Genomic DNA, 55,206 nt, shown 5'->3' on the forward strand with positions numbered 1-55,206 from the left:
GATCCTCGACTCCCTCGCACGCTTCTGCCGACGGATCTCCGGCGCAGGACACTAGGCCGAGTTCGTCCGTTCACCGGCGCAGCGGGGACGCGGGGACGCGGCCGGAACCCGTAACAGGGCGCCAAGAAGACGGCCGAGACGCGTCGGGAGCACCAACACTTTACCTACGCCTGATGGCATGCTCCGGTCACATCTGCCAAGATTCCCGCAGTTGTCGTCCTGACCCCAGAGGTGACAGCCGCAATCCCATCTCAGCGATGGTGCAAGCTCTGCGCACAGCCCGCGGCTTCCCTCCGGCGCACCCAAGCCGGCCGGGCGGCCACCGAGCAGGCCGGAATCCCGGCCGCCTCAAAGGAGTTTCGTGTGAGACCCTCCCCCCGCAAGGCCCTCACCGCGACCGCATTCGCCGTCGCCGCGTTGGCCGCCGCTTCGTTCCCCGCCACGCCGGCAGCCGCCGCGCCGCCCACGGCTCAGCCGGCCGCCGCCTGCACTCCGGCCCAGGTGGTCACCAACGGCGGCTTCGAAAGCGGTACTTCGCCCTGGACCCAGTCGCAGACCAGCGTGATCACCAACCGCGCCGGCGAGACCGCCCACGGCGGCACCCACTTCGCCTGGCTGAACGGTGTCGGCAGTACACACACCGACACCCTCTCCCAGAGCGTCACGATCCCTGCCGGATGCAGCACCGCCACCCTCACCTTCTGGCTGCACATCGACACCGCCGAGACGACCTCGTCCACCAAGTACGACAAGCTGACGGCGAAGATCGGCACCACGACGCTGGCGACGTACTCGAACCTCGACAAGAACACCGGCTACGCGCAGAAGTCCTTCGACGTGTCGGCGTTCGCGGGCCAGACCGTGAGCGTCGCCTTCACCGGCACGGAGGACTCCAGCCTCCAGACGAGCTTCGTCGTCGACGACGTCGCCCTCGACACCTCCGGCGGCACCACCCCGCCCGCGGACTCCACCCGCACCCCGGCCTCGCCCTCGTACACCGTCAGCCTGAGCAGCAACACGAGCGGCACCGTCTGGACCGGTCACGAGAGCGCGACCTTCACCAACGCCTCCTCCACTGCGTTGAGCGAGGTGTACCTGAGGCTGTGGGACAACTACCACGGCACCTGCTCCGCCATGCCGATCACGGTCAGCAACGTCACCGGTGGCACCGCCGGCGCGCTCTCGGTGGCCTGCACGGCCCTCAAGATCGACCTGCCGGCGCCCCTGACCCAGGGTCAGACCGCCACGATCGGCTTCGACCTGGGCATCACCGTGCCCAGCGGCGCCGACCGTTTCGGGCACGACGGTGCCTTCAACATGATCGGCAACGCCCTGCCCGTACTCGCGGTCAAGGACGGAGCCGGCTGGCACCTGGACCCGTACACCAACAACGGGGAGTCGTTCTACTCGCTGGCCGCGGACTTCAAGGTGACCCTGGACCACCCGAGCACCCTGCTGGCACCGGCCACCGGCGCCTCGGTCGACACCCCCGGTTCGAGCGGGCGCACTATCACCACGGCGACCGCGTCCAAGGTCCGTGACTTCGCCTGGGCGGCGGGCCCGTTCAGCAAGATCTCCGGCACCTCCGCCGCCGGCACCCCGATCAACATCTACTCCGTCTCCGGCATCAGCTCGGCCAACTCGCAGTCGATGCTCACCACCGCGAAGAACGCCGTGGACGCCCACGCGGGCCGGTTCGGCGCCTACCCGTACGGCGAGCTGGACGCGGTGATCGACAACAACTTCTGGTTCGGCGGCATGGAGTACCCCGGGTTCGTCCTCGACCTGGTCAGCACCACCGCGCTCACCCACGAGATCGGCCACCAGTGGTTCTACGGCATCGTCGGCGACGACGAGTACAACAGCCCCTGGCTGGATGAGGCGTTCACCGACTACGCCACCGACCTGGCACAGAACCTGACCGGCACGAACTGCTGGAACAGCGTCTCCTGGGCCTCGACGGCGGAGAAGATCACCAACTCGATGGCCTACTGGGACGCCCATTCGTCCCGGTACTCCACCGTCGTCTACGGCTACGGCAAGTGCGCCCTGCACGACCTGCGGCGCACCCTCGGCGACAGCGTCATGAGCAAGCTCCTCAAGGACTACGCCACGTCGCACTGGTACGGCGTCTCGACCACGGCCGAGTTCAAGGCGGCCGCCCAGGCGGCCACCGCCACGGACCTGACCTCGTTCTGGACCCAGCACCGCATCGACGGCTGACCTGACATCGGTTCGCCGCGGCGGGCGCCACCCAGGCGTCCCCGCGGCGACCCGGCCACCTCGACACCCACCTCACCGCACCGTGACAGCGGGATCACCGCCGTCCCGGGGCCGCTCCGGCCGCCTCGACGATCACCTCGGCGATACGCGCGGGCTGTTCCACCAGCGCCATGTGCCCCGCGTCCGGCACCGTGACCATCGTGATCCGGGGGCAGGCTCGCAGCCCCCGGAGCTCCTCGTCCGTGAGCCCGATGTCGTCGCGGTCACCTCGCACGACCCACGCCGACGCCCCTGAGTCGCACAGACGGGCCACCAGGGACCCGTGCCGGTCCAGGTACGCGAAATAGCTCCGCACGATCCGACGGCAGAATCCCGGATCGTTCCTGCCCATGGCGGCCGCCAATGCCTCCGCACGGTCCGGCGCGAACTCGCCTTTCATCGCCCTCGGCAGCAGCTTCACCATCGCGGCCCACAGCAGCGTCCGCACTCCCGGCACCCGGCCCAGCCGATCCATCATCCGGATGAACGTCGCCTCGTCGCCGCTGGAGAACGTCGGTGACAGCAGCACCACCGGCCCGGCGAACACCCCGGCCGCCACCATCTCGATGGCCACGTTCGCCCCCAGGCTGTGTCCGACCAGCACATCACAGCCGGCCTCGGCGGCGAACTCCCCCATCAGCCGCGCGTAGTTCTCCATCGTGAGGTCCTTCGGCGGCGGGGTGCGCCCGAACCCCGGCAGCGTCACCGCGACCATGCCGAGGCCGGCCTCCGCCATCCCGGGGTCCGCCATCACATCCGCGTAGAACTCCGTGGTGCACAACCCACCTGGGAGCAGGAGCAGCCGGTGCTCGGCCTCATCCGGGCCGGCCCTCCTGATGTCCCAACCCGCGTGCCCACTCTGCGTGCTCATGTGGCACAGCCTGAGGCCCCCGCCAGGGCCGGGCCATCATCTGCCCCGGACACGGCGTGTCGCCGGGACTCCGTTGAGGTCATCAGTTCGCGAGGCGAGGAACTGATCAACTGACCAGCGGCTGACGCGCCCGGAGGCACACACCCGAACGTCGATTTGCCGAAGTGGCAACAACCCTCGCTTCGGCCGCGCCGTTCTCGGCATGCTGGTGACGCAATCTTCGCGCAGATGGGTGGGAGCGAGGAGTTCTACGTCTCCTACTTCCAGCAGGCCGGGCGCGCCGAAGCCGAGATCGAGCCCGACGTGCGCGGCTGGCTCACCGGCTTCTACGCCGCCATGTCCGCCGACACCATGCCCGCGCCCGACGCGCCGGACCCGCACTTCGTCCACCCCGGTGGGACGCTCCGAGACCGGTTTCCGGCCGGATCGCGGCCCGGCTGGCTCAGCGAGCGGGACCTCGACGTGTACGCGGGGGAATTCGAGCGGACCGGCATGACGGGAGCGCTCAACCGCTACCGGAACATGGACCGGGACTGGAAGGACCTCGCCTCCTTCGACGGCGCGCCCATCACCCAGCCGTCGCTGTTCGCCGGAGGCGGCCTGGACGCCTCCACCACCTGGATGAGCGAGGCGATCAAGGCGTATCCCACCACGCTGCCCGGCCTGCTCTCCTCGCACATCCTCGACGACTGCGGCCACTGGATCCAGCAGGAGCGCCCCGCCGAGATCAACCGGCTCCTGACCGACTGGCTCGCCGCCCTCCCCGTCTGAAGCCCCCGGGGCGTGACGAAACAGGCTGACCGGACCGATCAGGAATCGAGAAGCGCCGGTCAACGAGGCCACCTAGTGTGACGGTCAAGGGCGATGCCGGGGCTTCCCGTCCGTCCCCCTTGCCCGGCACATCCCGGGTCACTGTGACCCACGGCTTCAGGAGCGACGATGACCGACTCTTCCACTCAGGGAATCAAGACCGTGCTGCACCCCGTGTCCGACCTGGCGAAGGCCAAGGCGGTCTACGCCGCGCTGCTCGGTGTGGAGCCGACCTCCGACGCGCCCTACTACGTCGGCTTCGAGGCGGCGGGCCAGCACATCGGTCTCGTGCCGGGCGGCGGGCCGCAGGCCGCGACCGCACCGGTGTCCTACTGGCACGTGCAGGACATCGAGGCGAAGCTGGCCGAGGTGACCGCCGCGGGTGCCACCGTGAAGGAGGCCGCGCACGACGTCGGTGGCGGCCGCCTCGTGGCCACCTTCACCGACCCCGACGGCAACGTCCTCGGGCTGCTCCAGGACAGCTGAGTTCCGGCTCCACGAGCCACGGGGGCGTGGATACTTGGGTACTTGCGCCCCCGGCCGGGCTGGTCGGATCGAGCCAGGCGACGCCGACGGAGACCGCGAGAGCGGCCCGCCTCACAGATGGAGACACGAACAGCATGGCCAAGAGGACGGACAAGCAGTCGCCTGCGCCGCACGTCGCCGACAGCCACGACCTGATCCGCGTGCACGGTGCGCGCGTGAACAACCTCAAGGACGTCAGCATCGAGATCCCGAAGCGCCGGCTGACGGTGTTCACCGGTGTCTCCGGCTCGGGCAAGAGCTCGCTGGTGTTCAACACGATCGCCGCGGAGTCGCAGCGGCTGATCAACGAGACCTACAGCGCCTTCGTGCAGGGCTTCATGCCGACGCTGGCACGGCCGGAGGTCGACGTCCTCGACGGGCTGACCACAGCGATCATCGTCGACCAGCAGCGGATGGGGGCCGACCCCCGTTCCACGGTCGGCACCGCCACCGACGCCAACGCGATGCTGCGCATCCTCTTCAGCCGGCTCGGGAAGCCGCACATCGGCCCGCCCAGCGCGTACGCCTTCAACGTCCCCTCGGTCCGGGCCAGCGGTGCCATCACCGTCGAGCGCGGTGCCAAGAAGGCCGTGAAGGCAACCTTCAACCGCACCGGCGGCATGTGTACCCGCTGCGAGGGCCGGGGCAGCGTCTCCGACATCGACCTGACCCAGCTCTACGACGACTCCAAGTCGATCGCCGAGGGCGCGTTCACCATCCCCGGCTGGAAGTCCGACAGCTTCTGGACCGTGCGGGTCTATGCCGAGTCGGGCCTCCTCGACCCGAACAAGCCGATCCGCAAGTTCACCAAGAAGGAGATGCAGGACTTCCTCTACCGGGAGCCGACCAAGGTGAAGGTCGAGGGCGTCAACCTCACCTACGAGGGGCTGATCCCCAAGATCCAGAAGTCGTTCCTGTCCAAGGACAAGGAAGCGCTGCAACCGCACATCCGGGCGTTCGTGGACCGGGCGGTCACGTTCACCGTCTGCCCCGAGTGCGACGGCACCCGGCTGAGCGAAGGGGCCCGGTCGTCGAAGATCAAGCGGATCAGCATCGCCGACGCCTGCGCGATGCAGATCAGCGACCTGGCCGAATGGGTCCGCGGCCTCAAGGAGCCGTCGGTGGCGCCGCTGCTCACCGCGCTGGGGCAGACCCTCGACTCGTTCGTGGAGATCGGCCTCGGCTATCTCGCGCTCGACCGGCCGGCGGGCACCCTGTCGGGCGGCGAGGCGCAGCGCGTCAAGATGATCCGCCACCTCGGCTCCTCGCTCACCGACACCACGTACGTCTTCGACGAGCCCACCGCGGGCCTGCACCCCCATGACATCCAGCGGATGAACGACCTGCTGCTGCGGCTGCGGGACAAGGGCAACACGGTGCTCGTCGTGGAGCACAAGCCGGAGACGATCGTGGTCGCCGACCACGTCGTCGACCTCGGCCCCGGCGCCGGTACGGCGGGCGGCACCGTCTGCTTCGAGGGCACCGTCGAGGGGCTGCGCACCAGCGGCACCATCACCGGCCGGCATTTCGACGACCGGTCCGCCCTCCGGGAGTCGGTGCGGAAGCCCACCGGCACGCTGGAGATCCGCGGCGCGACGGCGAACAACCTGCGGAAGGTCGACGTCGACATCCCGCTCGGGGTGCTGGTCGTCGTCACCGGCGTCGCCGGCTCCGGCAAGAGCTCGCTCGTGCACGGGTCGATCCCGGCCGGTGAGGGTGTGGTGGCGATCGGCCAGGGCGCGATCCGCGGCTCACGACGCAGCAATCCGGCGACGTACACCGGGCTGCTCGACCCGATCCGCTCGGCGTTCGCCAAGGCCAACGGCGTGAAGCCGGCCCTGTTCAGCGCCAACTCCGAGGGCGCCTGCCCCGGCTGCAACGGTGCCGGTGTCATCTACACCGACCTGGCGATGATGGCCGGTGTCGCCACCACCTGTGAGGAGTGCGAGGGCAAGCGGTACCAGGCGTCGGTGCTCGATTACCACCTCGGCGGCCGCGACATCAGCGAGGTGCTGGCGATGCCGGTGACCGAGGCCGAGGAGTTCTTCGGCTCCGGCGAGGCGCACACCCCCGCCGCGCACCGGATCCTCGGCCGGCTCTCCGACGTCGGGCTGGGCTATCTCAGCCTGGGGCAGCCGCTCACCACGCTGTCCGGCGGCGAGCGGCAGCGGCTCAAGCTGGCCACCCACATGGCGGAGAAGGGTGGTGTCTACGTCCTCGACGAGCCGACCACCGGCCTGCACCTCGCCGACGTGGAGCAGCTGCTCGGCCTGCTCGACCGTCTCGTCGACTCCGGTAAGTCGGTCATCGTCGTCGAGCACCACCAGGCGGTCATGGCGCACGCCGACTGGATCGTCGACCTCGGCCCCGGCGCCGGGCACGACGGCGGCCGGATCGTCTTCGAGGGCACACCGGCCGACCTCGTGGCCGCCCGCTCCACCCTCACCGGCGAGCACCTCGCGGCGTACATCGGGGCCTGACCGGGGCCCTCGCGGACACGTGGTCTGTGGCACGATCGTTCATGTGACCAGCAGACCCACCGCGGCGCAGCGGCTGCGCGACCTCGCGCTGCTGCGCCGCGTCCGTGACCGGATCGACCGCGAGTACGCGCAGCCGCTGGACGTCCTGGCGCTCGCCCGCGGCGTGAACCTGTCGGCCGGGCACCTCAGCCGCGAGTTCCGGCTCGCCTACGGCGAGTCTCCCTACTCCTATCTGATGACGCGGCGTATCGAGCGGGCGATGGCGCTGCTGCGGCGGGGCGACCTCAGTGTCACCGAGGTCTGTTTCGCGGTCGGCTGCTCGTCGCTGGGCACCTTCAGCACGCGGTTCACCGAGTTGGTCGGTGTGCCGCCCAGCACCTACCGGCGCGATGCGGCGCGCGCGACGGCGGGGATGCCGTCGTGCGTGGTGAAGCAGGTGACCCGGCCCATCCGGAATCGGGAAGCGGGCTCCGCGGACCGCAGCTAGCGTGACTGCCATGGACATCACGATTCACTCGAGCTTCCTCCCGCACGACGACCCGGACGCGTCCCTGGCGTTCTATCGCGACCTCCTCGGCTTCGAGGTCCGCAACGATGTCGGATACTCCGGGATGCGCTGGATCACGGTCGGCCCGGTCGGCCAGCCCGGTACGTCCATCGTGCTGCACCCACCGGCCGCCGACCCGGGCATCACCGACGACGAGCGCCGCACCATCACCGAGATGATGGCCAAGGGCACCTACGCCATCATCACGCTGGCCACCCCCGACCTCGACGCCACCTTCGAGCGGCTGCAGGCCGGCGCCGAGATCATCCAGGAGCCCACCGAGCAGCCGTACGGCGTGCGCGACTGCGCGATCCGCGATCCTGCGGGCAACCTGATCCGCATCAACGAGATCCGCTGAGCCGTCCGGCCATCTCCGCCATGACACGGGCCGCAGAGGAAGCGGACAGGTCCTAGTCGAGCCGGGAGACCTGGTAGTGGCTGATGAGCCAGCCCTCCTCCGAGCGCTTCACCAGGACACCGAGGTTGACGCTGATGGTGGCCCGGTCGGTGAACGCGAAGTCGACACTCAGGTAACCGAGGACGAGGTCGTCGGCGGGGTGTCTGCTCTCAAGAATCCGGTAGGCGGCCGTCATCCCGATGGGCTGGGACTCGTAGTAGTCGGCGATGCCCGGCCTTCCGACGCTGTAGGGGTGCAGCCCCTGGAAGATCGCGTCGTCGGTGAACTGGGCGGCGACCTGCTGCGGTTCGTGCCGGTCGACGGCGTCCTTCCACCGGTCGAGGACGCCGCGCAGGATCGCTTCACTCTCTGTCGTGCTGTTCATCAGGGCTCTCCTGTCGAGGGAGGCGAGTCAGTGGCCGGCGCTGACGCCGCCGTCGACGTGGAGGATCTCGCCGGTGACGAACGGGGCGTTCTCCAAGTAGATCACCGCGTCGACGATGTCGCCCGGCTCGCCCAGCCGGCCGACCGGCTGCAGCGCGGCGAGGCCCGCATAGGACTCCTCCGGGTGCATGGAGGTCCTGATGGTGCCCGGTGAGACGGCGTTGGCACGGATGTTGCGCGTCGCGTACTCGATGGCGAGGGACTTGGTGGCGGACTGCAGGCCGCCCTTGGTCAGCGAGGCGAGCACGGAAGGCACGTTGGCGTCGGCGTTGTCGACCAGGCTGGTGGTGATGTTGACGATGTGGCCGCTTCCCTGGACGAGCATGTGCTCGACGGCCAGCTGGGTGATGCGGAAGAAGCCGACGAGGTTCACACCGGTCACGGCGGCGTAGTCCTCCTGGGTGTATTCGGTGAAGGGCTTGGCCGTGAACAGCCCGGCGTTGTTGACGAGGGTGTCGATGCGGCCGAACCGCTCGACACCGGCGGCGATGACGCGTTCTGCGGTGGCGGTGTCGGCGATGTCGCCCTGGACGCTCAAAATGCCAGCGTCGGTGGAGGGAGCGATCGTGCGCGAGGTGGCGACGACGGCGTAGCCGAGCTTGCGGTAGGCGTCGACGAGTCCGGCACCGATGCCCTGCGAGGCGCCGGTGATGACTGCGACCTTCTGGTCGTGCGTGCTCATGATGACCTTCTCCGCGATGAGGTGGGATTCCTCGACCCGATCGTACTAGCCGACCGGTCGACTATTTGGAGCGTAGGTGGGTCGGCGAGAAGGAGTCAAAGGTCCACGCGGCCCAGGCCAGGACCGGTTTTCTCCCTCCTGATAGGCGCAGCCTTCCAGCGCATGTCAGGAGGGACAGCTCCCGCGAAGCCGAGGCGCTCAGAGGCGCGACTAGGGCGTGTTGCGAAAGTCCCGCCTGGCCCACGGGGCGAACGGCGCTACTTTCGAAACACGCCCTGGTGCCGGTGCGGGTCTCCCTCGGGCAGCCAGGCGTCCTCGGTGCGGATGCCGAGGTCGCCCACGCCGTCGCAGAGGGCGTCGATGAGGGCGAGAACCGCGGGGCGGTCCTCGCGCTCGCGCCGGACCAGGGACCATGTCCAGTAGATCTCCGGGGTGACGACCGGGCGTTGGACCAGGTCGGGCGGCAGCGCGGTGGTCTGGCCCTTGGGACAGTTGATGACCGGACGGCCGCTGCGGCGGACGTGGTCGAAGAACGCGGGCCCGGTGATGCCGCCGTCGGAGATGCGCACCGCACGGGCCCCGGTGTCCCGGGCCAGTAGCTCGGCATAGATGTTCCAGGACCACCAGGCGGTCATGTCGTCGTCGAGGAGGACGACGGTGTCACGGGCGTCCACGGTGCTCGTGTCGTCACCGGTTGCGACGGCGTAGAGCCGGTCGGCGCCGATGAGCCGGGCGCTCAGGCCACGTTGTTCGAGGTCATCGGTTCGCACCCAGCACACCGCGAGATCCAGACTGCCGTCGGCGACCCGGGCGGCCTGGGTGTGCGACGGCGCGATCCACGCGTCGATGTGGAGCTGGGCCACCGCGGCGGCACGGCCGGTCAGATCGGGCGGGAGCCAGTTGACGTAGCCGAGCCGTACCGGTTCGGAGCCGGACAGCTGACCTGCGCGCCGCTGGAGGTCCGTGGCGCGCGTTCCAGCAGGGCGCGGGTGTGCGGGAGCAGGGCCGAACCGGCCGGGGTGAGGGACACCGAGCGGCGGTCGCGGTCGAACAGCCGCACCCCCAGGTCCCGTTCGAGGGTCTTGATCTGCTGCGACAGGGAGGGGCCGGCGATCAGCAGACGCTCGGCGGCCCGGCCGAAGTTCAGCTCCTCGGCGACCGCTAGGAAGTACCGCAATTGGCGCAGCTCCATGCCCGTCATGCTACGCCGGTGGGAGTCCAGGCCTCCCAGCAGGGAGGCCGCCGGTTATGGCGGTGCCCTGGTGGCTGACGGAGGACATGGACATGGACATGCGAAAGTTCCTCGTCGAGATCACCACCACCATCCCCGAGGGCACCGGTCAGGACGAGGTCGACCGGCGGCGCGCCGCCGAGGCCGTTCGCGCCCGGGAACTGGCCGCCACCGGCAACCTGGCGCGGCTGTGGCGCCCGGTCGGCGAGCTGCGCAGCGTCGGGATCTGGCGGGCCGCCGACGAGGACGAGCTCCACGAGAAGGTGCTCGGCACTCTGCCCCTGCGCCCGTGGATGACTCTCACCGTCACCGCGCTCGAGCCTCACCCCAACGACCCGGGCCGGACAGACGCCACACGGTGACGGGCCTGGCTCGGGCGCCGCCGCATTGCGCAGCGGTTTCCCCGCACGACCCGGTGCTGGTACGACATGCCGCCCCCGTAAGACTTTCGCAACGGTGAAACCGGCGCGGACCCGGGCAGACTCGGTGGGTGAGGGAGCGCAGCAGCGGCCGGCGGGCCGTTCTCGCCCCTGATGCCAGGCCGGCCCTCCGGCGACGTACCGCCAGCGAAGCCACCGATGCTTCTGATGTGGAGCCCGTCATGACCACTCCGCGGGACCTGTTGATCATCACCATGGACGTCACGTCCAGCCGTCCCGTCGAGCAGGGCGAACTTTCGCTGGCGCTCGCGGGAGCCGAGCTGATCGACCTTGTCGACGCCGAGGTCATCGCCTTGGACGGGGAGCGCATCCTGCCCGGCCCGCAGCGGACCTTGGACGATCGCCTGTTGGACGATGCGGCCTCGTCGCTCACCCTTCAGGAGCCGTACGAGACCGTCGAGGACTGGCTGTGGCGCCGGGGCCGTGGCCTCGCCACGACCTACCGCGCTGTCCTGGAGGCCGAAGGCGATGTCGCCCGGCCGCGCCACCACTGGATTCCCCTCAGAACCGGCCCGGCGGCACTGACCGACTCACCCGCCCGTCGCCACGCGGCCGAGCGCTGGACGTCGGGCGAGCCCGTCCTCGCCGGCCTCGCGGCGGCCGTGGGCATCCAGGACAAGCCGACCGAGGAGATCGCCGACCTCACCGACGACGCGGTCGTGACGGTGCTGGCCGCCGTCCACGGCGCGGCGACGGAGCTGGAAGGCGTACGGCAACGGCGCCGCGTCGAAGAGGCGGCCTTCGACAACATCTGGCGCGGCCAGTGACGGCGTCACGGGCGGACAGCGAGCCACGCCCCGACCCCCGCCCCGGCACCTCCGGCCGCGGGCATCAGATGCCGGCCATGGACTCCTGCGGCGCACGGGCGCAGAGCAGGGCCAGGCAGTTCGCCCACAGGGGGCCGAGCCGGTGGGTGTTGTTGTAGAGCTTGGCGAACAGCACCTGCCCCTCGAGCTGGGCGACCACCGACCGTGCGGCTTCCCGGGTGTCGATCACGGTGACCTCCTTGCGCTCGAGAGCTTCGGCGATGACCGAGGCGACCATCCCGACCTGAGCGTCGAAGATCTCCTGCAGTCGCGCGCGGATGGCCTCGGTCTGGTTGCTCATCTCCAGCGTGAGATTGCCGAACAGGCAGCCTGAGACGGTGCCGCAGCTCTGCTGCCCGGCGAGCTGGCCGGCCTCCGTCTCCTCGAAGAGCCGGCGCAGCCGTTGCAGTGGTTCTGCGGCGCTGTTCAGGATGCGCGTCCAGGTCGCCTGCTGGCCGGCCCAGTGCTCGTCGAGCACGGCCAGGGCGAGCGCTTCCTTGGATTCGAAGAAGTAGTAGAAACTGCCCTTGGGCACGCCGGCCGTCTTGCAGATCTCGGCCACGCCCAAGGCCGAGTAGCCGCGCAGCTCGATGAGCGATTGCGCGGCACCGAGGATCTTCTCCCTGGCGTCGCTGGTCCGTCCCATACAGCGAGTGTACGACCGGTCGACTATCTCTTACTAGACCGGTCGGCTATGCCGGGCTCGTCCGCGCGCAGCGCTCTGACAGCCGCCTCCACCTGCCGCAACGGCTCGGGGCCGACCGCCTGCAGCACCACCGTGTCGGCTCCCGCCGCCCACGCACCCGGGCGGCGGCCCCGGCGGCAGGGCCGGTCGCGGCGAACACCTGCTCGACCGGACGGCCCAGCCACTCGGCGTGACCCGCCAGTGCCGGGCCGACCGTGGCCTGAAGCAGTGCCGGATCGCCCTCGACGCGGAGGAACGCGAACACGGTCAGACTCTGCTGGGCATCGGTCTGCCTCCCTTTCTCCATGTGCCCGAGTGCGGCCACCAGGTCGGCGGGACCATGCCCTTCCGCGATGATCGCGCCGTCCGCGACCCGCCCCGCGAGCTCCAGCGAACGTGGCCGGACCACCCCTGCCACCACCGGCGGCACCGCCGCGGGCGGATGCACCAGCCGCGCCGCGTCCAGCCGGACCTCCCGGCCGTCGACGCTCACCTCCTCGCCGCGCAGCAGTCCGCGCACGGCCGTCGCCGTCTCCTCCAGCAGCGCCAGCGGGCTGCGCGGTGCGACCCCGACCTTGACCATCCACTCGCGCACCCCATGGCCGACCCCGCCGTGAAATGATCGGATGGAGCTAGTCTCCGATGAACCACAGATAGCTGCCCGGCGTTGCCGCACACACCGCGAGCAGCTCCGCGAGGTCCTGCAGGGCAGCCCTCTGAGGCCCGTCTGCGCACTCCTGCAACAGGACGGCGACTTCCCGGAGCGCGACCTCCGCCTCCTGCTCGTTGAACAGCGTGTCGCCGTAGGGGTCCACCCAGGCCAGCTTGCCCGGACCAGTCGGGTCGTACGGGCCCAGCGCCCGCGCCAACGCTTCGCCGTGCTCGTGGGACCGTCGAAGAACAGTGGTCCTGGACGACTTGCCCCCCGGAGGCCGCCCGGAGTGCAGTTGCAACTCGATCCCCATGATCGCCCCCTGAAGGTCGTACAACGGCGCCTGTCGAGCAACCTCTGGTCCACCGCCGGAGTCCGGACGACGGCCAGGGTACCGCTGACCCCGTCGCCAACTGCCCGTTGTCACGCTGGTGACGACAGGCGGTTCCGGCGAATCCCAGCTCCATCAGCTCTCCGCGAGCAGGATCACCCAGTCGTCCGGCGTGAAGCGCACGCGTTGTCGCTTGTCGGGGTTGATCCGGACCCCGTACGTCGGACCCGTCGCGGCCTGCGCGCGCAACCGGTCGTGGACCGCGGCGACCACGATGGCGTCGCCGGTTCCGGGTGTGAGCGCGTTGAGGGCGAGAAGGGTGGGTGCTGCGGGACACGAGGTTGTCGAACCGGTACTGCAGGCGCCGCCACGGCGACGCTGTGTACTGCACCACGCACCCCCTGCAGGAGACAGCGCCACTGTCCGCCGACGACCCGCCGTCGTGCAGGTCACGTTGGAGAAGTCCGGCCGTTGGACTGCCCGAAGGCCGTCCCCCTCACCCGGAGGTATGAACCGGGTGCCCAAGGGGTGTGAACGGGCATCCGAGTACCGCCGGCCGGCTCGTCGACCAGTGTCTCCGGATCCGCCGGGAACGACAGCCCAACGTTTAAGCGGGGAAAGCGGGGTATCCGGTCAACAGGGGCAACGCGGCGGCCGGCAAGGGCGGCTGCGGCCCATCGTTCGTCACAGGGAAGAGGAATCTCGCATGTACATAGGTCTCGGTACCGTCGTGCTTATCGTGATCGTCGTCGCTGTCGTGATGTTCCTGCGGCGCGGCTGATCCCACCACACCGGGCGTGTACGTGCGCGCCCGCGGAGTACGCTCCGCGGGCCGTCCGGCCGTCCGACTCACCCCGGATCCGGCAGGCCGGCCGGTGCCGGCTGCTAGAATGACCGTGTTGGCCTTCGGCGGCGCCCAGTGCGCGCGCCCGGAGGCTTTTTTCATGCCTTCTGACACCTCCGCGCCCACGGCGCCTGCCACCACCAGCTATCTCGCACTGCTCCGCAACGGCGAGTTCGCCGGCCTCTACGTCAGCTTCACCTTGTCGGTCGCCGCGAGCACCGTGTCGGGCTTCGCGCTCGGCACCCTGGTCGACCAGCAAACCCGCTCCCCGTTCCTGACCGCCGTCAGCATGTACGGCGCCACCTTCGCGACCGTGTTCGGTGCGCTGACGCTGATGTCGGTCGCGGACGGCCGCCGACCCCGCCGGACCCTCGTCGCGCTCCAGTGCCTCTCCCTCCTGGGTGTTGCCTCGCAGGCCGTACCGGGGCTGCCACTGGCCGCCCGGTTCGCCCTGCTCCTGGTGCTCGGGTTCTTCCAGTCCCTCGGGACCGGCACGCGGATGGGGCTGCTCGCCGAGGTCGTGCCGACCTCCGCCTACGCGCCGGCCCGTTCCCTGATGAACATCACCTCGGGTGGCATGGCCGTCCTCGGCTACGCCCTGGGCGCCGTCCTTGTGCGATACCTGAGCCCGCAAGGGGTCTTCGCGGTCGCCGCGGTCCTGACCGGACTCGGTCTGGCCGTGGTGGCGACGACCGTCCGGGAACACTCGATCCGGCTGACCCGCCGCCCCGGACTGCGCCAGACCTGGACGACCAACGCCGCGCTCTTCTCCCGCCCCGGGCGGCGGGCGCTGCTGGTGAACCTGTGGGTTCCCAACGGCCTGATCGTCGGCTGCGAGGCCCTGTTCATCTCCTACGACCCGGACCACGCCGGCACCCTCCTGGCCGCCGGATCGGCCGGCATGCTCCTCGGGGACCTGACCGTCGGACGCCTCCTCACCGCCGGGCAGCGACGCCGATACGCCTTCCCCCTGCGACTGCTGCTCGCCGTCCCCTACCTGCTGTTCGCGATCGACCCGCCCGTTCTGGTCGCGGCAGCGGCGGTGTTCCTCGCCGGCACAGGATTCGCCGCCACTCTGCCCCTGCAGGAACAGCTGCTCGCGCTGACCCCTGATCCCGTCCGCGGCCAGGTCCAGGGCGTTGAATCCGCCGGGCGGATGACGTGGCAGGGCATCGGTGCGGCGATCGCCGGTGGCGTCGCCCAGCACCTCGCCGCCGGCCCCACGATCGCCGCCATCGCCGCGGTCTCCGTTGTCGTCACCGTTGTCTCCCGGCCGTTCATGGTTGGTGACCGCAGTCGCGGCCGCAAGCACGGCGAGGCGTCGTGCGAGCCGCGTCCCTCGAACGGCTGAGCGGACGCAAGCCGGGCCCTGGGCCCGGTCGGCCCTCCCGGGCTGCGGAGAAGCCTCCGGAGAGGAAGGATGGAGGTCCCGCCGCCAGGAGACGTCATGGGACGCACCACCATCCGACGATCCGGCCTCCGTGCGCCCGGGCCACCTCCCCCGCCCGAACCGGGGCTCGCGGGCCCGGTTCCCCGGGAGCCGGGAGCGCCATGAGTTCTCCCCGGAGCGGCGTGGACGTCGTCACCGAGGCCCTGGCGGAGCTGCACGGCCGCTACGGGTCCCTGTCCGACGGCCGGGTCGCCGACTACATCCCGCAGCTGGCCTTCGCGGACCGTGACTGTTTCGGGCTGGCGCTGATGAGCATGGAAGGCCACGGCTACCGCGCCGGACGGTGCGGCGTGTCGTTCACGCTCCAGTCCTTGACGAAGCCCTTCGTCCTCGCCCTCGCGCTGGCAGAGCTGGGTCCCGACGATGTGGGGCGCAGTGTCGGAGCCGAGCCCAGTGGTGAGGCGTTCAACGCCATCAGCCTCGACGCGGTGACGGGCCGGCCCGCGAACCCGATGATCAATGCCGGTGCCATCGCGGTCACGGCCCTGGTCCCGGCCACCGGCCCCGCCGAGCGGTTCTCGCGGATCCTGGAGTGTCTCGGACGGTTCGCCGGCCGCACCCTGTACGTGGACGAGGACGTCTACCGTTCCGAGGTCGAGACGGGTCACCGCAATCGGGCGCTGGCGTATCTGATGCGCGGTACCGGCGTGCTGCGGGGTGATCCGGTCCAGGCGGTCGACACCTACTTCCGGCAGTGCTCGGTCCGGGCCACGGTGACCGACCTGGCGGTGATGGGAGCCACGCTGGCCAACGGGGGCACGAACCCGGTGACGGGAGAGCGTGTCGTTCCCGAGCCGGTGGCCCTTCAGGTGTTGTCGGTGATGGCCATGTGCGGGATGTACGACGCCGCCGGGAGCTGGATGCTGCACGTGGGACTACCGGCCAAGAGCGGAGTCTCCGGAGGGCTGGTCGCCGTCAGTCCGGCCCGCTTCGGGATCGCCCTCCACAGCCCGCCGCTGGACGCTGCCGGCAATCCCGTCCGGGGCGTCGCGGCGCTCCGGGAGCTGTCCGAGCGCTTCGGGCTCCACCTGATGCACAACGCCGCGCCGGGCGCCCCGACCGTGATGCTCTCGACGACCACGAGCGGCGGGCGGATCGCCCTGATCGCGGCTCAGGGCAAGCTGGACTTCACCGCGGCCGAGCGGGTGCTGTTCGCCCTGGAGCAGCGGAGGGTGGGCGCGCCGGGCGGGGTCGTCCTCGACCTCGAACGCGTCACCGGCATGGACACCACGGCCAAGGCGATGCTGGAGCGCGCGCTGACACTGCTCATCGAGGGCGGGCACGATGTGACCGTGGTCGGGGACCTACCCTTCAGGGCCCGGGGTACCTGGAGGCGGTCGACGGACCGCGCACAGGCCCTCGCGGACGCCGAGCACGCACTGACCGCTGCCCGCGACCCAAACCCCGGCCGGCACACCGGCTAGTACGCCGGCACATGCACGGACACCCGCCCCGGGCTCTGCCGCCACGGACACCCAGCAAGGAAGAGGCCGATGACGACAACGGCTCACGCGACCGTGCAGCACGAGGACCAGCGGGTACGCGTCACCCGCTGGGACTTCGAGCCGGGCACCCGCACCGGGCACCACGTCCACGCGTACGACTACGTCGTCGTCCCGGTGGTCGACGGCCGGATCAGCGCGCTGTCACCCGACGGATCGGCGATCGAGTCACAGCTGCGGGCGGGAGAGTCGTACGCCCGCCCCGCCGGCACCGAGCACGATGTCGTCAACGCCGGCGGCGCATGGCTGGCCTTCGTCGAGATCGAACTCAAGGACCCCGCCCGGCCCACTCCGCCGCCGGCGCCCTGACTTCTGCCGAGCGGCGTGCCTCGGTCGTCCGGCGGCGGGGGTGTGCGGGGGTGAGGAACTGACGGTCAGCGCAATGGGGCGAGAGAGCGGGCGAGGTCCAGCCAGCGCTCCAATGTCCCGGCGGCCGCGCCGGAGTCGATCGCCTGGCGGGCCTCCTGCAAACCGGCGGCGAACGCGTCGTGCAGGCCGAGTTCTGTCATGTTCCGGTGGGCGGCCAGAGCTCCGGCGGCGTTGGCCAGTACGGCGTCGCGGACCGGTCCGGTCCCACCGTTGATGACCCGGTGGACCGCGAGCGCATTGTACGCGGCGTCGCCGCCGCGCAGTGCGTCCTGCCCGCTGCGGGCAAGTCCGAAGTCCGCGGTGTCCAGACGCTCTTGGCGGACACGGTGTGCGCGCCGTCTCCGCCCGTACCGACGATGTCCACGACGTCGGAGCCGTCCACCGGAATCGGGATGACGCGCTCCATCAGGGCGTCGAGCAGTCCGTGGACCTCCTCGGCGCACTCGCCCTTCGCGCGCAGGGCAACCAGGAAGCCGGCGAGCTGCGCCGGCTCTGCGGCATCGTCCATCACCTGTCGCATGGCCCAGCGGGTGTCGTCCGCGCTCAGGTTCTCGCCGCGCAGGAGTACGGCCAGCATCTGCCGCCAGGAGCGGTCGGGGTCGGTCACGGGGCTCCCCTTGATACGGGCGCGGCCGGGAGCGTCGGTCCGCGCGTTGTCCCCCGGCACACTGGCTCTGACGTCCTCGGTGGGTTCATTCGGCCCGTCGTGGCCATGGCCTGCCGTGGCCCGCGATCTCAGACCACCTCACAGGCTCGGTCGAAGTCGGCCGACGCGGTCGTAGCGAGGTCGGACGTAGCGGGCCACGCCTGGGACGAGCAGTCGACGACCCGGTCGGGGCGGGTCACGGTGTGCCCCAGGCGCGCCACGAGTTCGCTGCCCACCTTCGGCCGCGGGACGTCCTGCGGCACGAAGAGGACGGAGACCTGCAGGTGCGGCGGCTCCGCGAACCAGCGCCGCCTGCCCGCCCAGACGAAGGGCGAGAGGTGGTGATTGGCGGTGGCCAGACCGAGGCGGGCCACGTTCTTGGCCCGGGGCACCACACCGTGCAGGTCCTTCGGGGCTTCCAGGCCCACCCCGTGCGAGGTACCGCCCGTGACGACCACCAGACAGCCGTCGGAGGGCACCTTGCCCTGCAGGAAACCGAAGCGCTCTCCCTTCACGACCGGCCTGACCTCCAGGACCGACGCGCGGAATTGAGTGGCCTCCTGGTCGCCCAGCCACAGCTGGGTCCCGATGCGGGCGCGGATGCGCGTGTGGGGGAACTGCCTCTGCACCTGGTCGAGTTCCCCGGCCTCCAGATGGCTGACGAACATGGTGTGCAAGGGCAGGCCCGCGGCGCGGAGTTGCTCCATGCACGCCATGACCTCCCCGGCGGCGTCCGGGCCGCCGATCCGGTTCAGCGGCAGGTGGATGGCGAACCCCTCCAGAATGACGTCCTCGAGAGCGGACCGCAGCAGGTGCAGGTCGTGCACACTGACGCCCGGCGACTTCATGCTGCTCACCACCTCGACGACGACACGGGCTCCCCTCAGACCGCGCAGGCTCTCGACGCAGGACACCGACCTGATCACCCGCCCCGGCAGCGCGGGGGCCTGCTCACCGCGCCAGTACGGCGACAGGACCAGAACCCGTCCGCTGTAGACGTCCTTCATCCGGGTTGCCTCGTAGGTCGTACCGACGGCGATGACGTCCGCCTTCAGGCGCTTGGCCTCCTCGGCCAGCGCCTCGTGGCCGAAGCCGAATCCGTTGCCCCTGACGACCGGGACCATCCCGGGGAACTGCCGGGTCACCACATCCTGATGCGCCCTCCAGCGCACGGGGTCGACGTAGAGCGTGAGCGCCATGACCGGTGACCTCCCTCTCCCGACTGCGCGACGCGCAGCAGTGAAACTGTCGGCAAGTACGGGCACCGTCCGACGTCCGTTCAGAACCGGCCGGAATGCAGCGAGAAACGGCCCGCCGTGCCTGCGGTGGACTCCCCTGCCGCTACGAGGCGATGGGACGATCGGAGAGGTGGGCGAGCTCGGTGAAGAAGGCGCGGTAGAGGGGCTCGTCGGTGGTGGGGAGGTCGACGGTGATCAGCAGACGCCGGGAACTCGTCGTGCTGGCGTAGATCGGTTCGTCGAGCTGCTCGACATTGCCGAAATGCAGCCGGGTCACGCCGCCCTTGCGCGCCTCGGCACGCACCTTCACCCAGCTCAGCGGGGACCGGTACGACCCGATGATGTGATTGCGCCGGAACACCTCGAAGATGCCGTGGTCGACCCGCAGATGCACGTCACCGTGCTCGAAGACCCTTGATTCCATGTCAGCCCATCCGTCGGTCGGCGAGCGTGGCCACGTCGGTGAAGTACGTGCGGAACAACATCTCGTCGTCGGGCGGCACCTGGACCGCCGGCGAACTGGCGAACCTGAAGGCGAGCCGGTCGGTGCCGTAGAGCGCAGCGCTCGGATCGCGGACGACACCGAAGAGCAACTGACCGGGTTTCTCCGGCTTCTTGTAGTGGACCAGGGCCCCGAGCCAGCGCAGCGGAACCCGGAACGTGTGCTCGGCGGAGGCCAGGTTGAAGAGCTCGAACACCCCCCGGTCCACGCGCAGGTGCAAATCCCCGTAGTCGAACGTGAGCGGATCCATGCCGGAGAAGGTATCGCGGGGCCCTGCGGTTGCGCGCAGCGGACCGAACGGGCGTCTCCTGCCGGTGTGGCACGGCGCGGCACGGCGCGGCGCGGAGGCGGCCGCCTCGGCCTGGGCGCCGCTCCGGGTGCACCGGCCCTCTGGCCGGACGCCCACACGGGCTCGAATCTGCTGGACGCTGCCCACCGTCCCGGCCCTGCCACCAGAAGCTCTCTTCGGGCGGCAGGGCCGAGACCGGTGGGAATCCGGTCGTCCGGTCAGTACTGCTCGGTCTCCTGGAACCCGGTGTTCCCGTCCTCGTCGGCGCTGAAAGCGTCGGCGGCGGCGGTCGGGTCGAACCCGGGCGGGCTGTCCCTCAGGGTCAGACCCATACCGGCCAGCTTCATCTTGACCTCGACGATCGACTTCCCGCCGAAGTTGCGGATGTCGAGCAGGTCCGCCTCGGAACGCGCCGTGAGCTCGCCCACCGAGTGGACGCCCTCACGCTTGAGACAGTTGTACGAGCGGACGGTGAGATCCAGCTCCTCGATCGGCAGCGCCAGATCGGCGGCCAGGGCCGCAACCGTCGGGGACGGGCCCATGTCGATGCCCTCGGCATCGGCATTGAGCTCGCTGGCCAGGCCGAACAGCTCGACCAGGGTCTTGCCGGCCGACGCCAGGGCGTCACGCGGCAGCACCGCCTGCTTGGTCTCGATGTCGACGATCAGCTTGTCGAAGTCGGTGCGCTGCTCGACACGGGTCGCCTCCACCGTGCAGGTGGCCTTGAGCACCGGGCTGTAGATGGAGTCGACCGGGATACGGCCGATCTCCTGGCCCTGCTGCTTGTTCTGGACGGCGGAGACGTAGCCGCGACCACGCTCGACGGTCAGCTCCACCTCCAGCTTGCCCTGGGCGTTCAGGGTGGCCAGCACCAGGTCGGGATTGTGCACCGTGACACCGGCCGGAGGCGTGATGTCGGCGGCGGTCACGACACCCGGGCCCTGCTTGCGCAGGTACATCACCACCGGCTCGTCCTCCTCCGAGGACACCACGAGCTGCTTGATGTTCAGGACGATGTCGGTCACGTCCTCCTTGACGCCCGGCACGGTGGTGAACTCATGGAGAACGCCATCGATGCGGATACTGGTGACAGCGGCACCGGGGATCGACGACAACAGCGCCCGGCGCAGCGAGTTCCCCAGGGTGTAGCCGAATCCCGGCTCCAGCGGTTCGATGACGAACCGTGAACGCCACACCTCGACGACCTCTTCGGTCAACGACGGACGCTGAGCGATCAGCACAGGAAAAATCCTCCATACTCCGGCGCCCCGACGTGGCGCCACCACCCGTGACTTTACTGGCGTCAGCGCTCCGCCGAGCCGCGCCGTGCTGGCGTCGGCGGCTCCGGAAGGTTTATCCCTCTTCTTCCGGCTTCTTCCGGCCAGGCGCTCGGGACGGCCGCCAGGCTCCGGACCGGCCATGTAAGGGCCGCCAGGACTCGAATGTCGGTGCGATACGGCAGGGTGGTCGGGTGAGGCGGTCGGGGTCGAACCGCACGACGGGCTGAGGGAGGCCGCGGAACTCCGCGCGGCCGCGGCCGGCAACGCCGCCCGGTTCGTCGCGGGTGACGCGGTGGCGCTGCCGCTCGACGATGCCGGCACCGATGTGGTGTGGTGCGAGCGCGTCTTCCAGCACCTCACCGAGCCCGCGAAGGCGGTCGGGGAGATCGTCCGCGTCCTGCGGCCGGGCGGGCGCGTCGTCCTGCTCGACACGGACTGGGCGACCGCGCTCCTGCACCCCGGCGACCCCGAGGTCGTCGCCGCGCTGATGCGCCGCGCGCTGACGGCCTCCGCGAATCCGCACGCCGGACGGCAACTCGTCGGCCAACTGGCCACGGCGGGGCTGGAGATCACCGACGTCGGCTCCCAGGCACTGATCCAGAGCAACACCAAGGTCAACTGGCAGCTCATCCGCATGCTCGGCGAGTCCGCGCTGCGCGAGGAGCTGATCTCCGAGCAGCAGCGGGACGCGCTGTACGCCGATCTCACCGCAGCTGCCGATGAGGGCGCGCTGCACATGTCCGTGACCATGTTCGGAGTGGCCGCGAGGCTTCCGTCCTCGTGATCCGAACCCGGCGGGCCGACGGGCCCGCCGGTGATCCCGCCGGCCGCTCTCCGGATCAACGGCGCCATCAACCGTCGCTCCTGCCGGCCACCCCCGCTCCTACCGCGGCTCTTGCGAAGCCGCGCCTTTCCCTTGACCTTCCGCATTGCCAGCCCGGCCGCGCCGATGATCAGCGCGGTCGGCAACTGCGTAAGGATTCCCTGCACCACGTAGTTCATTTTCTGGCCGCGTGCAGGCAACCCTGTTGAGCCTCTCGGACGAGTCCAGCCAGGTGAATGAACGGCGCGCGGACTGCGGCAACGAGTGGGCCCGTACGGAGGAGTACCGGGCCATCGTCCTCGGCCGCCAACTCAGCGGTGAACGGGCGCACCGAGAAGCATTGGAGCGCCGGCTGCGGCAGTACGAAGGCGGCCGGTAACCACCTGGCGACCAATACGCCCGCCAGGCCCGCGTCCTCGTCAGGCGGCCGCCGGCCGGGCGTCGAGGACGTGCTCGGCGAGCCGTCGGGCGGAGGCCGCGGGATGCGTTGCGGGGCGGGTGACCCCCGCCGCCAGTGCGCCGTCGATGAGCAGCAGAAGCTCGCCGGCCGCAGCCACGGGCCGCGGGTGTCCGAGCGCGAGGAGCTCGTGCTCCAGGAGCTGCTGCACCCGCATGCGGTACGCACGAGTGATGGCGTGTCCCGGGTGGTCGGGGTCGGTCAGGGCGAGATCGGCGGCGAGATAGCGGCAGCCGCGGAAGTCGGGCCGGTCAATGGCGGCGGCGATGCCGTCGAAGACGCCCAGCAGACGGGTACGAGGGTCATCGCCCGCCGCCTCGATGGCCTGGTGGTAGGCGGCCTCGTCCTCGGCAGTGCTCCGCCGCAGGACCTCGGCGATCAGTCCGTCCTTGCCGCCGAAGTGCTCGTAGAGGGAGCGCCGGGCCACGTTCGCCTCCTTCAGCAGTGCGTCGACGCCCACGGCCATGCCTTGGCTGTAGGTCAGCCGCTGGGCGGCTTCCAGGAGGCGTTCGCGAGGTCCCGGTGCGGTGCGAGTCGTCATAAGTGCCAGCCTGCCACCCATTGACGAGTAGATCAACCGGTCTATATGGTCCGGGTAGATCAATCGTTCTACTTCTGAGGGGTTACGGCATGTCGTTCCGCACCACCGCCGAAGTCATCGACCGCTTCAACCACTCCTTCATCCACCACGACGGGTCCGTACTCGCCGACCTGATCGACGACCACTGCGTGATGGAGGCCAACCAGCCGGCCCCCGACGGCGCCCGCTACGAAGGCCGCGCCGCATGCCTGGAGTTCTGGCAGACCGTCGCCGAGGACCGCACCACCCAGTTCGAGCCCGAAGACGTCGTCATCGCCGGTGAACGGGCGACGATCCGCTGGCGCTACCGCTTCGGCGACGGACCGGCCGACTCCGTCCGCGGCGTCAACCTCATGCACGTACGGAACGGCCTGATCGTCGAGGCCCTCGGCTACAGCAAGACCACCGGCGACGTACCACTCGCCGTCGACGGGCTCGACGGGCCCGCCGCACTCGACCGACTCGCCGGCTGAGCCCCACCTGCCGACGACCGGGACCGACAGACCGAGACCGACAGCTGAGCTCCGCAAGCCACAGAACGAATGGATGGATGGAGAACACCATGCGCAGTTACCACGTGAACAGCGGGGCCGGCATAGAAGGCCTGTCGATCAAGGAGCACGCGGACCCGGTCCCCGGCACCGGACAGGTCCTGGTGGCCGTCAAGGCCGTCTCGCTGAGCAACCGCGAGCTGATGGTGTTGCGAGGCAACTACGTCCTACCGGTGAAACCGGACGTGATCCCGGTGTCGGACGGTGCCGGCGAAGTCGTGGCGCTCGGTCCGGGAGTACACGGAGTGAAGATCGGCGACCGCGTCGCGGCGACGCTCTTCCCGAGCTGGCAGGACGGCCCGTTCGGCCTTCAGCATCTGCCACAGCGCGGCGGCTCCCTCGACGGCATGCTCACCGAGCTCGCGCTGATCAGCGAGGACTCACTCGTCCCGGTCCCCGATCACCTCTCCTACCAGGAAGCGGCGGCACTCCCCTGTGTCGGGGTCACCGCCTGGAACGCGCTGACAGGTGACGGCATCGGCCTGCGGGCGGGCGAGACCCTGGTGACCCAGGGGTCGGGCGGCGTGTCGCTGTTCGCGCTCCAGTTCGCCAAGGCACTCGGAGCCCGCGTGATCGCGACGACGAGCAGCCCGGACAAGGCGCGGCGCCTCATCGAACTCGGCGCGGACGAGGTCATCGACTACCGGTCCACGCCCGACTGGGCCTCCAAGGTCGTGGAGCTGACCGGCGGCCGGGGCGCCGACCGCGTGGTCGACGTGGCGGGCCTGTTGGAGCAGTCGCTCAAGGCGGTGGCGGTGGCGGGTCACGTCGCCTGCGTGGGCTTCGTCTCCGGCACGGCACAACCCCTGGACCCCGGCGTACTGTTCGCCTCCGGCGCCGTCCTGCGGACCGTGGCCGTCGGCAGCCGCAACCAGTTCCTCGCGATGAACCGCGCACTGCAGGTCAACCGGATCCATCCGGTCATCGACCGGGAGTTCACCTTCGAGGAAGCCCCCGACGCCTACCGGTTCTACGCCTCGGGCAAGGCCTTCGGCAAGGTCGTCATCACTCTTTGAGACAACCCGCGACAACCTGACGCCAACCGCACTCACCTCCCGGCAACGGGAGGTGAGTGCGGTGCGTCCGCGTGTGCGTCCGGGTGCTCGAAATTCTTCTCATGAGGAGGTAGAACAAGGCCTCTTGGGGCAGGCGACGCACACAACACCGATCGAGGAGGCCCCCATGCCCATCACCTTCCGCAAGTCGTTCCGGATCTTCCCCGGCGTCCGCCTCAACGTGAACCGCAAGTCGCTCTCCCTGACCCTCGGTTCGAAGGGCGGCCATCGCACCTGGTCGACCACCGGCAGAAGGACCACGTCCACGGACCTCCCGGGTCCCTTCGGCTACCGCCACACCGACACGCGCGACTGAACCGGGCGGCGCGGCGGCGTTCGCCGGCGCGGTGACCACGCAGGGTCAGAGCTCGTGAGCTCGTTCGTGACGGGGTTCGTACAGCCCGACCTCGCCACCTCCGGGCAGTTGCAGAATGCTCATCAGACCCCAGCCCTGGTCGGTCACCGGCTGGATGAACGTGACGCCCTTCGCCGTCAGTTCCTCCACGCTGGCGGTGACGTCGTCGCACATCAGGAAGAGCTCGTGGCGCTCCGGGCCGTCGGTGGGGTGCACGGCGATTTCGGCGGGCGGCAGCTTGAAGATGAGCCATCCGCCGCCCGCATCCACGTGCGGATAACCCAGCACATCGCGGAAGAACACGCGATCGGCTTCGGCATCCCGGCTGTAGATCACCACATGAACACCATTGATCATGATCAGATCCTCACTTGGCGGCCTTCGCTGCCGCCTTCATTTCCTGCTTGTGTGCCCGTACTTTCGCCAGTGACTCCGGTCCGGTGATGTCGGCGGCGGACCGGTAGACCCCGGCGGGCCCGTACTTGCCCGCCGCCTCCCGCCACCCCTTCGGCCGTACGCCCAGCCGCTTACCCAGCAGTGCCAGGAAGATCTGCGCTTTCTGCTCCCCGAAGCCGGGCAGCGCCTTCAGCCGCCCCAACAGCTCCGCGCCCGTATCCGCGCCCGTCCACACGGACGAGGCGTCCCCCTCGTAGTGCTCGACCAGGTACGCGCACAGCTGCTGGACCCGTTTCGCCATCGATCCCGGATAACGGTGCACGGCCGGCTTCTCCGACAGCAGCGCCGCGAAGGCGTCCGGGTCGTACGCGGCAATGGCATGCGCGTCCAGGTCATCGGCCCCCAGCCGCTGGGCGATGGTGTACGGCCCCGAGAAGGCCCACTCCATCGGCACCTGCTGGTCCAGCAGCATGCCGACCAGCGCCGCCAGCGGACTGCGGCCGAGCAGCTCGTCGGCCTCCGGCTGCTGGGCCAGCCGCGTCGTGATCTCCATATCTCCAGCTTCGCCCCCACCCGGGCATTCCGCACGGTCGGCGCACCGGGCAAGCCCAGGGGCGGCGGCAGGCGGGGACTGTTTTCCCCCCGGGGCCGGCCGGTGTCAGGGCCGGCCGGCCCCGGAGTGCGGGCGCCGCACACCGTCGGGCGCGCCGGGTCCGGTGGTCGGTGTCAGTTCTTCGACAGCCGCAGGAAGCGGATTCCCGGCATCGGGAGCATGACGGTGACCGTGTCGGTCCCGTGCTCGGATGCGGTCAGTCCGGCCAGTTTCTCGGTGGTCAGCTCGTCCGCGGCGCGCAGCGTCCGCCACTGGGCCTCGTCCGGCCATTCGCCGCCGCCGAGGCCGTCCCAGACCTTGCGGATTTTCGCGTGGTTCTCGTCCAGCCGGCGGGAATCGACGGTGAAGCGGGCGCCCGGCGTCAGTCCGGCAGACCCGCAGCATCCCTGCCCGCAGAACCGGCGGGATAAGGTTCCGGGCATGAGAAACACACGTTCAACAGGGCCGGCGGGCTTCAAGTAGCCCGCCAGGAGATACCTGGCGGTTGCTGCGAACGGAGCCCCGTGGCACGCACCGCCCACCACCACGTTCCCCTGCACCACAGCGGGAAGTCACCCGACTGCCGGCCTGAACACCCGTGGCGTTCCGTGGTTCTCCACGACCTCAGGTACAGCGCCCGCACCTTCAGCGATGCGACGCATGAGTCCAGAAGGCCCCACCCGCGCATGGTCCGGCGCACGGTGGAGGTCTACTCGTGGGCTCGAAGCTGTCGGGACCCTTCCGTCGCTCGGTGGTCCGCGGAGGAGGAACGCCGGGCACGACAGCGGCTGCGAGCCCAAGTAGGGACTCTCCTGGGACTGGTGAACTCCACCACCGGCGAACTCGCACTCGACGCCGCGGATGCGGTGGACATACCGCCGGCGCGTCACCGGCGCAGCTCTCTCTGGCTCGCATAGCCGGCAATCCATGTGCCCTTTTCGGCCCGACCAGTTGGGTGCTCTCCCAGGAACACGCCTGGGAGAGGCCGGCGACGACCGGTTCGGGCCGGCCTCGGCCGAGTGGGCCGAGGGGGCTGGTGATCTGGTGGAGCTGGGTGAGCTGGGTTGATCAGTACGCGGAGTTCACGTTGTCGATCGAACCGTAGCGGTGCGCCGCGTAGTTGGCGGCGGCGGTGATGTTGGCGACCGGGTCGGTGAGGCGATTGGCGGTGCCGGCGACGTGGTAGGTGTCGAAGGTCGGCTGGATCACCTGGAGCAGGCCCTTGGACGGGATGCCGTTGATCGCGTTGATGTCCCAGTCGTTGACGGCGTTCGGGTTGCCGCTGGACTCGCGCATGATGTTGCGGTGCAGGCCGGAGTAGCTACCCGGGATGCCCTTGGACTTCATGATGGCCAGCGACTCGCGGATCCAACCGTCCAGGTTGTTCGAGTACTTCGGGGCAGACACGGCAACCGGCTTGCGCACGGTCGACCGGTTAGCGGCCGGCTTGGCCTTGTGCTGGGCGGCGGCGACCGGCTTGGCCTTCGCGGGTCCCTTGGTGAGGTCGCGCGAGGCGTCCTTCGCAGCGGCGGGCTTGCCGACGTAGGCCGGGTAGGAGCTGACAGCCGCTCCCTTGGTGAGCGCCTGGACCTTGGTGCCGGCCTGGCCGTCGGCGGAGACCTTCGCGACGTTGATGGCGGGGAGCGCGGAGGTGCTCTGGGTGGCGGTGCCGGCGAGGGCGAGGGCCGTGGTGCAGCCGGCGGCGGTGAGCGCGACAGCGGAGATCTTGAAGCGCTTGGAGGGGCGGAAGGTGCGCAGGGAGGAGAGCTGAGTGGGTGCGGGCATGCGGTATGAACCTCTTCCAGACGGGATCAGGGGACGGCCGGCCGTAGCGGCGGCGTGCGGAGCAGGTGGCGGGCCCGGTCTCGCTGATGTGTCGAGAGGGCGCTGCGCTCATGTTCGTGCTGCTCGAACCATGGTTAACGCGGCCCGCCGGCGATGGCAAAGACCTCGCTTACTACCCGTCTTAGTAAGCAGAGCCGAAAGGCACCCGTCGGGGCTGTGCGCGGCCCGAAAGGGAAGGGAAATACGTCCACTAAGCGGCTTCGGACGTGACGTAGGTCCTGTGCCCGGGCTCACTCGATGCGGGGTTTCCAGGCCACCGAAACAGCCTCTATTCGGCGATGGCCTGCCCTCGCCCGCCCATCCCGATCCCCTTTGATCCAGGCATTGCGTACGCCGGGCGCGAAAGATCCGGCCGGCTCAAGGCCGGCCCCTTCTGTTTTTCGGGACCGGACAGCCGGCCAGCCGGTCGGACCGAACAAAGACGAGTAATAGGAGGAGCGATAGCGGGGCGACGTGACTTTCGGTGCCCACTGGCTCACTCATGCGGACGGGCTGTCCCCGGCGCGGTGGCGCACTCCGGGAAACAGCCCGCGATCAGGGAAGGTCTCTCACCAGGGAAGAGTCCCCTCGGCGTCGAAATACCCGCCGGTCGGGCCGTCAGGGCTCAGCTGGGCCATGCGCACGATGATCTCGGCGCCCTGCTCAACGCTCTGAATGCCGCTGTGCGCATTCAGGTCGGTCTTGGTGAAGCCGGGCTCCACTGCATTGATCCGCATGTCCGGGAACGCCTTCGCGTACTGCACCGTGATCATGTTGACCGTGGCTTTCGACGCCGGATAGGCCACGCCCGGGTAGGCGTGCGTCGGGGTTCCCGGGGTGGTGACCAGGGAAAGCGAGGCCAGGCCGCTGCTGACGTTGACCATGACCGGGGCGGCGGAACGCTGCAGCAGCGGGAGAAAAGCGTGGATGACGCGCACCGTGCCGAAGACGTTCGTTTCGAATGTCTTCCGCATCACGTCCGCGGTCAGACCCAATGCATCGATCACGACGGTGCCGTCCCGCATTTCCTCCTGGATACCGGCGTTGTTGATCAGTACGTCCAGCCCTCCGTCGGCCTCGACGGCCTTCACCGCGGCCTGCACGGACGCGTCGTCGGTGACGTCGAGCTGCATCGCGCGCGCACCGAGCTGCTCGGCGGCCCGGCGGCCGCGTTCGGCGTCCCGGCTGCCGAGGTAGACGGTGTGTCCCGCGGCGATGAGCCGGCGGGCGGCCTCGAAGCCGAGACCCTTGTTCGCTCCGGTGATCAGTGTTGTTGTCATGCCTCCACGCTGCGGCACAGCCGCACGGGCGAGCCAGGAGTCCCGTTTTCCTGGGACTCCCAGTACCAGGACGATCCGGGCCGGGCGGTGCACAGTGGGGTTCATGGCGACCACGGAGTTCGGGCACACGTTGCGGCGCTGGCGCGACCGGGTCTCCCCGGAGGCGGCAGGGCTGGCGGCCGGCGGCCATCGGCGCGCGGCCGGGCTGCGCCGGGAGGAGCTCGCCCTGCTGGCCGGGGTCTCGGTCGACTACGTCACCCGCCTCGAACAGGGCCGGGCGACCAACCCTTCGGAACAGGTCGTCGAGGCCCTGGGCCGGGCGCTGCGCCTGTCCGTGGCCGAGCGCGAGCATCTGTTCCACGCCGCCGGGCTGGTGCCACCGGGCCAGGGCACGGTGCCCGCCTACATCACACCCAGCGTCCAGCGGATGCTGGACCGGCTGACCGGGACGCCCGTCGCGGTCTCGGACGCGGCGTGGACCCTGCTGCTCGCCAACCCTCTGTACGTGGCCTTGATGGGCGAGCTGCACGGCAACGAGCGCAACGCGGTGTGGCGCACCTTCCTCGGCCCGCCCGGCCGCGTCCGCCACACACCGCAGTCCCAGCGCGCACTCGAAATCGCGCAGGTCACGGCGTTGCGGGCGACCGCGGGCCGGTATCCGGCGGACCTACGGGTACGGCGGCTGGTCGCGGAGCTGCGCGCGAAGAGTGACCGGTTCGCCGAGCTGTGGGACGGCGGAGCCGTCGGCCGGCACGAGGCCGCGCGCAAGACCATCGATCACCCGCAGGTGGGTGCCCTGACGCTCGACTGCGACATCCTCAGCGTCGCGGGAAGCGATCTGCGCATCATGATCTACACCGCCGAGCCCGGCACCCCGGACGCCGAACGCCTTGCCCTCCTCGCCGTGCTCGGCACCCAGACACTCACCGGATAGCGGCTCCGCACCGGTCCTCACCCGCCCCCACCGGCCTTTCGGCGGACGCGGCGTCAGAAACGTATGTCCGGCGCCTGGAGGACGATACGCAGGAGCTCGTCGGCACGCTCGGCGTCGACTTCGTGGCGTAGCCAGACGTTCTGCTTGGGGTCGGCGGCCGGATCCTCGCTGACCGTCACCCAGAGCAGCAGGCCCCACAGCACCGTGAGGGAATGCCCGGCCATTTGAGCGCCGAAGCCCACCGGGACGGCGACGCCGATGCGCGGCGGCGGGGTGCCGTCGAAGTCGGGCGGGGCGAAGTCCGAGACGTCGTGGCCGGCGAGGACCAGCGGTGTTCCGGTGACCTGGAGCCAGTGCACCTCGATGCCCTCGCCGATCCGGTCGAGCGCGACCGACAGCCAGCCGCGCACCGTCGCCTCCGGGTCGGGGAGCCAGCTCAGCGGGCCGTCGGGGTCGGTCGCGCGGCGCAGGTCGTTCTGCGGGGGCCCGAAGTTCTCGTTCTCCACGGGCCCTTCGAGCTCGTTACCGTCACGGTCCACCCGCCACCAGCGGCGGATCGACTCCCGTGGCGCCCAGGTCTCCGACGAGTACTCCCCCGCGACCTCGTAGATCCAGCGGGACCCGTCGTCGTCATCACCGCCGGGCATGGGTGCGTCCTGCGGCCCCACCGGCCGCAGCGCCCCCTGGGGCCGGGTGTCCTGCGACATCGACTGAGGGCGTGCGTCCTGGGGCCCGTCCTGCGGTGTGTCCCGTGGTGCGTCCTGCGGTGTGTCCAGCGGCCGTGTGTCCGCAGGCCGTCCCTTGCGCCCGAAGATCCCCATTCTCCGTCCTCCCCCTCGACCCGTGCGGTTGTGCGACATCCTTCCCCGGGCGGGGGGCGGTCAGGCGGGAAACGAGACTTTCCGCCTGGCGCCGTCGAGATCAACTCCGGGTACACGGACCCCGGTTGCCGACGTATCAGCGACGGTAGGCGTCGATCAGCGCGAAGGTGGCTGCCGGCTGCTCCAGCTGCGGCAGGTGACCTGCTTCGGGGATGATCTGGAGCCGGCCGTTGCCGAAGGCTTCGGCATACGCCTCGCCGTAGGCAGGGGTGACGACGCGGTCGCTCTCTCCCCAGAGCAGAAGCGTGGGGACGTCGACGCGCCGCAGGCGGCGGAGCAGTTTGGGGTCGTGCATGTAGGGGTCGCCCGCGAGTTCGCGCATGGTGGCCATGTTGGCCTGCTGAAGCGCGAGTCGCTCGGCTGGGACGTCGGCGGGGTCGACGTAGAAGCGGTCCGAGTCGTGCCAGGCGTATTCGGCGACGCCGGCGGCGTCGAGCGCGAAGAAGTCGACTATCGGCTCGGCTTCGACGTGCACTCCGGCGGCGTCGATCAGGACCAGTCCGGTGATGAGTCCCGCGGTGTCGCGCACGGCCATTTCGGCGGCGGTCCAGCCGCCGAGCGAGGAGCCGATGACGAGCACGTCGCGGAGCTTGAGGTCCTGGAGGCAGTGCAGGTAGGCGAGGGCGAGATCGTCGATACCGGTCAGCCACGCGGGGCGAGGGGCACCGTTCCAGCCGGGGTGGGTGGGCGTGATGGTGTGCATGGTCGGTGCGAGGTGGTCCGCGAGTCCGGCGACCGTGGCCGGCCCCCCGCCACCGTGCAGGATCAGGCAGGGGCGGCCGGAGCCGGCCTCGGCGAGGGTGATGGACAGGTCGGGGTACACGGCAACCGTGTGGTTCGTTGGCATGCCCTCACTCTAACTAAGGATGTTTATATAAACAAGCTTGGTCATGCTCTAGACTGAGTCCATGCCCGATGAACTGCAGGTCCTTGGAAGAGCGGTGAAGCAGGCCCAGTACAAGCAGCACCGGGCACTCGAGAGCCGGCTCGCCGCCGCCGGTACGACGCTGGCCCAGTGGGACGCCCTCCGCGCGATCAGCCGCACGCCCGGAGCCGCGGCCCGGCCACTGGCCGCGGCGACGTTCCAGAGCGAGCAGGCGTTCGGGACGCTCGCCGGCCGGCTGGCGGCCCTCGGCCTGATCGAGCGCAGGCCGGGCCACGGCCGGCGCATCGAGCACTACCTCACCCCCGCCGGCGAAGAGACCCTGGCGGCAGGGCATCGGATCGCCGACGAAGTCCTCGCCACGTGCTTCGCCGCCCTGTCCCCCACCGACCGCACCACCCTGCTCGACCTGCTGGGGCGCATCGACAGCGATCCGGGCGCGTAGCCCCAGCCGCTCCACGGACGCCGGACGGCCGACGCCTCGAACCGACGCCTCGACCGGTCACTGCCGATCAGCCGTCCTGGTCCGGCAGTTCGAGGGTGGCGACGGCTCCGTGCGGGTCGGCGTTGGCCAGGGTGAGGCGGGCACCGATGACGCGCGCCTGGCCGAGGGCGATGGTGAGGCCGAGCCCGTGGCCGTGCCCGCGCTCCGCGGCTCCTGTACGGAAGCGCTGTGGTCCGTGGGCGATGAGCTCCGGGGGGAAGCCGGGACCCTGGTCGCGTACGACGATCGTCGTGCCGTCGACCGTGACCTCGACCGGCGGTCCACCGTGCCGGTGCGCGTTGAGGATCAGGTTGGTGACGATCCGGTCGAGGCGGCGCGGATCGGTCGCGGTGACCGGATCACCCGTCACCGAGACCCGCGTCTCCAAACCCGTACGTCGCAGGGAATCGGTCACCAGCTCGCCGAGCGGCACCGGTTGGGCGTCCGCCCGCTCCGCTCCCGCGTCCAGCCGGGAGATCTCCAGGAGGTCGTCCACCAGGGCGCGGAGCACCTGGACGCGGTCGCGCACCAGGTCGGTGGGCTCGCTCTCCGGGAGGAGGGAGGCGGAGGTGACGAGGCCGGTGAGCGGGGTGCGCAGTTCATGGGCGACGTCCGCGGTGAAGCGCTGTTCGCCACGCAGCCGTTCCCGCAGGGCATCCGCCATGAGGTCGACGGCCGAGGAGATCTCGCTGATCTCGTCATGACCGCGGCCCGCGGTCCGCGCGTCGAGGTCGCCGCGCTTGATGCGGCGGGCGGTGCCGGCGATGCGGCGCAGCCGGCGCAGCAGCAGTTCGGCGGCGAGGAGTGTGAGGGGCACGACGACGGCGAGCATGGCCAGGGCCGCGTACCGCATGTGCCGGTCGAGTGCCTCCAGGCTGCGCTGCTCGGCGCCCATGTCCACGCTGACGGCCAGCAGCGTGCCGTTGACGCGGCTTCCGGCCCACATCGCGTACCCCCGGAGCGGGTGCCGGGTGTCGTACCAGATGACCGGGCCTGCACCGGAACCGATCCGGTCCCGCAGCTCGTCCGGTACTTCGTCACCCATCCGGTAGTAGGCGCCCGTCGCCGGATGGCTCTGCGGGGGCTGCCCGGCCCGGAACGCGGTCTCGGCCTTGCCCAGGTCCTCCACGGCGCCGGCGCGCGCGATGCCCAGGGAGCGGTTCTGGGTTGTCTGGTGCACCAGGATCCCGATGCCCAGCGCCATCGCGCAGGCCGCCGCGGCGACCTTCCAGCGCAGGGATCGCGGATCGGCGAAGCGTCGCAGCGCACTGCGAACGGGGGCGGGGTCGGAAAGGGTGTCGGGGGCGGCGGGGTCCGTCGTCTGTCTCATGTCAGCGCCGGAACTTGTAGCCGAAGCCGCGGACGGTCTCGATGTGATCGGCGCCGATCTTCTTGCGCAGCCGCTGTACCGCGAGGTCGACCACCCGGATGTCGCCGTCCCAGCCGTAGTCCCACACCTCGCGCAGCAGGGTCTGCCGTTGCAGAGCGACGCCCGGCGCGGCCACGAACTCCAGGAGCAGCCGCAGTTCGGTGGGTGTGAGGGCGAGCGGACGGCCGTCGACGTGCACGTCCAGGCCGCGGGTGTTCACGGTGAGATTCCGGAAGGTGAGGACGCTGTCGTCGACGGACCGGTCGTCGCTCGTGGGGTGACCGGTGAAAGTGGCCCGGCGCAGCAGGGTGCGGATCCGCGCCGCCAGGACGGTGGTGTCGACGGGTTTGACGATGTAGTCGTCGGCGCCCGCCTCCAGTCCCGCCACCACGTCCATCGAGTCGCCGCGGGCGGACATCATCAGGATGGGCGCCTGGCTCGTCTCGCGGATCCTGCGGCACAGTCCGATGCCGTCGAGGTGCGGCAGCATGATGTCGAGGAGCAACAGGTCGTGCTCCCCGTCCCGGAACATCTCCAGGCCCGTCAGGCCGTCAGGAGCCGCCGACACCTCGTATCCGTAGCGGTCCAGCGCCATACCGACGGACCTGCGGATCGATTCGTCGTCCTCCACCAGCAGAACACGCACCGTGGCAGGGGAGCCGCCGTGGTGTCCCGCCGGTGTGCTGTCGCGCTGTCGCATCACGTCACCTGAAGATCGATTCGTGCCGGGCGGCCTGCCCGCGCGCTCATCCAGCCGGTCAAGGCTCTGCGTCCGGCACCGCGCGGATTTGTGTCAGCCACGTATCAGAGGTGGTTCCGCCCCCCTGGCCGCTCCGCTCGTCGCCCCGGAGGAGCCGGCTGCCCGCACTTCCGGCGGCCGGCACGGCGTCGCGTCACATCAGCGTTATTCGAAAGGCCGTTCCCTTACCCGGTCTGTCCGGGTTACTGTGCTTCTCTCACCATGATCACCAGCGAGGGAGGGCGCGCGGACCATGGACAACCGCAAGACAGCAGGGCGCCCCGGCCGACCGCCGGGCGCCCCGGGCAACTACGACGGACTCACCACCCGGCAGGCCGACATCGTCGCCACCATCCGCGACTTCATCGACAGCACCGGCTACCCGCCGTCGATGCGGGAGATCGGCCAGGCCGTGGGCCTGTCGAGTACCTCTTCGGTCGCCCATCAGCTGATGGTGCTGGAGCGCAAAGGCGCCCTGCGCAGAGACCCCCACACACCACGCGCCTACGTGCTCCCGGAGGACTCCCGCACCACGCGGCCGGCCGGCCGTACGGCGACCGCACGCGTGCCGCTCATCGGCAGGATCGCGGCCGGGATTCCGATCACCGCGCAGGAGGACATCCAGGACGTGCTCGATCTGCCCCGGCTCCTGGTGGGCGAGGGGGAGCTGTTCGCCCTGGAAGTCGTCGGCGACTCCATGATCGACGCGGCCATCGTCACCGGGGACTGGGTCACCGTCCGCCGTCAGAGCTCGGCCGCCAGCGGCGACATCGTCGCCGCGATGATCGACGGCGAAGCCACCGTCAAGCGGTTCAAGCGCGACGAGGCCGGGCACGCGTGGCTCCATCCCCACAACGACGCCTACTCCCCCATCGCGGGCGACGACGCGACGATCCTCGGCCGCGTGGTGGCCGTGATGCGCCGTATGTAGTGCCGCAGTTGCGCCTGCACCCGCACCGCGTCGATCGTCCGCCGAGCTGGACGCGGTCTGTCCGGTCTCCGGCTGTCGGTGCCCTCCCCTAGGGTCGTCCCCGTGACCGAATCCTCCTACCTCGCCGCGGTCCGGGAGTCGTACGACACCGTCGCCGCCGACTACGCGGAGATCGTCAAGACCCCGGCGGAGCTCGATCCGTTGTCCCGCGCCATGCTGACCGCGTTCGCCGAAGTCGCGCGGGCGGCCGGCCTCGGGCCGGTCGCGGACCTCGGATGCGGCCCGGGCAAGGTCACGGCGCACCTGGCGGAGCTGGGAGTGCCCGCCTTCGGTCTCGACCTCTCCCCGAAGATGATCGAGCTCGCCCGGCAGGCATACCCGAGGCTGCAGTTCACGGTGGGGTCGATGACCGCGCTGCCCGTCCGGGATCACGAGCTCGGCGGCATCCTGGCCTACTACTCCACCCATCACACGCCACCGGCGTTGCTGCCCGTCGTGTTCGCCGAGTTCCGGCGCACACTCGCGCCCGGCGGCCGGCTGATGGTGGCCGGCCATGTGGGCGAGGACGAGGAGCTACGGCCGACGCGGGCGTACGGAGGCCATCCGGTGTCCTACGCCTCCCACTTGCTGCCGCCGGATCGGATCGCCGCGCTGCTGGGCCGGGCCGGACTCGACGTCACCGCACGCCTGGTGCAGGAGCTGATGCAGGGGTGAAGCGGACGATCGCGACCTTCATGGCCAAGACCCGAATGATCGAGGGCGGCGCCTTCGGTCTCCGACCTGCGGACGCCGCCCACCGTTGGCGCAAACCCCGCGGGAGGCGGCCCGTGTCACGTGCCGTTGGTGCGGGCCTCGTACGCGGTGATCATGTCCTGAACGGCAGCGGGGCCGGGGGCGATGCCGACCCAGGCTCCGGCGTCGGTCCACATCTGGACCGGGTCGGCGCCGGTGCTGTGGGTGCTGCCGCTGACGATGACGTACGGGCCATACCGGTCGACCGTGTCGGGCTCGATCTCGCGTATCGGGGCGGGCGACAGCACCTCAAGAGCTTCCACCCGCAGCCGCAGCACGCCGTCGGGGCTCCCGCCGGGCAGCATCAGCACGCCCTCGACCCGCAGCAGGTCGCCCTCTTCCAGATCCTCCAGGGCGGTCCTGACCAGGGCGGGATCCGTCACCAGGCACGGGAGCACCATCTCGTCCGCCGCGTGGTCGGTGGGCGAGTGGATCAGCCGGAACGCCGCCGTCGCCCCGTACTCGTCACCGGGCGCCGGGACGGGGGCGTCTTCGATATAGCCGTCGAGCACCAGGGCGACGGGTTCCAGCGCGCCCATCAGCGGCCGGTGGTGGTAGCGGCGACCGGGGTCGGGGTCGTCATGGTCTCTCCGATGGATCAGTGGCCCGGTGCTGGGTCGACGGTCAGGCAGCGCGCGAGTACGAGGCTGTCAGCCCCCATTATCCCAGCGCCACCGGTGTACCTCTGCCAGCCCTGCCCCACGCAGCTGTTGGCGGCGATCTTCAGCGGGCGCGGATGGTGCCGCGAGGTCGGCGGGGGAGGCCGGATACGACGGGATAGTCGCTGGTGGCAGCCGTGCCGATGGGTCGGCGTTGGCCGGTCGCCGTCCATGACATCGGCGGCGGAATCCGGCGACCCGGCCTGCACTCCCGGCCGTCAGGGGCTCGGCGGGGCGGCGTTGATGGTGCGGAGGTAGTGGATGACGTGACGGCGGCGGGCTGCGACGAGGCGCTCCCGCAGCTCGGCGTCCAGGCGCTGCCGGGCGGCCGGGTCCGCCGACCACCACAGGTCAGCGGGGTCCGGGCGGGCACCCAGCCGGGCGCGGACGCACCGGCACGGGTTGATGAACTCACGGAAGGCGTCCTGTGGATCAGGGAGCCAGCGCGCCACCCAGTCACCGACCGCGGCATCGTGGTGTTCTTCGGCCAATTCTCTCACGCGTTCGGCCTGTTCGAGCAGGCGCAGTTCCCAGAGCATCGCGCAGTGCGAGCAGCCCGGCACCGGTTCCGCATCGGCTTGTACGAGATCGTCGACGGCCTCCCGCAACGGCGCGGGCAGGGTGCGGCCGTCGCCAGGACCGGCGAGCGGGCTGGCACCGGCGGGAGCGGGATCCGTCCAGGTGACCGCGATCCGCCCGTGCTCCAGGACCTGGGTGTCGCCCTGGCGGTCCTCGGCGAGGAGGCGGACGAGGAAGAGCACCCGTTCCTCCGGCGCGTCTCCGACCGCCGGTCCCGCCGGATCCTGTGCCCAGGTGAGGTGGTACTCCAGCGCACCCGCGGTGGGCCACGGGGGCAGCAGGTAGCGGTGCTCGCGCGGTTCGTCCGGCAGTACCACGGCTTGAACGTCTTCGAGGGGATGTTCCGCCGAGGACGTGCGGAGCCGCATCGAGGTGAGAGGGCAGGCGTAGCGGCGCACCTGCAGGATGTAGGCCGGTGCGGGGGCGGAGAGGAGATCGGCCGGAGGGGTCACGGCGATCACAGCGTGCCCTTCACGGACGCCTGCGGTCAGCTCGGCCTCGTAGTGCAGCGTGAGTTGGCCGGTGGAGTTGAACACGATCACTGCTGGCACGCCCCCTCGAACGACGCGGTCCGCGAACTGCCTCTGCCCGCACCCCTGCCGACACACCGCAGATCGATTCTGCCCTCTACAGAGCCCTCGTGGGGCCGGGTGGACGCGCACGCCGGCTGCCGTCGCCGACGAGGGTCCGGGCCGGCGCGCGACGGTCGGACGCGCCGGCCCGGCGGGGTGGGCTCAGACGCGCCGGGTCCGCGGTGCGCCCGTCACCGACATCACCAGCGAGTACAACGTCGTGGTCGCGGTGATGAACAGCCGGTTGTTCTTGGGGCCGCCGAAGGCGATGTTGGAGACCGCCTCGGGGACCGCGATCCTGCCGATCAGCGTCCCGTCCGGGTCGTAGCAGTGCACTCCGCCGTCCATGGCCGCGGCCCACAGACGGCCCTCGCCGTCGAAGCGGATGTTGTCGAAGCGGCTGATGCCGTCGGTCGCCTCGGCGAAGACCTTGCCGTCCGAGAGGGTGCCGTTCTCGCGGACGTCGAACACGCGGATCTGGCCCGCGCGGGTGTCGGAGACGTACAGCTGCCGTTCGTCGAGCGAGAAGACGAGACCGTTCGGGCCGCCGAAGCCGTCGGCGACCAGGCGGACCTCCCCGGTCACCGGGTCCACCCGGTAGACGTTGCACGCACCGATCTCGCTGTCCGCCCGGTGGCCCTCGTAGTCGCTGGTGATGCCGAAGTCGGGGTCGGAGAACCAGATCGAGTCGTCGGATTTCACGGTCGCGTCGTTCGGGCTGTTCAGCCGCTTGCCCTCGAAGCGCTCCGCGAGGACGGTCAGCGTCCCGTCCGGCTCGGTCCGGCTGACACGGCGGTTGCCTTGCTCACAGCTGATCAGGCGGCCCTGGCGGTCGAGCGTGTTGCCGTTGCTGTGGCCGGCCGGCGAGCGGAAGAGGCTGATCGCGCCCGTCGCCTCGTCCCAGCGCAGCATGCGGTCGTTGGGGATGTCGCTCCAGATCAGCTGCCGCCAGGCGGGCAGATAGAGCGGGCCCTCGGCCCAACGGCAGTCCTCGTACAGCTTCTCGAGCCGTTCGTCGCCGTTCGCACAGCGTCCGGTGCGGAAGCGATCATCCAGAATCTCGTATATCGACGGGCGGGCGATAGAAGACATGATCACACCTTTGAGGCTTGAGACCGAACTACATCCTGTCTCGTATGAATATCGCAGAATGAGGTATGGTGGCAAGCGTGGATGACATTGATCGTGAACTCGTCGCACTGCTCCAGCAGGACGCCACGCAGGCCTATGCCGCCCTCGGCAAGGCCGTCGGCCTGTCGGCCGGCGCCGCGCACGAGCGGGTGCGGAAACTGCGCGAGCGCGGCATCATCCGGCGGACGACGGTGGACGTGGACCCGGCGGCCCTCGGGCAGGGTGTGCTCGCCTTCGTCATGGTCGAGTCGTCGGCCTGGATGGGCGAGTCGGGCGCGGCGTTCGCCGCCATCGCCGAGATCCAGGAGGCGCACATCATCGCGGGCAGCGCCTCGGTGCTGGTGAAGGTGCGCACCGCCACCACGGTGCACCTCCAGGACGTGCTCCGACGGCTCTACGCCATCGAAGGCGTCAGCGGCACCCAGGCCACGGTCTCGCTGGAGACCTTCTTCGAGCGGCCGGTCTCACCGCTGGTGAACTGACGGCCGCCGAAGGGCCTCAGACATGTTCGGGAACGATCTCAGGCGTGTTCGGGAACGATGCGGTGCAGGCCCTTGCGGTCGTAGTAGCCGGTCATGGCGAACCCGAAGGCCAGGGCCGCGATCGAGCCGACCGCGATCATGATCCACGCACGCGTGAGTCCGGCGTCGGCCTGGGCGCCGAAATACATGATCGCCCTTACACCGTCGGCGAGTTGCCGCATGGGTTCGAACTCGGACAGCACGCGGTAGAAGCTGGGGAGCGCCTGCAGTGGAATGGTCGCGCCCGAGGACGGCAGGGCCAGCGCGATGAACACGAACATGCTGACCAGCTGTCCGATCCCACCGAAGGCGGCAAGCAGGGCCTGGACTCCGAGCCCCACCGCGGCGGTCGCGCAGAACGAGAAGACCCACAGCAGCGGCAGATGGGACGCGTCCATACCCAGGATCACCACCGTCGCCAGCATGATCAGACTCGACGTCAGCGCGGAGAGCCCCAGCGACATCACACACGTGACGATGAACGTCCGGGTCCGGGTGATCGGCACGGTGGGCCGCTGGGTGCGCACCGGCCCGAGCTCGCTGGCCGCGTAACCGAGGGCGACGTCGACACTGTTGCTGATCACGCTCGCCCCGAGGAACCCGGACAGGACCAGGAGCAGGGTGTAGTAGAAGGCGGTCAGGCCCAGCCCGCTGTGCGAGCCGATGGCATGCCCGACCGAGACCTTGACCGTCACGGGGTCCTGCAGGAGAAGCCGTTCGGCGTTGGTCATCGCGCCGCCCCCGGGGCGCGGCCGCTCGATGAGCGACGCGCCGAGCTGCGCCGATGCCGCGTGCGCCGTCTGCTGGGAGATGGAACTCGCCAGTGAGGAGGCCAGACTGCCTGCCCCTGGGTTGGTCAGCACCGACATCGTCGGCCGGGCCGGCTGCTGCCCGGTCGGTGCCCCCAGCGCGCCGACGGCCGCGGTGAAGCCGTCCGGCACCTCGAGGACGCCGTAGAGCTTCCCGGAGGCGAGTCCGTCCCGGGCGCCCGCCGCGTCGAGCTGCCGCCACGACGCCTGCTGCTGCGACTTGGCCGCTTCGGCGATCCCGTCGGTGACCTGCCGGCCCAGGTTCATCGGCTGCCCCGCCACCACGGCGCCCCGGTCGGCGTTGACCAGGCCGATGGGCATGTGGTGCAGATTGCCGCTGGGGTCGAGGATGCCGCCCATGTAGACCAGGGAGAGCAGCAGGGCGACGAGCCCGATGATGGTCGCCGGGAAGGCCCAGATCTTGGGATTCCCCACGACCTGCCGCACGGTCGCGCCGGTGGTGCGCTGATTCGCTGGCATCGCTCTCCATCGGTAGCAGTCCTGGTGCCATCCGAGGGGAGAGTATCCCTTTATAGGGTGCTTTGGTCCGCTTCTGACGTCCCGTCGATCAAGTTCCGTGACACGACGTCGGAGGAGCACCCCGCCCGGGTGAGGCGGGGTCCGTCACAGCCTGATCGTCACAACCTGGTCGTCACCGCCTCGAGACCGCCCTCCTGAAGCAGTTGCCACATATGACGGCGGCGCAGCTTGCCGCTGGTGGTGCGCTTGAGCAGCCCGCGGCGGCCGGCGACGAGGGTGAGGGCGGGCTCGGGACCGAGTTCGGCCCGCAGCATCTCGGTCACCTTCTCCGTCCAGGGGCCGGGGGCGGCTTCCACGAAGACGGCGACCCCGGCCCGGCCGCGATCGTTGAGAGCCACCACCGCCGCGCGGTCCCGGTCCAGCCCGGCGGCCGCCGCGACCTTCGCGTCGAGGTCGTCGACGTAGACGCTGCGCCCGCGGAGTTTCAGGCTGTCGCCCATCCGGCCCAGGACGAAGAGCTGGCCGTCGTGCAGGAAACCGGCGTCCGCGGTGCGGAGTTCACCCTCGAGGAAGCGGGTGGAATCCGGACCGCCCTCCCGTCCCGCGTGATAACCCGGCGCCACCGAGGCGCCGGACACGGCGATCTCCCCGAGATGGCCTGCCGGGACCGGGGCGCCGTCCTCGTCGAGGATCCGGACGGCGACGCCGTCCCCGTCCTGGGGGAAGCCGTGGCCGACCAGCCAGCCGGAGCCCGGCTCGACCTCCCCGTCACCCAAGCGGGCGGTGTCTTCGACGGTCACCTCCCGGCCCATCCGCAGCGCGGCCCAGTCGGGACGCACGATCACGAGCGGTGCCGCGGCGCCCGTCACCGCGAGCGTGTTCTCGGCCAGGCCGTAGGACGGCACATACGCGTCCGGGGAGAACCCGGCCGGTGCGGCGAACCGGGCGAAGGCGGAGAGCGCCGCCGGGTCGACCGCCTCGGCGCCGACGCAGACACTGCGCCAGCCGGACAGGTCCAGTTCGTCCAGCCGCCGCGGCCGGACACGCCGGGCCGCGTAGGCGAACGCGAACGACGGCGCCGCCGAGTGCGCCGCCCGGCCGGGCGCGAAGCAGTCCAGCCAGCGGGCCGGGTCGCGGATGAACTGGTCCGGGCGCATCAGCCACAGGTCGCTCTGCGAGGCGACCGGGAAGAGGCAGCAGCCGATCAGGCCCATGTCGTGGTGGAGCGGCAGCCAGGAGGCGAATCCGTCGCCGTCCTTCCATCCGATCAGACGGCTCTGCAGGGCACGGTTCGCCGTGAGGTTCCGCCAGGAGACCCGCACCCCGCGTGGCCGGCCGGTGGAGCCCGAGGTGAACTGGAGCAGGGCGATGGACTCGGCGGGCGGAGCCACCGGCCGGTGCGCCTCGGATCCGGGCCCTTCGGGTACGACCCCATCGGGTACGGCCTCGGCTGTGATCTCCTGCGGCGTCCACGGCCGGCCGGGAAGCCCCGCCCGGGTCATCGCGCGGGCGGCCAGATCACCGAACTCCCCGCTCGCGATCACCAGGGCGGGTGCGGCCTGTTCCAGGACGGCGACGATGTGCTCGACGTACGCGTCATCGGTCTGGAACGAGGGCGGTGGCAGCGGGGAGATCGTCGCGCCGACCGCCCAGACGCCGAAGAGCGCGGCCAGGCAGGGCAGGCCGGTGGGCATCAGCAGGCACACGACGTCACCGGGGCGGACGCCGGCCGACCGCATCCCGGCGGCGGCCCGGCGGGCGGCGGCCGCGAGCTCCGGATAGGGGACGTAGGTCCAGCCGCCCGAGTCGTCGGCCAAGCGCACACCCCGCCCGGCGTGAGGGTCGGTCAGCCAGGCGGTGAGCGGCGGGAGGACGGCCACGGCTAGCCCCCGACCCGGCCGGTCTCCGCCGGCGCGGACCTGCCCGGACGAGGCACGAAGCGCCCCGTCATCGCGACGTACCTCCGGTACTCCGGCCCGAACTCCGACCCGCTGAGCCGTTGTTCCTCCTGAGCGGCCGTCGCATTGAGCGCGGCGAACCCGTAGCAGAACAGCGCCAGAGTGATCACGTGCGGGAAGAGCACGGCCCCGCTGAGGAACGCCAGGAGGAACGCGGCGTAGAACGGGTGCCGGATCATGCCGTAGGCACCGTGGGTGACGATGTGGCGCGGGTCGTCGTTCTCCTGGTGCCACAGCGCGACGGGGATCCGGTGGGTGCCCAGGGTCAGGAAGATCAGGGCGATCGAGACGGCGTTCAGCGCCACCGCCACAAGAGTCAGCCCCGTGCGCCAGGAGTCCGGGGTGATCGGTTCCCAGCCGAGAGCCGTGGACCCGGCGACGAACAGCGGGCTGAGGCCGAAGGGCAGCGCTGTCAGCCACCACTTCAGGTTGAAGCTGCCGTCGGACCGGAAGAAGACTCTGGGGAGCGTTCCGATGACGGCGAAGTTCAGCAGGAGGATGAAGAGGGCGGGTTTGTCCACGGGTTAGGTGTCCTTTCGAAGAACAGCACAGGGGCACAAGGGCAGATAGGGATCGGGTTCACGCGCGGCCCGACGGCTCCGAGGCGTCCGCGGGTTCGGGCGCTCTTGCGGATGCGGATGCGGATGCGGTGGCCGGGGTCGGGCGCCGGCCCGGCAGCCACCAGTTCCACCGGCCCATCAGCCGCATGGCGGCGGGCACGACGATGAGCCGGATGACGGTGGCGTCCAGGGCGATCGCCAGTGCGAGACCGAGGCCGAGCTGCTGGATCGGCATGATGCCGGTCAGCGCGAAGGCCCCGAACACCGCGACCATCAGCAGTGCGGCCCCGGAGATCAGAGGCGCGGTGCGGGCCATTCCGGTGGCCACGGCAGTCGTGTTGTCCGCGCCCGCGTCGTGCTCCTCGCGGATGCGGCGGAGCAGGAAGACCTCGTAGTCGGTACTGAGACTGAACAGGATCGCCAGCAGCAGGATCGGGACGAAGTTCTGGAGATGGTCCGACTGGTCGAAGCCGAAGAGGGCGGCGCCCAGGCCACGTTGGAAGACCAGGACCAGCACACCGTAGGTTGCGCCGAGCGACAGCATGTTGATCGCGATGGCCTTCACCGGGAGCAGCAGGGACCGGAAGGTGACCAGCAGCATCAGGTAGAGGACCGCCAGCATCACCGCGACGACCTCGGGCAGGGCGTCCCCGATCGCCGTGTTGGCGTCGGCGCCTTCGGCGGTCTCGCCGCCGACCACCGCATGCAGGCTGGGGGCATTGGTCCCGGCCGCGGCCGAGCGGACGGCAGCCAGCAGCGCGCGGGACCGGTCGGCGGAGGCGTAGTCGTCCCCGACAACCTCCAGCACGATCGTCCGGCGGTCGGCGGAGACGTAGTGGTCGACGGTGCCGCGGGCGTCGCCGGGCAGCCGCGAGAACACCGCCGGGTCCAGCCCCGCCAGCGGGCGCTGGGGACTGACGGTGCGCAGGACGTCCAGCGGGGAGCTGACCGCGGTGACGTGGGGCAGCCGGAGAAGCTGCTCCTGGAGCGCGGTGACCCTCCCGGCGTCGGGTGACGCGGACAGCGCGGTCCGCGAGGTGATGACGATCTGGTGGGGTGAGGCCGTGCCCGGCCCGAACTGCTCCCGCACGGCGTCGAACCCCTGGCGGACGGGGGACGAGGCGGGCGCGATCCGCGCGTCGGGGGTGAAGGTGTGCAGGTCCATCGAGGGGACGGCCAGTGCCAGCAGGGCGGCGCTCGCCAGCGTCAGGAACAGCACGGGGCGGCGCATGATCTGGCGCGCCACACTCCCCCAGCGGTGCCCCCGTTCCCCCGCCGTCCGGCGATGCTCCCCCGTCGACCGGCCCTTCTCCCCTGATGTGCGCCGCTGCATGGGCAGCCGCCCCCACAGGATGCGGTCGCCGATCAGGTGCAGGACGACGGGCAGGACCACGACGCTCGCCAGGGTGGCGAAGGCGACCACGACGACGATGCCCAGCGCGATGGACCGTATGACGTTGAGGTCCACCAGGAAGAGGCTGGACATGGCGAGAACGACGATCAGCCCCGAGAAGAGGACGGTTCGTCCGCTGGTGCGCAGGGCTGTCGCCAGCGCTGTGGTGCGATCGCGTCCCGCGGTCAGCTCGTCGACGTACCGGGAGATGATGAAGAGCGAGTAGTCGACACTGACCCCGAGGCCGATCATGGTCGCCGCGTTCTGGACGAAGATCGACAGTTCGATGTGCGCGGCGAGTACGGACATCACCCCGAAGGTCAGGACGATCGCGGTCACCGAGACCACGAACGAGACCACGGCCGCGACGACACCGCGATAGAGCAGCAGCAGGATGAGCAGCACCAGCGGGAAGGTGATGAGCTCGGCCTTCTGCAGACCTTCCGCGCTCAGCTTGTTGATCTCGCCCCAGAACGTTCCGGCGCTGACCATCGACACCCGCAGCCCTTGGGGCGCGTAGCGGTGGTCGATCTCCTGCTGCACATCCGGCAGGACGCGACGGGCCGTCCCGTCGTCCAGCGCCAGCCCGACCATGGTGACGGCGGTCCGGCGGTCCTTGCCCACGAACTCCTGCCGGGAGTGTCCGGACAGGGTGAGCCAGCCGTAACTGCCCGTCGTCTCCAGCCGCTTGTCAGCGGTGACCTCTCGCATGACCTGGCTCATCCGCCGGTCGAACTCCGGGCTGCCGGCGACGTTCCGTTCGTCCGTCACGACCAGCGTGAGGTTGCTGGCGCCGCGGTCGGCGAATCCCGACCGCATCGACTGCACCGCCTTCGACGAGTCCGATCCGGGTACGTACCACCCGCCGCCGCTCAGCCGGTCGGCCAGCGGCAGCGCCGCGATGGCGGCGGCGACGAGCGCCACCAGCCAGAGGGCCAGCAGGGGTCCGCGGAACCGGTGGAGGGCTTGGCTCAGACGCTGCGACATGGCGCACTCCGGTGGGTCGGATGGTCAGGAGGGTTCGGGCGGGTGGGGCGGGCGAGCGGGGGCCGCCTGCGTGCCGGCCGGAGAAGTACGCGGTTGCTCCGGGTCAGGGCTGCGCGCCCACGAGCCCCGCCAGTTGCCCCAGGGTGGTCACCTCCCGCAGGTCGGCCTGGGTGAACAGCGCGTCGAACTCCTCCTGCAGGTCGACGGCCATCTCGACGAGCAGGAAGCTGTCGGCGGCGAGGTCCCGCAGGTTCGTCTCGGGCGTCAGGGTGTCGACGGGAACGGAAAGCGTCGCGCTGATGCGGTGGGCGACGTCCTCGAAGGTGACGGAGGGCACGGTTGAGGTCCTTACGGAGGTGATCGGGGGACGGTGGAAGGCCGCGGCCACGGCCACGGACAGCCGGGCATCACCGAACCGGGCGGCGGTGTAGCCGAAGACGGTGTCGTGCGGCGGACGCCGCCGGGCACGGCCGGAGCCGGCCGCGGGGTCGTCGGTGGTGTAGTCGAGAAGGACGGTGTGCCGGTTGGCCGGATCTGCCTTGTACAGCGCCTCCTTGACCGTCCACAGCCGTACGTGTTCTGCGGCGCGGGCGCTCTCGGGAACGGTGTCGAGCCAGGAGCGTTCGCGTTCGTCGAGAAAGAAGCGCGCGGTCTCCCGGCGCGCATCGCGGGCCGTTTCGAGATCGACCCCGACCCCCACCACACCCCCGGCCGGAACCGCCAGACCCGCGGCCACGGCTGCTCCCCCGATGTGGGAGAGCGACAGACGGCGGTGCGGAAAGGCGTAGGCGGTCGTGTCGGCCGGCAGCCCCAGTACCCCGAGCAGGGTGCGCAGGGCATGCCGGGAGATCAGCCACTGCTCCCGCTGCACCCGGCCGGTGAGTGCGGCGAACCGCGCGCTCTCCGGCCCGGTCAGCGCGGCGGGAGCCAGCGGTCGCCGGGTCCATACGGCAAGCACCGTCGTTCCGCCTCGGACCGGGTTCGCCGCGGGGCTGGTCACGGCGTGCCCTCGGCGAAGGGCGGATCTTCGAAGGGCAGCTCGGGGCCGCCCAGGAACGAGATGCGTTCGCCGTACTCCGCGAGGGTCTTCGCGTAGACCTCCTCGTCGGCCGCGGTGAAGCGAGCCAGGGTGGAGTCGATGTACTCCTGGCCGTACCGGCCCGCCATCTCCTCCAGGGCGTCCCTGACGTACTTCACGTGCCAGCGCTCGTCCTCCATGATCGTCTCGATGGTCCGCCGGACCCGCGGATGGGTGTCCCCGGCCCGCAGATGGCGGCGGTACTGGGCGATCACCCGCTTCTCGAAGACCTGGGTGACCGCCATGACCTCCATGAGGTTGGCGGGCAGGCCGACGGCCTCCAGATACTGGTCCTGGTAACTGCCGGACAACTTCGTCGCCGGGTGACCGAGGTCCTCGATGCAACGGGTCCAGTACTTCGCGTGGTTGGCCTCGTCGGCGAAGTGGTGGGTCACGTTCGCCTGGAGCGGGCCGCCGCGCAGGGTGCGGGCGACCCGGCCGAAGAACAGGGCACCGTTGATCTCGGACGAGCGGTAGTAGCTCAGCAGCCACAGGTCGTTCTCGGAAAGGGTCACGATGTCTCCTCGGGCCGGCGGCCCCACTTCGAGGTGACCAGCCGGGTGCAGGTGGCCTCGGTCAGCGCGTACGGATCGGGGGCCGCGTACGCGGGCCAGGCCGCGCGCAGCGCTTCGTTGCGGAACGTCTTCGGCAGATAGAGCTGGGCGGCGAAGGGTGAGACCGACGCGAGTGACTGGTGGAGCGGCCCGGCGCGCAGCCCGGTGGCGGCGTGCAGCAGGTCGTCGAAGCTCTCCCGGTCGCAGGGGACGGGCCGGATCAGGCCCCGCCGCCGGAATCCCGAGTCTCGTTCGAAGACGCTGAAGGCGAGGTCGACGAGCTCCCCGAGGGTCGGCGTCCGCGCCGGGTCGGGGCAGACGTGGTAGACACCGTCGGCGACCGCGGGATCGAGCAGGCGGGTGACCGCGGAGACGGTGAAGGCGGCCGTCGCGAGGGAGAGCGGGGTCTTCTCGTCCCCCGGCAGCAGCGACAGCAGCCCGTAGTGGAAGAGCTTGAGCGTGTTGTGGAAGACGTTGTACTGCGTGACGTGCCCGCTGTCGTCGTCGGCGATGACCGTGGGCAGCCGCAGTACGGAGACCGGCATCTCCCCTGCCGCGCCCAGGAGTTGTTCCTCGGCCGCCCACTTCGACCACTCGTAGTGGTTGACGAAGCCGGCGTCCGGGAGCCGCTCCTCCGCGATGTCGCCCTGATGGCTGCCTGCGGCGTACAGCGTGGACAGCAGGGCGAACCGCTGCAGGTTCTCGCACCGTCCCGCGAAGGCCCGCAGCCGAACGGCGCCCGCCACGTTGATGTCGGCGGCGATATCGCGCTCGACGTTGAAGCGGGTGACGGCTGCCCCGTGGACGATGCGGGTGACCACACCCGGATCGACGTCGGACAGCAGGCTGTCGTGGCGGACGTCCGCCGCCACACACCGGGTACGCCCTGCGGCGTCCGGTCCCAGTTCCTCCGCCAGCCGCTCCCACTTGCTGTCGAGTTCGATTGCGGAGGCGGCACGGACGGCCAGGATCAGGTCGTCGTCCCCGTCGTCGAGCAGTGCGGCGGCAAGCCGGCGGCCCAGGTAGCCGTCCGCGCCGGTGATGACCGTGGTTCCCCTCACTCCGCCCCTCCCCGCAGCTTCGCCAGGACCGTCGTCGCCGCGTCCTCCAGGGCGGGCCAGGAAGCGGGGTCGAGGCCGTGGCGGTCGGTGAGGGCGAACAGCCAGCGTTCGAGGCCGAAGGCGAGGCAGCTGCTGTCGCCGGCCCGGCCGTCGCGGGTGATGCCGAAGCCGGACCCGAAGTGGTCGTGGTGCCGGTTGACCGAGGCGATGGCCAGGTCACCGCCGTACGTGGCCTCGTACTTCACCGGCTGGACGCGCTGCAGCAGATGGCGCGGGTTGTCCTCGGGCCGGAAGAACGGGTCGGTCGCCGTGAGCCACTCCAGGTCCAGGTCGATCAGCCCGAAGAACAGGTCGAGGGCGGTCCTGGCCCGGTCGAGGAAGGCGACCGTCTCGGCGGCGGTGCCGACGCAGACGATCTCCCGCATCGTGAAGCTGCTCAGCCGCCGCAGCGGCACGTAGTGCGTCTCCTGCCGGAAACAGATGTTACGTGTCGTCAGGTACAGCGCCTGGTCGAGCACTTCGCCCTGATGGCCGCTGTAGAGGTGATAGCAGGCCGCAGGGGTCAGGACCTCGGTGACCGGTGAGAGCCCGGACAGTTCGACCCGCCCGTCCTCGTCCATGACGGGGCCGGTGAGGAAGGCGTCGATGTTCGGCTCCTCGGGGCTCAGCCGGGCCACGAAGGTCGCCTGGTGCGGGAAGGAGCGGAGGTAGCCGACCTGCTGCAGCCGTTCGGCGGGCAGTGACGCGGGGTGCCGCTCCTCCTCCGCGTCCCAGAGGGAGGCGAGCCGCACGAAGGCGCGGTCGCACTCCTCGGCGAGCCGCAACAGCGGGCCGCGCAGGGCCGCCTGCCCGGACGGCTGCCAGGAAAGGCCGATACCGTGCAGAGCGGCGAGCCGTTCGGAGCCGGCCGCGCCCGCTGCCGCGCGCTTCACGGCGTCACCCCCGCTCCGCCGAACCGGTCCACCATCGTGTGGATGTCACGGAAGTCCCCGGGCCGCAGGTCCTCCACTTCGATCGGTGCGGCGCGCAGCCGTTCCAGGAGCAGCAGGAGTTCCGGCAGGTGCACGGACCTCAGATGCCGCTCCTCGAACAGCGGCGTCCGGTCCGTCAGGCCGTCGGCGGACAACTCGGGGGCCTTGGTGAGGACCCAGGACCTGAGCAGGTCCCGGATCTCCTGGTCAGAACGCATCGGCCGGCTCCTTGTCGAGAATCCCCGCCTCGGTGAGGAAGGACAGCACCTTTGTCGACACCGCACGCCGGTGGGCACGCTGCGCCGGTGCGGACCAGGCCCGCTCGGCGACCTCCCAGGGATCGTCGAGCCCGGCGTCGGCGTAGACGTCGGGGTTGTAGTACTCGCGCCAGCTGACGACGAAGAACTGCTCCAGCTGACGGCGCAGGTCGGCCACCGTGTCGTCGCCCCATGAGGGGACGCAGGCTCCCCACAGCGCGGTGACCAGCTGACGGCCGAAGACCAGGTGCCGTGATTCCTCGACGTGATGGTTGTCGTTGATGAACCGCGCCACGGGGTGCAACCGGGCGTCCCGGGCCTGGACCCAGTTGTAGCGGTCCACGATCTCCTCGAAGATCATGGTCTTGGCGAAGAAGAGGAAGTCCTCGACGCTCTGCGAACGGGTCTCCTCCAGTGCGAACTGACGGCTCCGGTACACCTTCGCGTACCGGGTGCAGAAGCCGCCGAAGTAGATGCTGTGCTTGTTCTCCTCGTCGAGGAAGTGGTGCAGATACTCCGAGACGTCCACCAGGTCCTTGCGGTACAGCCGCTGCGCCAGGCCCTGCATCAGGCCCTTCTCGCCGTGGATGTTGAGGCTGTAGAAGTTGACGGCCTCGTGAAAGGCCAGCCGCCGCCTGGCGGGCTCGTCGAGCGTGTCCCACAACGGGGTGCCGTACAGGCTCACGTACTCCGGTGAGCTGAACCAGTCATCCTCGGGCCGGACCTCCGCCGGCCACTGCCGCAGCGTGATGTAGGGGTTCTGGTAGGAGCGCTTCGAGAGGTGGCTGAGCCTGCTCACGGTGTCACCGAGCGAGGCGATGGCCTCGGCGAGCCGGGGCTTCGGAGCATTCGCTGTACTACTCACACTGTCCTCATCTGACGTGTCGTGTCGGTTCGCGTACCGGTGGCAGGCGGTCCGGGCGGATCCGCCCGGACGCTGCGGCCGCGGGCGTTGCGGCCGCGGACGCTCCTCCGGCTCACGCTGCGAAGGACTCGGTGGCCTGCAGGATCACGCACTGCCAGTTCAGACCGAATCCGGCCATGACGAGCGCGACGTACTGACCGGGCCGCAGCCGGCCGGAAGCGATGAGTTCCGCGAGGTTGATGATGTTGTCGGCGGAGATGACGTGCCCCACGTCCCGCATGGACGAGAAGAAGACCTTCCCGGCGTCCACCCCGAGCAGCCGGGCCAGGATCTGCCAGGCCTTGTCGTTGGTGTTCTGGGTGACGACCCAGTCGAGGTCCGCGGCCGACAGCCCGGCGCGGGTCAGGGTCTCGCGCACCAGCCGGTGGGTGTACGCGAAGTACATGCCGACCGTCTCGTCGTCATCCGCCTGTCCGAGGCCGCCGTTGGTGATCTGGTGTGCTGTCACCAGGCGGAACGCGGCGGGTTCCCGGCTGACGACGCACGCTGCGGCGCCGTCGGAGATGAGGTTGTAGGCCTGCTCGTAACGGGCTCCCTCCGGGAAGCGGTCGGCCGTCACGCACAGCACCCGCTCCCAGTCCTCCTCGGCCCGGAGCATCGCCCCGGCCAGCCGCAGGGAGCCCAGCATCGCCGTGCACGCCTGCTGGTTGAGCCCGATGACGACGGCCTTCCCGAGCCCGAAGTCGGCCTGCAGCCGGCCGGCGGGAAAGTCCATGAGGTGCTTCACGTCCCGGCTGCGCTCCCACGCGGCCGGGTCTCCGGCGTTGCCGTTGCCGGGCAGGCACGTCGCGTAGACGATCGCGTCCACGTCGCCCAGCCGGCCGGAGTCGGCGAGTTGCGCGGTGACGTTCCTCGCCAGGTCGTAGGCGCCGGTCGTCGGTTCACAGACGTGGTGCCAGCGGAAACCGGCCGACTCCAGGTCCTGCGCCGAGGACATCAGGTGCCCCGCGGCGCCGGTCTCGCTGACATGGGCTTTGCGTTCGCCCAGTGCGTGGACGAACGAGTCGACGAATACGTCGGTCACAGCATCTCTCCCAGCAGGCACTCGGGGACCATGGGCCGTGCCGGGGTCCTTGCCGTCTGCCGCGTTGCGGACGGGACCGTCGGCCCGAGAGGGTCGGCCGCTCATCTGGAAGCCGGGCCATGAACCGGCGGTGAAGCCGGCCACGTGTGCGTGTTCCCCCGCCTCCAGGGTCGCGTGCGCCGATGCCGGAGTCGATGGCCGCCTGCTGCGGATTTCCGCGACCCGGCTGTGCGCCGAGCACAACGCACCAGGTCAGGAGCGGTTCACCAGATCGGAAAGGTCAGGAGCGGCGCATCGCGTCCGGGCGCTCAGGGGCAGCGCACGGCCACCAGTGCCATCCGGCAGGCGAGTTGGTGCCGGTCGTCGTCGAGCATGCTGCCGGTGAGCGTCTCGATGCGGCGCAGCCGGTTGAGCACGGTGTTGCGATGGCAGTGCAGCTCGTCGGCGGCCCTGGCTGCCGAGCAGCCGCCGCGGAACCAGGCGTCCAGGGTCGCGAGCAGCAGGTCGCGTTCCTCCTGAGGGCAGTCGAGCAGCCTTCCGAAGGTGTGGCGGGCCAGCCGCTGGGCGACGTGCGGACTGGTCACCACGAGGGCTTCCAGCAGGTGGTCGTCGAAGGCAGCGACGCCATCGGTGGCCGCGGGCAGGGTCTGCAGTGCGGTCTCGGCGCAGTGGTAGGCGGTGGCGATGTCGGAGAGACTGTCGACCTCGCAGGAGATTCCCACCCGCCGGCCCACGCCGGACGAGAGCGCTTCGACCAGCCGCCCCAGCGAGGTGCTGCCCAGTTCCAGCAGTCCGATGTGCCGGTCGGTGCGCCTGCGCCAGACGGCCAGGACCGTATGGGAGGGCAGGGCGTGACGCAGCGCGCGCGGCGTCCCGCTCCCGAAGCCGTCGGCGTCGTGTTGCCCGTTCGGCGCCGTCTCGTCGGCCATGGTGATCACGACGAACCGGCCGCGCGCGGGAAGGCCGAGAGTCACCTGCGCCTCGGCCGCGACCACCGGCTCGACGCCGCGGCCCTCGATCAGCGCGTCGATCACCGTCTCACGGCGTGCGCTGCTGCGGCGCTGGGCGTCGGCCTCCGCCACGCGGTGCCCCTCGACGAAAGCCTGCGAGTAGCTGTCGAGCGCATCCCACACGGGGCCGCTCTCGTCGAGGAGCCGCTGCAGCACTTCCGGGGACAGCGCCCGGGCCTCGTCGAACAGCTTCTCCCAGAGCAGTTGGGTGGCCAGCCGGTGGACGCGGAGCAGGGACTCGACCGACACGCCTTCCTGGGCGCGGTAGTGTCCCCACGCCATCGGGACGGCCAGCGGATTGCTGTCGGCGGGCGGCTTCCCCGCGAGGATCCGCAGGAACCCGAGGACGTTCTCGTGGAGGGAACGGCGTATTTCGGACCCTGGTACGAGCTCCAGATGCCGTACTCCCCTGCCCACGGTCAGTTCCATGAGCTCTTCCACCAGGTGGGGAAGCTGTCGCAGCAGACCCTCGGCGAGGCCGCGCACCACCGGGGTGGGGCCGCTCCTGTCCCCCTGCGGAGAAGGGAGCCGCAGTATCTCCCCCTGACCTCCGGCCGGGGTGGCGCCGTGGACGGCGCTCTGCACGGCGCTCCGGGCGGATGCGAAATCCGCGTCGACGGCCGGATGCGCGCGGCCCGGTAACTCCTCCAGCCGGCCGTCCCGGGTCCTGCCCGGCGGTCCCGCCGCGATCCGGACTTCCGGGGAGCCGGACGCCTCCGGCGCGGCCGTGTCCCGCGAGCCGGGATACGACCTGTGCCCCAAGTGCTGCTTCCCCACGGACGCGGTACCCCTGGTGGACATCGACATGGCCCTTCCGGTCGTTCAGCGGACGGCGACGGCGCCTTCGCGCACGCGCCTCGGACGACTGCCGGCCGGCGGGCCCGGTCGCGCGATGCTCGGCGCGGCGCCCACCAGGGCTGCACCGCCGTGCCCACCAGCGGCGGCCGGGATCACCGGGCCGCTGACCGCTTTGTCGGGAAACGCAACGGGGGCACAAGGCTGTACGGCGTCCGGCCGGGCGGTTCCCACCCCCGGACGCCCGAGCAGTCTCGCAGCATGTTTATCACCCTCTGGAACAACCAAGTTACCGAACGGTATCGAACCAGCCGCATCCTGCGGCGCGATGCGCTACGTTCAACTGACGCCCGGTGCGCGTGGGGTGACGTTCCCTCCGCCGATCGCACTCACGCCACTCCGCGGTCGCGGTTTCGGCGGAGCATAAGGATTCCTAAAGCCGACCTCATGTTCCTGTGAAGGTTCCGCCGCCGAAATGTCGCCGGGATTCGGTTTCCAGAGGTCTAGACCTCCAGTGCAATGTCACTGCAATACCGAGGCGCAGCAGAGACTCCTCGTCCGTGACCGTGCGTCAGTTCGGCCATTCGGCGCCCCATCGGCACCTTTCGCCCCTCCTATAGCAACGAAATCCGTGTGGATGAACGGGCGTTCGATGTGGCAGTGTCCCGCCGCAACGCAGTCCAGACCCAAGGATGGGATGAACTTGTTGCAGCTCAATGATCGAGGCGAGCACCGGCGCCGCTCGGCGGCCAAGAGACGGACGCTCCTCGCCATCGCGCTGGCCTCCGCCACGCTCGTCGCCGGTGGCGTCACCGCACTCGCCACCACGGGCGGCATCGGCGGCACGACCCAGCAGGTGGACTCCGCATCCCCGCAGGCGCTGGACGACGTTCCGCCCGACGAGCCGCGCAAGGGCATGGTGTACAAGGGCCTGGAAGCCGCCCCCGAGGACAGTGCGTGTGTCGGCGGCTTCGAGGTCGAGGGCGTCAAGCAGTGCACGCACGGCCCCGACTCACCGCCCAAGGGCGTGGACATCACCAAGGACACGCCTCCTGCCGTCAAGGCGGCCGTGGTGTCCTCCATACCCAAGGCCGGTGGCGGCAAGGCCCCGGGCGGCGCCGAGTTGCTCTCGGACGTGCCCGCGACGCTGGACGCCGCCCACCCCGGCAAGGCCATCGCCTCGGCGCCGCCCGCCTCGACGGGCACCACGGGAACCGCCGCCAAGAGCGCCGCGGCGCAGGACGCGGCGTCGGCCGTGATCTGTGACGGCGACGGGTCGACCGGCAACCGCGTCCAGGTCGTCTACGCGCACGGCCCCGGCGCGAACCGGTTCGCCGAGTACCTTCCCTCGTTCAAGAAATGGGCGCACGACTCCGACGTCATCTACAACGCGAGCGCGACGGAGACCGGCGGTGTGCGGCACATCCGCTACGTCACCGAGTCCGACTGCACCGTCGCGGTACTCAACCTCGAAGTGCCGGCTTCCGCGATGCAGGACTTCAGCGCCACCAACCAGGCGCTGGCGGCCCAGGGCCTGAACCGCCGCGACCGCAAGTACATGATCTTCGCGGACTCCAACGTCTACTGCGGCATCGGCAGCTTCGCGGGCGACGAGCGTCCCGGCCCGGAGAACTCCAGCAACTTCGGCCCCTCCTACGGCCGGACGGACTCCG

General features: G+C 70.2%; 55 protein-coding genes and 5 pseudogenes (1 of these 60 only partly in view). 22 read left to right on the top strand and 38 right to left on the bottom strand.

Features of this window, described 5'->3' with window-relative positions:
* Positions 1-363: 363 nt before the first annotated feature.
* Entirely contained in the window at positions 364-2,223 is a 1,860-nt protein-coding gene (locus C6N31_RS17760) for a M1 family metallopeptidase (RefSeq protein WP_198357816.1), read from the top strand.
* A gap of 94 nt (positions 2,224-2,317) precedes the next feature.
* Here C6N31_RS17760 and C6N31_RS17765 read toward each other — a convergent pair whose 3' ends face one another.
* Positions 2,318-3,133: an alpha/beta fold hydrolase gene (locus C6N31_RS17765; protein ID WP_138354624.1), complete on the bottom strand. Its 816-nt coding sequence runs from the start codon at positions 3,131-3,133 to the stop codon at positions 2,318-2,320.
* A 216-nt stretch (positions 3,134-3,349) separates the two neighbouring features.
* Between C6N31_RS17765 and C6N31_RS17770 the strand changes: the two are divergent.
* The 5 genes and pseudogenes from C6N31_RS17770 to C6N31_RS17790 form a co-directional block, all read left to right on the top strand.
* Positions 3,350-3,904: pseudogene (locus C6N31_RS17770) on the top strand (alpha/beta fold hydrolase); the annotation flags it as partial.
* A 168-nt stretch (positions 3,905-4,072) separates the two neighbouring features.
* Positions 4,073-4,429 (top strand): VOC family protein, encoded by a 357-nt coding sequence (locus tag C6N31_RS17775; protein WP_138354623.1) that lies wholly within the window; start codon positions 4,073-4,075, stop codon positions 4,427-4,429.
* A 134-nt stretch (positions 4,430-4,563) separates the two neighbouring features.
* On the top strand, positions 4,564-6,948 hold the full coding sequence (locus C6N31_RS17780; protein ID WP_198357817.1) for an ATP-binding cassette domain-containing protein: 2,385 nt from the start codon (positions 4,564-4,566) through the stop codon (positions 6,946-6,948).
* Between the two features lie 43 nt (positions 6,949-6,991).
* The gene (locus tag C6N31_RS17785) at positions 6,992-7,435 is read left to right on the top strand and encodes a helix-turn-helix transcriptional regulator (protein WP_138354621.1); all 444 of its coding nucleotides are present in this window, start codon (positions 6,992-6,994) and stop codon (positions 7,433-7,435) included.
* 10 nt (positions 7,436-7,445) lie between these two features.
* On the top strand, positions 7,446-7,853 hold the full coding sequence (locus tag C6N31_RS17790) for a VOC family protein (RefSeq protein ID WP_138354620.1): 408 nt from the start codon (positions 7,446-7,448) through the stop codon (positions 7,851-7,853).
* A gap of 52 nt (positions 7,854-7,905) precedes the next feature.
* Here C6N31_RS17790 and C6N31_RS17795 read toward each other — a convergent pair whose 3' ends face one another.
* The 3 genes and pseudogenes from C6N31_RS17795 to C6N31_RS17805 form a co-directional block, all read right to left on the bottom strand.
* Positions 7,906-8,277, bottom strand: a complete 372-nt coding sequence (locus tag C6N31_RS17795; protein WP_138354619.1) for a YybH family protein — start codon at positions 8,275-8,277, stop codon at positions 7,906-7,908.
* A 27-nt stretch (positions 8,278-8,304) separates the two neighbouring features.
* Positions 8,305-9,018, bottom strand: coding sequence for an SDR family NAD(P)-dependent oxidoreductase (locus C6N31_RS17800; protein WP_138354618.1), 714 nt, complete (start codon positions 9,016-9,018; stop codon positions 8,305-8,307).
* 257 nt (positions 9,019-9,275) lie between these two features.
* Positions 9,276-10,219 (bottom strand): annotated as a pseudogene (locus C6N31_RS17805) (LysR family transcriptional regulator).
* A gap of 89 nt (positions 10,220-10,308) precedes the next feature.
* Between C6N31_RS17805 and C6N31_RS17810 the strand changes: the two are divergent.
* Positions 10,309-10,611 carry a muconolactone Delta-isomerase family protein gene (locus tag C6N31_RS17810; protein ID WP_138354671.1) on the top strand — a complete coding sequence of 101 codons (303 nt, stop codon included), beginning with the start codon at positions 10,309-10,311 and terminating at the stop codon, positions 10,609-10,611.
* A gap of 239 nt (positions 10,612-10,850) precedes the next feature.
* The gene (locus tag C6N31_RS17815; RefSeq protein WP_138354617.1) at positions 10,851-11,456 is read left to right on the top strand and encodes a GOLPH3/VPS74 family protein; all 606 of its coding nucleotides are present in this window, start codon (positions 10,851-10,853) and stop codon (positions 11,454-11,456) included.
* A gap of 64 nt (positions 11,457-11,520) precedes the next feature.
* On the opposite strand, the gene C6N31_RS17820 is transcribed toward C6N31_RS17815, so the two are convergent.
* The 4 genes from C6N31_RS17820 to C6N31_RS17835 all read right to left on the bottom strand — a co-directional run bounded on the left by C6N31_RS17820 (position 11,521) and on the right by C6N31_RS17835 (position 13,436).
* Entirely contained in the window at positions 11,521-12,141 is a 621-nt protein-coding gene (locus C6N31_RS17820) for a TetR/AcrR family transcriptional regulator (protein ID WP_198357818.1), read from the bottom strand.
* Between the two features lie 46 nt (positions 12,142-12,187).
* Positions 12,188-12,763: an LLM class flavin-dependent oxidoreductase gene (locus C6N31_RS17825; protein ID WP_232485347.1), complete on the bottom strand. Its 576-nt coding sequence runs from the start codon at positions 12,761-12,763 to the stop codon at positions 12,188-12,190.
* A 49-nt stretch (positions 12,764-12,812) separates the two neighbouring features.
* Positions 12,813-13,145, bottom strand: coding sequence for a hypothetical protein (locus C6N31_RS17830; protein ID WP_138354615.1), 333 nt, complete (start codon positions 13,143-13,145; stop codon positions 12,813-12,815).
* 153 nt (positions 13,146-13,298) lie between these two features.
* Entirely contained in the window at positions 13,299-13,436 is a 138-nt protein-coding gene (locus tag C6N31_RS17835; protein WP_187144718.1) for a hypothetical protein, read from the bottom strand.
* A gap of 671 nt (positions 13,437-14,107) precedes the next feature.
* On the opposite strand from C6N31_RS17835, the gene C6N31_RS17840 reads away from it, so the two are divergent.
* From C6N31_RS17840 to C6N31_RS17850, 3 genes are all read left to right on the top strand, one after another.
* Positions 14,108-15,358, top strand: a complete 1,251-nt coding sequence (locus C6N31_RS17840; protein ID WP_138354614.1) for an MFS transporter — start codon at positions 14,108-14,110, stop codon at positions 15,356-15,358.
* Between the two features lie 200 nt (positions 15,359-15,558).
* Positions 15,559-16,881, top strand: coding sequence for a glutaminase A (gene glsA / locus C6N31_RS17845; RefSeq protein ID WP_198357819.1), 1,323 nt, complete (start codon positions 15,559-15,561; stop codon positions 16,879-16,881).
* Between the two features lie 69 nt (positions 16,882-16,950).
* Positions 16,951-17,268, top strand: coding sequence for a cupin domain-containing protein (locus tag C6N31_RS17850; RefSeq protein ID WP_138354612.1), 318 nt, complete (start codon positions 16,951-16,953; stop codon positions 17,266-17,268).
* A 65-nt stretch (positions 17,269-17,333) separates the two neighbouring features.
* Here C6N31_RS17850 and C6N31_RS17855 read toward each other — a convergent pair.
* The 5 genes and pseudogenes from C6N31_RS17855 to C6N31_RS17875 all read right to left on the bottom strand — a co-directional run bounded on the left by C6N31_RS17855 (position 17,334) and on the right by C6N31_RS17875 (position 21,244).
* Positions 17,334-17,905: pseudogene (locus tag C6N31_RS17855) on the bottom strand (hypothetical protein).
* Between the two features lie 158 nt (positions 17,906-18,063).
* Positions 18,064-19,173 (bottom strand): alanine racemase, encoded by a 1,110-nt coding sequence (locus C6N31_RS17860; RefSeq protein ID WP_198357820.1) that lies wholly within the window; start codon positions 19,171-19,173, stop codon positions 18,064-18,066.
* Positions 19,174-19,315: 142 nt separating this feature from the next.
* Complete coding sequence (locus tag C6N31_RS17865) at positions 19,316-19,636, bottom strand: hypothetical protein (RefSeq protein WP_138354610.1); 321 nt, start codon at positions 19,634-19,636, stop codon at positions 19,316-19,318.
* Between the two features lies 1 nt (position 19,637).
* Positions 19,638-19,964 (bottom strand): hypothetical protein, encoded by a 327-nt coding sequence (locus C6N31_RS17870; protein WP_138354609.1) that lies wholly within the window; start codon positions 19,962-19,964, stop codon positions 19,638-19,640.
* Positions 19,965-20,221: 257 nt separating this feature from the next.
* Positions 20,222-21,244 carry a DNA-directed RNA polymerase subunit alpha gene (locus C6N31_RS17875; protein WP_138354608.1) on the bottom strand — a complete coding sequence of 341 codons (1,023 nt, stop codon included), beginning with the start codon at positions 21,242-21,244 and terminating at the stop codon, positions 20,222-20,224.
* Positions 21,245-21,482: 238 nt separating this feature from the next.
* Here C6N31_RS17875 and C6N31_RS17880 point away from each other — a divergent pair.
* Together C6N31_RS17880 and C6N31_RS17885 are read left to right on the top strand one after the other, a co-directional pair.
* A pseudogene (locus tag C6N31_RS17880) lies at positions 21,483-22,067 on the top strand (methyltransferase domain-containing protein); the annotation flags it as partial.
* Positions 22,068-22,296: 229 nt separating this feature from the next.
* A complete protein-coding gene (locus C6N31_RS17885; protein WP_138354606.1) occupies positions 22,297-22,485 on the top strand; it encodes a hypothetical protein in 189 nt (62 codons plus the stop codon).
* A 40-nt stretch (positions 22,486-22,525) separates the two neighbouring features.
* Here the strand turns inward: C6N31_RS17885 and C6N31_RS17890 are convergent, their stop codons facing one another.
* Positions 22,526-23,104 (bottom strand): TetR/AcrR family transcriptional regulator, encoded by a 579-nt coding sequence (locus C6N31_RS17890; protein ID WP_138354605.1) that lies wholly within the window; start codon positions 23,102-23,104, stop codon positions 22,526-22,528.
* Positions 23,105-23,193: 89 nt separating this feature from the next.
* Between C6N31_RS17890 and C6N31_RS17895 the strand changes: the two genes are divergently transcribed.
* From C6N31_RS17895 to C6N31_RS17905, 3 genes are all read left to right on the top strand, one after another.
* Positions 23,194-23,616: a nuclear transport factor 2 family protein gene (locus tag C6N31_RS17895; protein WP_198357821.1), complete on the top strand. Its 423-nt coding sequence runs from the start codon at positions 23,194-23,196 to the stop codon at positions 23,614-23,616.
* Positions 23,617-23,705: 89 nt separating this feature from the next.
* A complete protein-coding gene (locus tag C6N31_RS17900) occupies positions 23,706-24,710 on the top strand; it encodes a zinc-dependent alcohol dehydrogenase family protein (RefSeq protein WP_138354603.1) in 1,005 nt (334 codons plus the stop codon).
* A gap of 166 nt (positions 24,711-24,876) precedes the next feature.
* Entirely contained in the window at positions 24,877-25,065 is a 189-nt protein-coding gene (locus C6N31_RS17905; RefSeq protein ID WP_138354602.1) for a DUF4236 domain-containing protein, read from the top strand.
* A 45-nt stretch (positions 25,066-25,110) separates the two neighbouring features.
* Here the strand turns inward: C6N31_RS17905 and C6N31_RS17910 are convergent, their stop codons facing one another.
* The 5 genes from C6N31_RS17910 to C6N31_RS17930 all read right to left on the bottom strand — a co-directional run bounded on the left by C6N31_RS17910 (position 25,111) and on the right by C6N31_RS17930 (position 29,196).
* Positions 25,111-25,443 carry a VOC family protein gene (locus C6N31_RS17910; RefSeq protein ID WP_244808958.1) on the bottom strand — a complete coding sequence of 111 codons (333 nt, stop codon included), beginning with the start codon at positions 25,441-25,443 and terminating at the stop codon, positions 25,111-25,113.
* 28 nt (positions 25,444-25,471) lie between these two features.
* Complete coding sequence (locus tag C6N31_RS17915; RefSeq protein ID WP_198357822.1) at positions 25,472-26,053, bottom strand: HhH-GPD-type base excision DNA repair protein; 582 nt, start codon at positions 26,051-26,053, stop codon at positions 25,472-25,474.
* Positions 26,054-26,226: 173 nt separating this feature from the next.
* On the bottom strand, positions 26,227-26,535 hold the full coding sequence (locus tag C6N31_RS17920) for a hypothetical protein (RefSeq protein WP_198357823.1): 309 nt from the start codon (positions 26,533-26,535) through the stop codon (positions 26,227-26,229).
* Positions 26,536-27,160: 625 nt separating this feature from the next.
* Positions 27,161-27,877 carry a transglycosylase SLT domain-containing protein gene (locus C6N31_RS17925; protein ID WP_138354598.1) on the bottom strand — a complete coding sequence of 239 codons (717 nt, stop codon included), beginning with the start codon at positions 27,875-27,877 and terminating at the stop codon, positions 27,161-27,163.
* Positions 27,878-28,485: 608 nt separating this feature from the next.
* Entirely contained in the window at positions 28,486-29,196 is a 711-nt protein-coding gene (locus C6N31_RS17930; protein ID WP_138354597.1) for an SDR family NAD(P)-dependent oxidoreductase, read from the bottom strand.
* Positions 29,197-29,299: 103 nt separating this feature from the next.
* Between C6N31_RS17930 and C6N31_RS17935 the strand changes: the two genes are divergently transcribed.
* On the top strand, positions 29,300-30,130 hold the full coding sequence (locus C6N31_RS17935; RefSeq protein ID WP_138354596.1) for a helix-turn-helix transcriptional regulator: 831 nt from the start codon (positions 29,300-29,302) through the stop codon (positions 30,128-30,130).
* A gap of 53 nt (positions 30,131-30,183) precedes the next feature.
* Here the strand turns inward: C6N31_RS17935 and C6N31_RS17940 are convergent, their stop codons facing one another.
* Both C6N31_RS17940 and C6N31_RS17945 read right to left on the bottom strand, forming a co-directional pair.
* Positions 30,184-30,837, bottom strand: a complete 654-nt coding sequence (locus C6N31_RS17940) for a hypothetical protein (protein WP_138354595.1) — start codon at positions 30,835-30,837, stop codon at positions 30,184-30,186.
* A 250-nt stretch (positions 30,838-31,087) separates the two neighbouring features.
* On the bottom strand, positions 31,088-31,858 hold the full coding sequence (locus C6N31_RS17945) for an alpha/beta fold hydrolase (RefSeq protein ID WP_138354594.1): 771 nt from the start codon (positions 31,856-31,858) through the stop codon (positions 31,088-31,090).
* A 61-nt stretch (positions 31,859-31,919) separates the two neighbouring features.
* On the opposite strand from C6N31_RS17945, the gene C6N31_RS17950 reads away from it, so the two are divergent.
* On the top strand, positions 31,920-32,339 hold the full coding sequence (locus tag C6N31_RS17950; protein ID WP_138354593.1) for a MarR family winged helix-turn-helix transcriptional regulator: 420 nt from the start codon (positions 31,920-31,922) through the stop codon (positions 32,337-32,339).
* Positions 32,340-32,406: 67 nt separating this feature from the next.
* Here C6N31_RS17950 and C6N31_RS17955 read toward each other — a convergent pair whose 3' ends face one another.
* Positions 32,407-33,582, bottom strand: coding sequence for a sensor histidine kinase (locus tag C6N31_RS17955; protein WP_232485361.1), 1,176 nt, complete (start codon positions 33,580-33,582; stop codon positions 32,407-32,409).
* Positions 33,583-33,709: 127 nt separating this feature from the next.
* The gene (gene cseB / locus C6N31_RS17960) at positions 33,710-34,447 is read right to left on the bottom strand and encodes a two-component system response regulator CseB (RefSeq protein ID WP_198357824.1); all 738 of its coding nucleotides are present in this window, start codon (positions 34,445-34,447) and stop codon (positions 33,710-33,712) included.
* A gap of 292 nt (positions 34,448-34,739) precedes the next feature.
* Here cseB and lexA point away from each other — a divergent pair, with 292 nt between their 5' ends.
* Positions 34,740-35,417 (top strand): transcriptional repressor LexA, encoded by a 678-nt coding sequence (gene lexA, locus C6N31_RS17965; protein ID WP_138354590.1) that lies wholly within the window; start codon positions 34,740-34,742, stop codon positions 35,415-35,417.
* A gap of 102 nt (positions 35,418-35,519) precedes the next feature.
* A pseudogene (locus C6N31_RS17970) lies at positions 35,520-36,160 on the top strand (class I SAM-dependent methyltransferase); the annotation flags it as partial.
* Between the two features lie 87 nt (positions 36,161-36,247).
* Here C6N31_RS17970 and C6N31_RS17975 read toward each other — a convergent pair.
* The 3 genes from C6N31_RS17975 to C6N31_RS17985 all read right to left on the bottom strand — a co-directional run bounded on the left by C6N31_RS17975 (position 36,248) and on the right by C6N31_RS17985 (position 39,111).
* Complete coding sequence (locus C6N31_RS17975) at positions 36,248-36,748, bottom strand: hypothetical protein (protein ID WP_232485348.1); 501 nt, start codon at positions 36,746-36,748, stop codon at positions 36,248-36,250.
* Between the two features lie 338 nt (positions 36,749-37,086).
* Positions 37,087-37,998: a hypothetical protein gene (locus tag C6N31_RS17980; protein ID WP_198357826.1), complete on the bottom strand. Its 912-nt coding sequence runs from the start codon at positions 37,996-37,998 to the stop codon at positions 37,087-37,089.
* Positions 37,999-38,181: 183 nt separating this feature from the next.
* Positions 38,182-39,111: an SMP-30/gluconolactonase/LRE family protein gene (locus tag C6N31_RS17985; RefSeq protein WP_138354587.1), complete on the bottom strand. Its 930-nt coding sequence runs from the start codon at positions 39,109-39,111 to the stop codon at positions 38,182-38,184.
* Positions 39,112-39,188: 77 nt separating this feature from the next.
* Here C6N31_RS17985 and C6N31_RS17990 point away from each other — a divergent pair, with 77 nt between their 5' ends.
* The gene (locus C6N31_RS17990) at positions 39,189-39,632 is read left to right on the top strand and encodes an Lrp/AsnC family transcriptional regulator (protein ID WP_138354586.1); all 444 of its coding nucleotides are present in this window, start codon (positions 39,189-39,191) and stop codon (positions 39,630-39,632) included.
* A 38-nt stretch (positions 39,633-39,670) separates the two neighbouring features.
* Here C6N31_RS17990 and C6N31_RS17995 read toward each other — a convergent pair whose 3' ends face one another.
* The 12 genes from C6N31_RS17995 to C6N31_RS18050 all read right to left on the bottom strand — a co-directional run bounded on the left by C6N31_RS17995 (position 39,671) and on the right by C6N31_RS18050 (position 53,539).
* Positions 39,671-40,960, bottom strand: a complete 1,290-nt coding sequence (locus C6N31_RS17995; protein ID WP_138354585.1) for a YhgE/Pip domain-containing protein — start codon at positions 40,958-40,960, stop codon at positions 39,671-39,673.
* Positions 40,961-41,118: 158 nt separating this feature from the next.
* Positions 41,119-42,840, bottom strand: coding sequence for an AMP-binding protein (locus tag C6N31_RS18000; protein ID WP_138354584.1), 1,722 nt, complete (start codon positions 42,838-42,840; stop codon positions 41,119-41,121).
* Between the two features lie 2 nt (positions 42,841-42,842).
* Positions 42,843-43,439, bottom strand: a complete 597-nt coding sequence (locus tag C6N31_RS43905; RefSeq protein ID WP_198357827.1) for a methyltransferase family protein — start codon at positions 43,437-43,439, stop codon at positions 42,843-42,845.
* A gap of 58 nt (positions 43,440-43,497) precedes the next feature.
* Positions 43,498-45,858, bottom strand: a complete 2,361-nt coding sequence (locus tag C6N31_RS18010) for an MMPL family transporter (RefSeq protein ID WP_198357828.1) — start codon at positions 45,856-45,858, stop codon at positions 43,498-43,500.
* Between the two features lie 103 nt (positions 45,859-45,961).
* Positions 45,962-46,858 (bottom strand): 4'-phosphopantetheinyl transferase superfamily protein, encoded by an 897-nt coding sequence (locus C6N31_RS18015; protein WP_198357829.1) that lies wholly within the window; start codon positions 46,856-46,858, stop codon positions 45,962-45,964.
* Positions 46,855-47,451 carry a ferritin-like domain-containing protein gene (locus C6N31_RS45920; RefSeq protein WP_138354581.1) on the bottom strand — a complete coding sequence of 199 codons (597 nt, stop codon included), beginning with the start codon at positions 47,449-47,451 and terminating at the stop codon, positions 46,855-46,857. Before C6N31_RS45920 ends, C6N31_RS18015 begins: the two co-directional genes overlap by 4 nt.
* Positions 47,448-48,551, bottom strand: coding sequence for an SDR family oxidoreductase (locus C6N31_RS18025; RefSeq protein ID WP_138354580.1), 1,104 nt, complete (start codon positions 48,549-48,551; stop codon positions 47,448-47,450). Before C6N31_RS18025 ends, C6N31_RS45920 begins: the two co-directional genes overlap by 4 nt.
* On the bottom strand, positions 48,548-49,483 hold the full coding sequence (locus tag C6N31_RS45925; RefSeq protein ID WP_138354579.1) for a class-II aminoacyl-tRNA synthetase family protein: 936 nt from the start codon (positions 49,481-49,483) through the stop codon (positions 48,548-48,550). The genes C6N31_RS18025 and C6N31_RS45925 overlap by 4 nt, the downstream gene beginning before the upstream one ends.
* A complete protein-coding gene (locus tag C6N31_RS18035) occupies positions 49,480-49,740 on the bottom strand; it encodes a hypothetical protein (protein WP_138354578.1) in 261 nt (86 codons plus the stop codon). The genes C6N31_RS45925 and C6N31_RS18035 overlap by 4 nt, the downstream gene beginning before the upstream one ends.
* Positions 49,730-50,644, bottom strand: coding sequence for a diiron oxygenase (locus tag C6N31_RS18040; protein ID WP_138354577.1), 915 nt, complete (start codon positions 50,642-50,644; stop codon positions 49,730-49,732). The genes C6N31_RS18035 and C6N31_RS18040 overlap by 11 nt, the downstream gene beginning before the upstream one ends.
* Before the next feature lie 112 nt (positions 50,645-50,756).
* Positions 50,757-51,728, bottom strand: coding sequence for a 3-oxoacyl-[acyl-carrier-protein] synthase III C-terminal domain-containing protein (locus C6N31_RS45590; protein ID WP_164292524.1), 972 nt, complete (start codon positions 51,726-51,728; stop codon positions 50,757-50,759).
* Positions 51,729-52,036: 308 nt separating this feature from the next.
* Positions 52,037-53,539, bottom strand: a complete 1,503-nt coding sequence (locus tag C6N31_RS18050) for a PucR family transcriptional regulator (RefSeq protein WP_187144720.1) — start codon at positions 53,537-53,539, stop codon at positions 52,037-52,039.
* A gap of 691 nt (positions 53,540-54,230) precedes the next feature.
* Between C6N31_RS18050 and C6N31_RS18055 the strand changes: the two genes are divergently transcribed.
* A protein-coding gene (locus tag C6N31_RS18055) for an RICIN domain-containing protein (protein ID WP_232485350.1) crosses the window boundary here: on the top strand, positions 54,231-55,206 show its start. 1,100 nt of this gene lie beyond the right edge of the window; the window shows 976 of its 2,076 coding nt (coding positions 1-976); it begins with the start codon at positions 54,231-54,233; the stop codon falls past the right edge of the window.

The sequence above is a fragment of the Streptomyces fildesensis genome, from assembly GCF_016107395.1.
In the GTDB taxonomy this organism is placed as follows: Bacteria; Actinomycetota; Actinomycetes; order Streptomycetales; family Streptomycetaceae; genus Actinacidiphila; species Actinacidiphila fildesensis.

Bases quoted from the DNA above. Each gene is read 5' to 3' on its own strand.
- C6N31_RS17840 (WP_138354614.1), top strand. From the start codon at position 14,108: ATGCCTTCTGACACCTCCGCGCCCACGGCGCCTGCCACCACCAGCTAT.
- C6N31_RS17925 (WP_138354598.1), bottom strand. From the start codon at position 27,877: ATGCCCGCACCCACTCAGCTCTCCTCCCTGCGCACCTTCCGCCCCTCC.
- C6N31_RS17890 (WP_138354605.1), bottom strand. From the start codon at position 23,104: ATGACGACTCGCACCGCACCGGGACCTCGCGAACGCCTCCTGGAAGCC.
- C6N31_RS17795 (WP_138354619.1), bottom strand. From the start codon at position 8,277: ATGAACAGCACGACAGAGAGTGAAGCGATCCTGCGCGGCGTCCTCGAC.
- C6N31_RS17765 (WP_138354624.1), bottom strand. From the start codon at position 3,133: ATGAGCACGCAGAGTGGGCACGCGGGTTGGGACATCAGGAGGGCCGGC.
- C6N31_RS17850 (WP_138354612.1), top strand. From the start codon at position 16,951: ATGACGACAACGGCTCACGCGACCGTGCAGCACGAGGACCAGCGGGTA.
- C6N31_RS17930 (WP_138354597.1), bottom strand. From the start codon at position 29,196: ATGACAACAACACTGATCACCGGAGCGAACAAGGGTCTCGGCTTCGAG.
- C6N31_RS17800 (WP_138354618.1), bottom strand. From the start codon at position 9,018: ATGAGCACGCACGACCAGAAGGTCGCAGTCATCACCGGCGCCTCGCAG.
- C6N31_RS17915 (WP_198357822.1), bottom strand. From the start codon at position 26,053: ATGGAGATCACGACGCGGCTGGCCCAGCAGCCGGAGGCCGACGAGCTG.
- glsA (WP_198357819.1), top strand. From the start codon at position 15,559: ATGAGTTCTCCCCGGAGCGGCGTGGACGTCGTCACCGAGGCCCTGGCG.
- cseB (WP_198357824.1), bottom strand. From the start codon at position 34,447: ATGCGACAGCGCGACAGCACACCGGCGGGACACCACGGCGGCTCCCCT.
- C6N31_RS17985 (WP_138354587.1), bottom strand. From the start codon at position 39,111: ATGTCTTCTATCGCCCGCCCGTCGATATACGAGATTCTGGATGATCGC.
- C6N31_RS17825 (WP_232485347.1), bottom strand. From the start codon at position 12,763: ATGGTCAAGGTCGGGGTCGCACCGCGCAGCCCGCTGGCGCTGCTGGAG.
- C6N31_RS18010 (WP_198357828.1), bottom strand. From the start codon at position 45,858: ATGTCGCAGCGTCTGAGCCAAGCCCTCCACCGGTTCCGCGGACCCCTG.
- C6N31_RS17895 (WP_198357821.1), top strand. From the start codon at position 23,194: ATGTCGTTCCGCACCACCGCCGAAGTCATCGACCGCTTCAACCACTCC.
- C6N31_RS17995 (WP_138354585.1), bottom strand. From the start codon at position 40,960: ATGCCAGCGAATCAGCGCACCACCGGCGCGACCGTGCGGCAGGTCGTG.
- C6N31_RS18035 (WP_138354578.1), bottom strand. From the start codon at position 49,740: ATGCGTTCTGACCAGGAGATCCGGGACCTGCTCAGGTCCTGGGTCCTC.
- C6N31_RS17945 (WP_138354594.1), bottom strand. From the start codon at position 31,858: ATGCCAACGAACCACACGGTTGCCGTGTACCCCGACCTGTCCATCACC.
- C6N31_RS18050 (WP_187144720.1), bottom strand. From the start codon at position 53,539: ATGTCCACCAGGGGTACCGCGTCCGTGGGGAAGCAGCACTTGGGGCAC.
- C6N31_RS17775 (WP_138354623.1), top strand. From the start codon at position 4,073: ATGACCGACTCTTCCACTCAGGGAATCAAGACCGTGCTGCACCCCGTG.
- C6N31_RS17900 (WP_138354603.1), top strand. From the start codon at position 23,706: ATGCGCAGTTACCACGTGAACAGCGGGGCCGGCATAGAAGGCCTGTCG.
- C6N31_RS17780 (WP_198357817.1), top strand. From the start codon at position 4,564: ATGGCCAAGAGGACGGACAAGCAGTCGCCTGCGCCGCACGTCGCCGAC.
- C6N31_RS17940 (WP_138354595.1), bottom strand. From the start codon at position 30,837: ATGTCGCAGGACACCCGGCCCCAGGGGGCGCTGCGGCCGGTGGGGCCG.
- C6N31_RS17935 (WP_138354596.1), top strand. From the start codon at position 29,300: ATGGCGACCACGGAGTTCGGGCACACGTTGCGGCGCTGGCGCGACCGG.
- C6N31_RS17790 (WP_138354620.1), top strand. From the start codon at position 7,446: ATGGACATCACGATTCACTCGAGCTTCCTCCCGCACGACGACCCGGAC.
- C6N31_RS17920 (WP_198357823.1), bottom strand. From the start codon at position 26,535: ATGCCCGGAACCTTATCCCGCCGGTTCTGCGGGCAGGGATGCTGCGGG.
- C6N31_RS17975 (WP_232485348.1), bottom strand. From the start codon at position 36,748: ATGGGCGCGCTGGAACCCGTCGCCCTGGTGCTCGACGGCTATATCGAA.
- C6N31_RS17870 (WP_138354609.1), bottom strand. From the start codon at position 19,964: ATGGATCCGCTCACGTTCGACTACGGGGATTTGCACCTGCGCGTGGAC.
- C6N31_RS17950 (WP_138354593.1), top strand. From the start codon at position 31,920: ATGCCCGATGAACTGCAGGTCCTTGGAAGAGCGGTGAAGCAGGCCCAG.
- C6N31_RS17820 (WP_198357818.1), bottom strand. From the start codon at position 12,141: ATGGGACGGACCAGCGACGCCAGGGAGAAGATCCTCGGTGCCGCGCAA.
- lexA (WP_138354590.1), top strand. From the start codon at position 34,740: ATGGACAACCGCAAGACAGCAGGGCGCCCCGGCCGACCGCCGGGCGCC.
- C6N31_RS17830 (WP_138354615.1), bottom strand. From the start codon at position 13,145: ATGGGGATCGAGTTGCAACTGCACTCCGGGCGGCCTCCGGGGGGCAAG.
- C6N31_RS17860 (WP_198357820.1), bottom strand. From the start codon at position 19,173: ATGGCGCTCACGCTCTACGTCGACCCCGTGCGCTGGAGGGCGCATCAG.
- C6N31_RS17905 (WP_138354602.1), top strand. From the start codon at position 24,877: ATGCCCATCACCTTCCGCAAGTCGTTCCGGATCTTCCCCGGCGTCCGC.
- C6N31_RS17810 (WP_138354671.1), top strand. From the start codon at position 10,309: ATGCGAAAGTTCCTCGTCGAGATCACCACCACCATCCCCGAGGGCACC.
- C6N31_RS17955 (WP_232485361.1), bottom strand. From the start codon at position 33,582: ATGGCGCTGGGCATCGGGATCCTGGTGCACCAGACAACCCAGAACCGC.
- C6N31_RS17815 (WP_138354617.1), top strand. From the start codon at position 10,851: ATGACCACTCCGCGGGACCTGTTGATCATCACCATGGACGTCACGTCC.
- C6N31_RS17865 (WP_138354610.1), bottom strand. From the start codon at position 19,636: ATGGAATCAAGGGTCTTCGAGCACGGTGACGTGCATCTGCGGGTCGAC.